Origin of the sequence: Streptomyces sp. NPDC090106 (assembly GCF_044747265.1) — a bacterium.
GTDB lineage: Bacteria > Actinomycetota > Actinomycetes > Streptomycetales > Streptomycetaceae > Streptomyces.
In genome coordinates, this window is record NZ_JBIVDS010000004.1 from 112,621 (window position 1) to 168,284 (window position 55,664).

At 70.4% G+C, this 55,664-nt stretch carries 56 protein-coding genes and 1 tRNA gene (2 of these 57 only partly in view); 18 read left to right on the top strand and 39 right to left on the bottom strand.

Going from position 1 to position 55,664, the window contains the following annotated elements; all coding sequences use genetic code 11:
* The 6 genes from ACIPSE_RS14175 to bldG all read right to left on the bottom strand — a co-directional run.
* Positions 1-913, bottom strand: the 5' end (the start) of a protein-coding gene (locus tag ACIPSE_RS14175) for a protein kinase (protein ID WP_401661996.1). Its footprint begins 1,313 nt before the window's first position; 913 of the gene's 2,226 nt are visible here — the first part of the coding sequence; its start codon is at positions 911-913; its stop codon lies beyond the left edge, outside the window.
* 167 nt (positions 914-1,080) lie between these two features.
* Complete coding sequence (locus tag ACIPSE_RS14180) at positions 1,081-2,598, bottom strand: methyltransferase (protein ID WP_401661998.1); 1,518 nt, start codon at positions 2,596-2,598, stop codon at positions 1,081-1,083.
* A gap of 40 nt (positions 2,599-2,638) precedes the next feature.
* Complete coding sequence (locus tag ACIPSE_RS14185) at positions 2,639-3,229, bottom strand: small secreted protein (protein WP_401662000.1); 591 nt, start codon at positions 3,227-3,229, stop codon at positions 2,639-2,641.
* 218 nt (positions 3,230-3,447) lie between these two features.
* A complete protein-coding gene (locus ACIPSE_RS14190; RefSeq protein WP_401662003.1) occupies positions 3,448-5,859 on the bottom strand; it encodes a sodium-translocating pyrophosphatase in 2,412 nt (803 codons plus the stop codon).
* A gap of 342 nt (positions 5,860-6,201) precedes the next feature.
* The gene (locus tag ACIPSE_RS14195; RefSeq protein WP_401662006.1) at positions 6,202-6,639 is read right to left on the bottom strand and encodes an ATP-binding protein; all 438 of its coding nucleotides are present in this window, start codon (positions 6,637-6,639) and stop codon (positions 6,202-6,204) included.
* A gap of 109 nt (positions 6,640-6,748) precedes the next feature.
* Positions 6,749-7,090, bottom strand: coding sequence for an anti-sigma factor antagonist BldG (bldG, locus tag ACIPSE_RS14200; RefSeq protein ID WP_005475923.1), 342 nt, complete (start codon positions 7,088-7,090; stop codon positions 6,749-6,751).
* A 79-nt stretch (positions 7,091-7,169) separates the two neighbouring features.
* On the opposite strand from bldG, the gene ACIPSE_RS14205 reads away from it, so the two are divergent.
* The gene (locus ACIPSE_RS14205) at positions 7,170-9,680 is read left to right on the top strand and encodes a DEAD/DEAH box helicase (protein ID WP_401662009.1); all 2,511 of its coding nucleotides are present in this window, start codon (positions 7,170-7,172) and stop codon (positions 9,678-9,680) included.
* Here the strand turns inward: ACIPSE_RS14205 and ACIPSE_RS14210 are convergent.
* The 7 genes from ACIPSE_RS14210 to ssd all read right to left on the bottom strand — a co-directional run bounded on the left by ACIPSE_RS14210 (position 9,589) and on the right by ssd (position 14,923).
* Positions 9,589-10,041: an Rv3654c family TadE-like protein gene (locus tag ACIPSE_RS14210; RefSeq protein ID WP_401662011.1), complete on the bottom strand. Its 453-nt coding sequence runs from the start codon at positions 10,039-10,041 to the stop codon at positions 9,589-9,591. The genes ACIPSE_RS14205 and ACIPSE_RS14210 overlap by 92 nt on opposite strands.
* Positions 10,038-10,406 (bottom strand): TadE family type IV pilus minor pilin, encoded by a 369-nt coding sequence (locus ACIPSE_RS14215; protein ID WP_401662014.1) that lies wholly within the window; start codon positions 10,404-10,406, stop codon positions 10,038-10,040. Before ACIPSE_RS14215 ends, ACIPSE_RS14210 begins: the two co-directional genes overlap by 4 nt.
* Complete coding sequence (locus tag ACIPSE_RS14220) at positions 10,393-10,680, bottom strand: DUF4244 domain-containing protein (RefSeq protein WP_401663089.1); 288 nt, start codon at positions 10,678-10,680, stop codon at positions 10,393-10,395. Before ACIPSE_RS14220 ends, ACIPSE_RS14215 begins: the two co-directional genes overlap by 14 nt.
* A 170-nt stretch (positions 10,681-10,850) precedes the next feature.
* Complete coding sequence (locus ACIPSE_RS14225; protein ID WP_401662015.1) at positions 10,851-11,654, bottom strand: type II secretion system F family protein; 804 nt, start codon at positions 11,652-11,654, stop codon at positions 10,851-10,853.
* 50 nt (positions 11,655-11,704) lie between these two features.
* The gene (locus tag ACIPSE_RS14230) at positions 11,705-12,586 is read right to left on the bottom strand and encodes a type II secretion system F family protein (RefSeq protein WP_401662018.1); all 882 of its coding nucleotides are present in this window, start codon (positions 12,584-12,586) and stop codon (positions 11,705-11,707) included.
* Positions 12,579-13,811 (bottom strand): TadA family conjugal transfer-associated ATPase, encoded by a 1,233-nt coding sequence (locus ACIPSE_RS14235; protein WP_401662020.1) that lies wholly within the window; start codon positions 13,809-13,811, stop codon positions 12,579-12,581. Before ACIPSE_RS14235 ends, ACIPSE_RS14230 begins: the two co-directional genes overlap by 8 nt.
* Positions 13,808-14,923 carry a septum site-determining protein Ssd gene (gene ssd, locus ACIPSE_RS14240; RefSeq protein ID WP_401662023.1) on the bottom strand — a complete coding sequence of 372 codons (1,116 nt, stop codon included), beginning with the start codon at positions 14,921-14,923 and terminating at the stop codon, positions 13,808-13,810. The genes ACIPSE_RS14235 and ssd overlap by 4 nt, the downstream gene beginning before the upstream one ends.
* Before the next feature lie 514 nt (positions 14,924-15,437).
* Between ssd and ACIPSE_RS14245 the strand changes: the two genes are divergently transcribed.
* Entirely contained in the window at positions 15,438-16,271 is an 834-nt protein-coding gene (locus ACIPSE_RS14245; RefSeq protein ID WP_401662025.1) for an HAD family hydrolase, read from the top strand.
* Positions 16,272-16,642: 371 nt separating this feature from the next.
* Here the strand turns inward: ACIPSE_RS14245 and ACIPSE_RS14250 are convergent, their stop codons facing one another.
* Complete coding sequence (locus ACIPSE_RS14250) at positions 16,643-17,467, bottom strand: oxidoreductase (protein ID WP_401662027.1); 825 nt, start codon at positions 17,465-17,467, stop codon at positions 16,643-16,645.
* Between the two features lie 101 nt (positions 17,468-17,568).
* Here ACIPSE_RS14250 and ACIPSE_RS14255 point away from each other — a divergent pair, with 101 nt between their 5' ends.
* Positions 17,569-18,549 carry an ATP-binding protein gene (locus ACIPSE_RS14255; RefSeq protein ID WP_401662030.1) on the top strand — a complete coding sequence of 327 codons (981 nt, stop codon included), beginning with the start codon at positions 17,569-17,571 and terminating at the stop codon, positions 18,547-18,549.
* Positions 18,550-18,552: 3 nt separating this feature from the next.
* On the opposite strand, the gene ACIPSE_RS14260 is transcribed toward ACIPSE_RS14255, so the two are convergent.
* Positions 18,553-19,881 carry a hypothetical protein gene (locus ACIPSE_RS14260; protein ID WP_401662033.1) on the bottom strand — a complete coding sequence of 443 codons (1,329 nt, stop codon included), beginning with the start codon at positions 19,879-19,881 and terminating at the stop codon, positions 18,553-18,555.
* A gap of 297 nt (positions 19,882-20,178) precedes the next feature.
* Here ACIPSE_RS14260 and ACIPSE_RS14265 point away from each other — a divergent pair, with 297 nt between their 5' ends.
* From ACIPSE_RS14265 to ACIPSE_RS14290, 6 genes are all read left to right on the top strand, one after another.
* Entirely contained in the window at positions 20,179-22,566 is a 2,388-nt protein-coding gene (locus ACIPSE_RS14265; protein WP_401662036.1) for a bifunctional SulP family inorganic anion transporter/carbonic anhydrase, read from the top strand.
* Between the two features lie 258 nt (positions 22,567-22,824).
* Complete coding sequence (acs, locus tag ACIPSE_RS14270; RefSeq protein WP_401662039.1) at positions 22,825-24,783, top strand: acetate--CoA ligase; 1,959 nt, start codon at positions 22,825-22,827, stop codon at positions 24,781-24,783.
* A 148-nt stretch (positions 24,784-24,931) separates the two neighbouring features.
* Positions 24,932-26,368: a Na+/H+ antiporter NhaA gene (gene nhaA, locus ACIPSE_RS14275; RefSeq protein WP_401662042.1), complete on the top strand. Its 1,437-nt coding sequence runs from the start codon at positions 24,932-24,934 to the stop codon at positions 26,366-26,368.
* 131 nt (positions 26,369-26,499) lie between these two features.
* Positions 26,500-26,988 carry a phage holin family protein gene (locus ACIPSE_RS14280; protein ID WP_401662045.1) on the top strand — a complete coding sequence of 163 codons (489 nt, stop codon included), beginning with the start codon at positions 26,500-26,502 and terminating at the stop codon, positions 26,986-26,988.
* The gene (locus ACIPSE_RS14285; protein WP_401662048.1) at positions 26,985-27,929 is read left to right on the top strand and encodes an alpha/beta fold hydrolase; all 945 of its coding nucleotides are present in this window, start codon (positions 26,985-26,987) and stop codon (positions 27,927-27,929) included. Before ACIPSE_RS14280 ends, ACIPSE_RS14285 begins: the two co-directional genes overlap by 4 nt.
* A gap of 127 nt (positions 27,930-28,056) precedes the next feature.
* Complete coding sequence (locus tag ACIPSE_RS14290; RefSeq protein ID WP_401662051.1) at positions 28,057-28,239, top strand: hypothetical protein; 183 nt, start codon at positions 28,057-28,059, stop codon at positions 28,237-28,239.
* 28 nt (positions 28,240-28,267) lie between these two features.
* Here the strand turns inward: ACIPSE_RS14290 and ACIPSE_RS14295 are convergent, their stop codons facing one another.
* From ACIPSE_RS14295 to nth, 3 genes are all read right to left on the bottom strand, one after another.
* Complete coding sequence (locus tag ACIPSE_RS14295; RefSeq protein ID WP_401662054.1) at positions 28,268-29,467, bottom strand: MarP family serine protease; 1,200 nt, start codon at positions 29,465-29,467, stop codon at positions 28,268-28,270.
* Between the two features lie 48 nt (positions 29,468-29,515).
* Positions 29,516-30,205, bottom strand: a complete 690-nt coding sequence (locus tag ACIPSE_RS14300; RefSeq protein ID WP_401662057.1) for an NUDIX hydrolase — start codon at positions 30,203-30,205, stop codon at positions 29,516-29,518.
* A gap of 154 nt (positions 30,206-30,359) precedes the next feature.
* Positions 30,360-31,355, bottom strand: coding sequence for an endonuclease III (gene nth, locus ACIPSE_RS14305; protein ID WP_401662059.1), 996 nt, complete (start codon positions 31,353-31,355; stop codon positions 30,360-30,362).
* Positions 31,356-31,694: 339 nt separating this feature from the next.
* Here nth and ACIPSE_RS14310 point away from each other — a divergent pair, with 339 nt between their 5' ends.
* Positions 31,695-32,369 (top strand): Crp/Fnr family transcriptional regulator, encoded by a 675-nt coding sequence (locus ACIPSE_RS14310; protein WP_266824125.1) that lies wholly within the window; start codon positions 31,695-31,697, stop codon positions 32,367-32,369.
* 86 nt (positions 32,370-32,455) lie between these two features.
* Here the strand turns inward: ACIPSE_RS14310 and ACIPSE_RS14315 are convergent, their stop codons facing one another.
* The 4 genes from ACIPSE_RS14315 to ACIPSE_RS14330 form a co-directional block, all read right to left on the bottom strand.
* Positions 32,456-33,307, bottom strand: a complete 852-nt coding sequence (locus tag ACIPSE_RS14315) for an MBL fold metallo-hydrolase (RefSeq protein WP_401662062.1) — start codon at positions 33,305-33,307, stop codon at positions 32,456-32,458.
* Entirely contained in the window at positions 33,304-34,173 is an 870-nt protein-coding gene (locus ACIPSE_RS14320; protein WP_401662064.1) for an NUDIX hydrolase, read from the bottom strand. Before ACIPSE_RS14320 ends, ACIPSE_RS14315 begins: the two co-directional genes overlap by 4 nt.
* 64 nt (positions 34,174-34,237) lie before the next feature.
* On the bottom strand, positions 34,238-34,705 hold the full coding sequence (locus ACIPSE_RS14325) for a RidA family protein (RefSeq protein ID WP_401662067.1): 468 nt from the start codon (positions 34,703-34,705) through the stop codon (positions 34,238-34,240).
* Complete coding sequence (locus tag ACIPSE_RS14330) at positions 34,702-34,863, bottom strand: DUF4177 domain-containing protein (protein ID WP_232031662.1); 162 nt, start codon at positions 34,861-34,863, stop codon at positions 34,702-34,704. The genes ACIPSE_RS14325 and ACIPSE_RS14330 overlap by 4 nt, the downstream gene beginning before the upstream one ends.
* 95 nt (positions 34,864-34,958) lie before the next feature.
* Here ACIPSE_RS14330 and ACIPSE_RS14335 point away from each other — a divergent pair, with 95 nt between their 5' ends.
* Both ACIPSE_RS14335 and ACIPSE_RS14340 read left to right on the top strand, forming a co-directional pair.
* On the top strand, positions 34,959-35,936 hold the full coding sequence (locus ACIPSE_RS14335; protein WP_401662070.1) for an ArsA family ATPase: 978 nt from the start codon (positions 34,959-34,961) through the stop codon (positions 35,934-35,936).
* A gap of 90 nt (positions 35,937-36,026) precedes the next feature.
* On the top strand, positions 36,027-37,376 hold the full coding sequence (locus ACIPSE_RS14340; RefSeq protein ID WP_401662072.1) for an ArsA family ATPase: 1,350 nt from the start codon (positions 36,027-36,029) through the stop codon (positions 37,374-37,376).
* 43 nt (positions 37,377-37,419) lie between these two features.
* Here ACIPSE_RS14340 and wblA read toward each other — a convergent pair whose 3' ends face one another.
* Complete coding sequence (gene wblA, locus ACIPSE_RS14345; RefSeq protein WP_362943536.1) at positions 37,420-37,758, bottom strand: transcriptional regulator WblA; 339 nt, start codon at positions 37,756-37,758, stop codon at positions 37,420-37,422.
* 474 nt (positions 37,759-38,232) lie between these two features.
* Between wblA and ACIPSE_RS14350 the strand changes: the two genes are divergently transcribed.
* Positions 38,233-40,494, top strand: coding sequence for a transglycosylase domain-containing protein (locus ACIPSE_RS14350; RefSeq protein WP_401662075.1), 2,262 nt, complete (start codon positions 38,233-38,235; stop codon positions 40,492-40,494).
* 112 nt (positions 40,495-40,606) lie between these two features.
* Here the strand turns inward: ACIPSE_RS14350 and ACIPSE_RS14355 are convergent, their stop codons facing one another.
* Positions 40,607-41,074, bottom strand: a complete 468-nt coding sequence (locus ACIPSE_RS14355; protein ID WP_401662077.1) for a GatB/YqeY domain-containing protein — start codon at positions 41,072-41,074, stop codon at positions 40,607-40,609.
* Between the two features lie 193 nt (positions 41,075-41,267).
* Between ACIPSE_RS14355 and ACIPSE_RS14360 the strand changes: the two genes are divergently transcribed.
* The 3 genes from ACIPSE_RS14360 to ACIPSE_RS14370 all read left to right on the top strand — a co-directional run bounded on the left by ACIPSE_RS14360 (position 41,268) and on the right by ACIPSE_RS14370 (position 43,171).
* On the top strand, positions 41,268-42,194 hold the full coding sequence (locus ACIPSE_RS14360) for a metallophosphoesterase (protein WP_401662080.1): 927 nt from the start codon (positions 41,268-41,270) through the stop codon (positions 42,192-42,194).
* A gap of 54 nt (positions 42,195-42,248) precedes the next feature.
* Positions 42,249-43,055 (top strand): Pr6Pr family membrane protein, encoded by an 807-nt coding sequence (locus ACIPSE_RS14365; RefSeq protein ID WP_401662083.1) that lies wholly within the window; start codon positions 42,249-42,251, stop codon positions 43,053-43,055.
* A 42-nt stretch (positions 43,056-43,097) separates the two neighbouring features.
* Positions 43,098-43,171: transfer RNA gene (locus ACIPSE_RS14370), tRNA-Pro, on the top strand.
* Between the two features lie 79 nt (positions 43,172-43,250).
* Here ACIPSE_RS14370 and xerC read toward each other — a convergent pair.
* The 14 genes from xerC to ACIPSE_RS14440 form a co-directional block, all read right to left on the bottom strand.
* Complete coding sequence (gene xerC / locus ACIPSE_RS14375; protein ID WP_401662086.1) at positions 43,251-44,417, bottom strand: tyrosine recombinase XerC; 1,167 nt, start codon at positions 44,415-44,417, stop codon at positions 43,251-43,253.
* Positions 44,417-44,605: a helix-turn-helix domain-containing protein gene (locus ACIPSE_RS14380; protein ID WP_401662088.1), complete on the bottom strand. Its 189-nt coding sequence runs from the start codon at positions 44,603-44,605 to the stop codon at positions 44,417-44,419. Before ACIPSE_RS14380 ends, xerC begins: the two co-directional genes overlap by 1 nt.
* On the bottom strand, positions 44,602-45,906 hold the full coding sequence (locus ACIPSE_RS14385; protein ID WP_401662091.1) for a replication initiator: 1,305 nt from the start codon (positions 45,904-45,906) through the stop codon (positions 44,602-44,604). The genes ACIPSE_RS14380 and ACIPSE_RS14385 overlap by 4 nt, the downstream gene beginning before the upstream one ends.
* Positions 45,907-46,037: 131 nt before the next feature.
* A complete protein-coding gene (locus ACIPSE_RS14390; RefSeq protein WP_401662093.1) occupies positions 46,038-46,286 on the bottom strand; it encodes a SpdD protein in 249 nt (82 codons plus the stop codon).
* A 14-nt stretch (positions 46,287-46,300) separates the two neighbouring features.
* Positions 46,301-46,495, bottom strand: a complete 195-nt coding sequence (locus tag ACIPSE_RS14395; RefSeq protein WP_401662096.1) for a hypothetical protein — start codon at positions 46,493-46,495, stop codon at positions 46,301-46,303.
* 9 nt (positions 46,496-46,504) lie between these two features.
* Complete coding sequence (locus ACIPSE_RS14400) at positions 46,505-46,699, bottom strand: mobile element transfer protein (RefSeq protein WP_401662099.1); 195 nt, start codon at positions 46,697-46,699, stop codon at positions 46,505-46,507.
* Positions 46,699-46,893, bottom strand: a complete 195-nt coding sequence (locus ACIPSE_RS14405) for a hypothetical protein (RefSeq protein ID WP_401662101.1) — start codon at positions 46,891-46,893, stop codon at positions 46,699-46,701. Before ACIPSE_RS14405 ends, ACIPSE_RS14400 begins: the two co-directional genes overlap by 1 nt.
* Positions 46,894-46,913: 20 nt before the next feature.
* Positions 46,914-47,546, bottom strand: coding sequence for a DUF2637 domain-containing protein (locus tag ACIPSE_RS14410; RefSeq protein ID WP_401662103.1), 633 nt, complete (start codon positions 47,544-47,546; stop codon positions 46,914-46,916).
* The gene (locus ACIPSE_RS14415) at positions 47,546-47,800 is read right to left on the bottom strand and encodes a hypothetical protein (protein WP_401662105.1); all 255 of its coding nucleotides are present in this window, start codon (positions 47,798-47,800) and stop codon (positions 47,546-47,548) included. The genes ACIPSE_RS14410 and ACIPSE_RS14415 overlap by 1 nt, the downstream gene beginning before the upstream one ends.
* A gap of 81 nt (positions 47,801-47,881) precedes the next feature.
* Positions 47,882-49,255 carry an FtsK/SpoIIIE domain-containing protein gene (locus ACIPSE_RS14420; RefSeq protein ID WP_401662107.1) on the bottom strand — a complete coding sequence of 458 codons (1,374 nt, stop codon included), beginning with the start codon at positions 49,253-49,255 and terminating at the stop codon, positions 47,882-47,884.
* A gap of 5 nt (positions 49,256-49,260) precedes the next feature.
* On the bottom strand, positions 49,261-49,611 hold the full coding sequence (locus ACIPSE_RS14425; protein WP_401662110.1) for a hypothetical protein: 351 nt from the start codon (positions 49,609-49,611) through the stop codon (positions 49,261-49,263).
* Between the two features lie 125 nt (positions 49,612-49,736).
* Positions 49,737-50,465, bottom strand: a complete 729-nt coding sequence (locus ACIPSE_RS14430) for a GntR family transcriptional regulator (RefSeq protein WP_401662113.1) — start codon at positions 50,463-50,465, stop codon at positions 49,737-49,739.
* An 89-nt stretch (positions 50,466-50,554) separates the two neighbouring features.
* Positions 50,555-50,992, bottom strand: a complete 438-nt coding sequence (locus ACIPSE_RS14435) for an ATP-binding protein (RefSeq protein ID WP_401662116.1) — start codon at positions 50,990-50,992, stop codon at positions 50,555-50,557.
* Positions 50,993-51,269: 277 nt separating this feature from the next.
* The gene (locus tag ACIPSE_RS14440) at positions 51,270-52,010 is read right to left on the bottom strand and encodes a GntR family transcriptional regulator (RefSeq protein WP_401662119.1); all 741 of its coding nucleotides are present in this window, start codon (positions 52,008-52,010) and stop codon (positions 51,270-51,272) included.
* A gap of 80 nt (positions 52,011-52,090) precedes the next feature.
* Here ACIPSE_RS14440 and ACIPSE_RS14445 point away from each other — a divergent pair, with 80 nt between their 5' ends.
* Entirely contained in the window at positions 52,091-53,188 is a 1,098-nt protein-coding gene (locus tag ACIPSE_RS14445) for a DUF1152 domain-containing protein (RefSeq protein WP_401662121.1), read from the top strand.
* Between the two features lie 327 nt (positions 53,189-53,515).
* Positions 53,516-53,734: a DUF397 domain-containing protein gene (locus ACIPSE_RS14450; protein WP_401662123.1), complete on the top strand. Its 219-nt coding sequence runs from the start codon at positions 53,516-53,518 to the stop codon at positions 53,732-53,734.
* Here the strand turns inward: ACIPSE_RS14450 and ACIPSE_RS14455 are convergent.
* Positions 53,706-55,664 carry the 3' portion of a tetratricopeptide repeat protein gene (locus ACIPSE_RS14455; protein WP_401662126.1) on the bottom strand. It continues 234 nt past the right edge of the window, so only the last 1,959 of its 2,193 coding nucleotides appear in the window; its start codon lies beyond the right edge, outside the window; the stop codon is at positions 53,706-53,708. The genes ACIPSE_RS14450 and ACIPSE_RS14455 overlap by 29 nt on opposite strands.

The window sequence follows — 55,664 nt, forward strand, 5'->3', positions numbered from 1 at the left end:
GTCCGCTCGGGGTCGGCGGAGAGGGCGGGGGCCACGCGGGCGACGCCGCCTGCACGACCCGCTCCAGACCGCGCGCCACGGCCTCCGGGGAGGATCTGCGCACCGGGTCCTTGACCAGCAACCCGAGGAGCACGGGCGCCAGTTCACCGGCCCGCACCGGCGCGGTGGGCTCCTCGCCGAGCAGGGCGGTCAGCGTCGCGTAGTCGCCGTGCCGGTCGAAGGGGCCGCGTCCCTCGACGGCGGAGTACAGCGTCGCGCCGAGCGAGAACAGGTCGGCCGCGGGTGTCGGCGGCTCGCCGCGCGCCCGCTCCGGGGCCAGATAGCCGGGGGTGCCGAGGATGCCCGCGGTGGAGGTGAGCCGGGGCTCGCGGGACTCGGGCTGGAGCGCGATGCCGTAGTCGGTGAGCAGCACGCGCGCGTAGGGGTCGCCCGAAGCGTCCGACGCGAGCAGGATGTTGGCCGGTTTCACGTCCCGGTGCAGGATGCCGATCCGGTGTCCCGCGGTGAGCGCGTCGAGGACGGCGAGCCCGACGCGGGCCACCTGGGCGGGCAGCAGCGGACCCGAACGCCGCACGACCGCCTGGAGGTCGACCGAGTCGGGGACGTACTCCATGACGATCCACGGAAGCCCTTCGTGGACCACCACGTCGTGCACGGTGGCCACATGGGGGTGACCGCGCAGCCGGGCCGCGTGCCGGGCCTCGCTGCGGGCGCGGGCGATGCGCTGGGCGGGTTCGCCCGCGTCCATCGGCACGTCCGGGAGCGCGATCTCCTTCATCGCGACCTCGCAGGCCAGTTCGTCGTCGTACGCGAGCCACACACGGCCCATGCCGCCCGCGCCGAGCGTGCGCACCAGCCGGTAACGGCCGTTGATGACCCTGCCTTCACCCTGTTCCGGCGTATCCCCCGCCATCACGTCTCCCCCCGAGAGCCGGGACAGCGCGCCTCCCCCGAAGCGCGTGCAGTCCGTCTCTCGAAGGTAGCTTCGCACGTGCCACTGACAGGAGAGCTTTTCCGTACCAATCCCGTCAGAACGGGCCCATCCGTCTCAGGAGTGCGCTGACGCCCCCGCCGTCACACTCAGGCGGGGTCCAGGAAGCCCTGCTCCACCAGCAGCCGGATCTGGGCCGGGGTGCGGTCCCGCAGCGACACCGGATCCTCGCCGACCAGTTGGGCGATCGCGTCGAGGATGCGCCCGGCGCTCAGCGAACCGTCGCAGACGCCCGCGAAACCCGCGCCGACCGTGTCCACCTTGGTCGCCCGCCGCATGCCCCGGTTCTGACGCAGCACCACATGCTCCGGGTCCTCGGCGCCCGGCAGCCCGACCTGCTCCTGCACGACCTCGGACGCGAGCCTGAAGTGCCCTGCCAGCAGCGCCGCGTCGTCGTTGGCGCGCAGATAGTCGACCCGCTCGAAGTGCGCCCGCACGGTGTCGCCCAGCGGCTGCTCGACCGGGTGCGGCCACTCCTCCACGGTCACCGACGGCTCGGCGGCGTCCGTCCGACGCAGGGTGATCCAGCCGAACCCGACGGCCCGCACCTTGCGCGCCTCGAACTCGTCCAGCCACGCGTCGTACAGCGCCTGGTACTCGGCCCGCCCGCCCCGGTGGTCACCGGCGTCCCGCAGCCACAGCTCGGCGTACTGCGTGACGTCCTGCACCTCGCGCTGGACGATCCACGCGTCGCACCCGCGCGGCACCCAGGAGCGGAGCCGGTCCTGCCAGTCCTCGCCCTCCACGTGCTGCCAGTTGGCGAGGAACTGCGCGAACCCGCCCTCGTTCAGCCACTCCCCGGCGCCCTGGACGAGCGAGCGGCACAGGTCGTCCCCGCCCATCCCGCCGTCCCGGTACGTCAGCCGCGCCGCCGGCGAGATCACGAAGGGCGGATTGGACACGATCAGGTCGTACGACGTCCCGCGCGGGACCGGCTCGAACAGCGACCCCTGCGCCAGATCCGCCGCGGGCGCGCCGGACAGCGCGAGGGTCAGGGCGGTGATGTGCAGGGCGCGCGGGTTGAGGTCGGTGGCCGTCACGCGCGTGGCGTGCTGCGCGGCGTGCAGCGCCTGGATGCCGGAGCCGGTGCCCAGATCGAGGGCGGCGGCCACGGGCGTGCGCACGGTGATGCCGGCGAGGGTGGTGGAGGCGCCGCCGACGCCGAGGACCACGCACTCCTCGCGGCTGCCGATGCCGCCCGCGCCGCCCACGGCACAGCCCAGGTCGGACACGATGAACCAGTCCTCGCCGCCGGGCCCGCCGTAGGGCCGGACGTCCACGGCGGCGGCGACCTCGTCGTCCCCGGCCGGTGTCAGCCAGCCGCTCTCCAGGCACTGCTCCACCGGCAGGACGTCCGCCACGCGCGCGCGGGGCACCGGCTGCTGGAGCAGGAACAGCCGGACGAGCAGTTCCAGCGGTGTGTCCCCGCGGGTCGCCCGGAGGGCGGGCACGGTCTCGCTGCGGGCGAGCGCCGCGTACGCGGGCGCGCCGAGCAGTTCGAGCAGCCCGTCGGCGGTGAAGGAGGCCGCGAGCAGCGCGTCGCGCAGACGCGCCGCGGCCTCGGGACGGTCGGCGGAGGGCAGGGGGGCAAGGCTGGAATCGCTCACACCCTCCATTGTGGCCGCAAACCGGCGTGCCCCGCGCGGGTCAGCTCGCCGTGGCCGCGCTGGACGCGGAGGCGCTCTTGCAGCTCTCCTGGTTGGCCATCGCCGTGCCGACGTCGCCCTCCTCCAGCTTCGCCAGCGCGTCGCTGCCGCTCGTGCTCAGCTTGTCGAGCTCGGTCGCCACGTCCTTGAGTCCGTCGGCGAACTCCGCCTGGTCCTTGGTCTCCAGGTCGTCGACCTGCTTCTTCAGGGAGGCGTAGGACGCGGAGATGCTGTTGAGCTCCTTGACGGCGTCCTGCTGCTTCTTCTTGCCGTCCTCGACGTCCGGGGCGCCCGCCTTGGTGACGGCGGCCCCGATCGCCTTGTAGGCGTCGGACATGTCCTGGAAGGCCTGCGAGTCCGTCTTCTGGACGTCCTCCGGCGTGCTGTTGTCCGAGGTCTGCTTCTGGATCGCGGCGTTCGCGGCCTCGATCTTCTTGGCCTGCGGCTGCACCGCGTCACAGACCTGCTTGGCCCAGGAGTTGAGCGCCTCGCTGTTGTCGTCGCTGCTGCATCCCGACAGCGCCAGTACCAGTACCGCACCGCCGGACACCGCGGCCGCGAGCTTCTTGTTCACCGGATGGGTCCCTTCCATGGCTCTCGGCCCCGGAAGATACACGCCGGACCGCCCGCCTTCGCGAGCCGAACGACCGGAAGGCGGCGTTTATATCCATTTGCACCAAGAGAGAGAAGGCTCACGATGAGGGCATGGCCACAAACAGAACGGGCGGGCGACGCGCCCAATGCGCGTCTCCCGCCCGCTCTTTGGGCCGGACGTCCCCGAACGGCCCCGCGGCACAGCGGTAAGACCGCCTACGAAACCACCGCGGGGTCGGAGGAGTTGGCCTTCTTCCCGGCGTTCTCGTCGTCCTCGTCGCCCACGGTGATCCCGCGCCGCTTGGAGACGTAGACCGCGACGACGATCACGGCCAGCGAGAGCACCGCGATCCCGACGCGCACCCCGACACTCGCGTCGTCGCCGTAGCTGAACTTGATGACCGCGGGCGCGATGAGCAGCGCGACGAGGTTCATCACCTTCAGCAGCGGGTTGATGGCGGGCCCCGCGGTGTCCTTGAAGGGGTCGCCGACGGTGTCGCCGATCACCGTCGCGGCGTGGGCCTCGCTGCCCTTGCCGCCGTGGTGACCGTCCTCGACGAGCTTCTTGGCGTTGTCCCAGGCGCCTCCGGAGTTGGCCAGGAACACCGCCATGAGGGTGCCCGTGCCGATCGCGCCCGCGAGATAAGCGCCGAGCGCGCCTACGCCGAGGGTGAACCCGATGAAGATGGGCGCCATCACGGCCAGCAGCCCCGGGGTCGCCAGTTCCCTGAGCGCGTCCCGGGTGCAGATGTCGACGACCTTGCCGTACTCCGGCTTCTCCGAGTAGTCCATGATCCCGGGGTGCTCGCGGAACTGCCGCCGCACCTCGTAGACCACCGAACCCGCCGACCGCGACACGGCGTTGATCGCGAGCCCCGAGAAGAGGAAGACGACCGCCGCGCCGGCGATGAGCCCGACGAGGTTGTTGGGCTGGGAGATGTCCATCATCAGGCTCATCGGGGCGCCGTCGCCGGAGAGTTTCTCCCCGACGTCCTGCGCGCCCGTGATGATGGCGTCCCGGTACGACCCGAAGAGCGCCGACGCCGCCAGGACGGCGGTGGCGATGGCGATGCCCTTCGTGATGGCCTTGGTGGTGTTGCCGACCGCGTCCAGGTTGGTGAGCACCTGCGCGCCCGCCCCCTCGACGTCGCCGGACATCTCGGCGATGCCCTGCGCGTTGTCGGAGACCGGCCCGAAGGTGTCCATCGCCACGATCACGCCGACCGTGGTGAGCAGACCCGTGCCGGCCAGCGCCACCGCGAACAGCGCCAGCATGATCGACGTACCGCCGAGCAGGAACGCCCCGTAGACACCGAGGCCGATCAACAGGCCGGTGTAGACGGCCGATTCGAGGCCCACCGAGATCCCGGCGAGGACGACGGTGGCGGGCCCCGTGAGCGAGGTCTTGCCGATGTCCCTGACCGGGCGGCGGGTGGTCTCGGTGAAGTAGCCGGTGAGCTGCTGGATGACGGCGGCCAGCAGGATGCCGATGGCCACGGCGACGAGCGCGAGGATCCGCGGGTCGCCGTCGTGCCCGGCGATGGCGCCGTCGGTGACACCGTCGAGGTCGGCGTACGACGAGGGCAGATAGACGAAGACCGCGACGGCGACCAGCACGAGCGAGATCACCGCGGAGATGAAGAACCCTCGGTTGATCGCGGACATGCCGCTGCGGTCGGACCGGCGCGGGGCGACCGCGAAGATGCCGACCATGGCGGTCAGGACGCCGATCGCGGGCACGAGCAGCGGGAAGGCGAGCCCGGCGTCGCCGAAGGCCGCCTTGCCGAGGATCAGCGCGGCGACCAGGGTCACGGCGTAGGACTCGAAGAGGTCGGCCGCCATGCCCGCGCAGTCGCCGACGTTGTCGCCCACGTTGTCGGCGATGGTCGCGGCATTGCGCGGATCGTCCTCCGGAATGCCCTGCTCGACCTTGCCGACCAGGTCGGCGCCGACGTCGGCGGCCTTGGTGAAGATGCCGCCGCCCACCCGCATGAACATGGCGATCAGGGCGGCGCCGAGGCCGAAGCCCTCCAGCACCTTCGGCGCGTCGGCCGCGTACACCAGCACCACGCAGGAGGCGCCCAGCAGACCGAGGCCCACCGTGAACATGCCGACGACGCCGCCCGTGCGGAAAGCGATCTTCATTGCTTTGTGCGAGACGGCGGTGAGATCCTTTTCTGCTTCGCCTTCCGCCGGGGTCGCTTCCCTGGCCGCGGCGGCGACGCGCACATTACTGCGCACGGCGAGCCACATACCGATATAACCGGTGGCCGCCGAGAAGGCCGCGCCGATCAAGAAGAACACCGATCGGCCTGCGCGTTGATTCCAGTCGTCCGCGGGCAGCAGCATGAGCAGGAAGAACACGACGACGGCGAATACGCCGAGTGTGCGCAACTGCCGGGCCAGATAGGCGTTCGCGCCTTCCTGGACCGCCGCCGCGATCTCTTTCATGCTGTCGGTGCCCTCGCCCGCCGCGAGCACCTGGCGCACCAGGACGCCCGCGACCACCAGTGCCGCCACGGCGACGGCCGCGATCACCCAGACGATGATCCGGTTGTCGTCGGTCAGCACCGCTGCCGCGAGGGAAGTGGGATGGTCCAGCTGATGAGGGGTAGAAAGCCCCGCCATTCGTCCTCCTTGACGCTTGGGCTGAGCTCAAGATGTGGACGGATTGTAGGTACCCGGCTCTGATCAAAACAGGGCGCGGTAAACGAATTCAGCCTTCACATGCCCTACAGCAAAAGATCCGGACGGCGCCATCGGACCCGAATAGGCTAATGCTTCTGAGGCATTCACGCACGCAGGGCCCCCGCATGGCCTCTTGATCGAATTATCTGCCCATTGATCGTGAATCGCTTCACGAATTCCGACAATGCAAAGGGCCCCGCTCGGCGGGGCCCTTCGTGATGTTCTGCGCGCCCGGAACCGGGCGTACGGGTGAGGCGCACGGGCGCCGTGAGGCGCCTGGGATCAGGGGAGCGGCGCGATCGGCGGGGCGGCCGGCCAGGTCATCCGGATCGACCCGCCGTGCTCTCCCGCGGTGACCTCGACGTCGTCGACGAGCCCGCTGATGACCGCGAGGCCCATCTCGTCCTCCTCGGCCTCCGCGTCCGGATTCTCGGCCGCCGCGCCGGGCGCCCGGTCTCCCGGGGCCGCACGCGGTGCCTCGTCGCCGACCTCGATGGAGAACTGCTTCTCCTCCTCGATCAGCAGCACCTTCACCGGAGCGGTGATCCCGCCGTTCTGGTGCAGTCCGACGGCACGGGTGCAGGCCTCGCCGACGGCGAGCCTGACCTCGTCGAGAACGGCCTCGTCCACTCCGGCCCTGCGCGCCACCGCTGCCGCCACCAGTCGGGCGGTCCGGACGTGCTCGGGCAGCGCGCTGAAGCGGAGTTCAACGGTGGCCATGCATCCCCCTCGGAACTACGGGCGTGCTGTCGGGGGACCGGACCGCCGAACGCCCGGACCCCCGCTGTACTACGGCCGCCCCGGGCACGGTCCGCCCGGGGCAGCGGGGTCAGTCGGTGGCCGCCACCGCTTCGTCCACCGAGGTGTGGATCGGGAACACCTTGGTGAGACCGGTGATGCGGAAGATCTTCAGAATGCGCTCCTGGTTGCAGACCAGGCGCAGCGAGCCCTCATGGGCACGCACCCGCTTCAGGCCACCGACCAGTACGCCGAGCCCGGTGGAGTCGAGGAAGTCCACGCCCTCCATGTCGACGACGAGGTGGAAACTCCCGTCGTTCACCAGCTCGACCAACTGCTCGCGCAGCTTGGGCGCGGTATACACGTCGATTTCACCACCGACCTCGACGACCGTGCGATCGCCGACGGTACGGGTCGACAGGGACAGGTCCACGGATCCTCCAGCACCTTGCTATCGAGCGGTCGTCCCGCAGGACACTCGGCGGAGCCCCCATGACGGTTCGCCAGCCGCGATGGCATTCAATCACTTACCGGCAGGCGTGCACGACGCCTTGGTCCCATTGTCCGTCACGCCGGTGACAGACTCGGTGCCGATGGCCAAGAATCTCCGACCCGATCACAAGCCGACGGACGCCGCCTCCCGGGTGGACCCGGGCACGGTGCTGGGCCGGCTCGCCTCGGGGCCGAGCCGTGCTTCGCGCATCACTCATACGGAGCACTTGCCCCCGCGCGCGGGCCGCCATGCCGTCTGGCCTGACCGGATTCGTCCGGAGGTGCTCGCGGCCGTCGCGGCGGCCGGTATCGAACACCCCTGGGCCCACCAGGCACGCGCCGCCGAGCACGCGCTGGACGGCGAATCAGTGATCGTCGCCACAGGAACCGCCTCGGGCAAGTCGCTGGCGTACCTCACGCCGGTCCTGACGGCCCTCCTGGACGGCTCCGAGGCCCCGAACGGCCGCGGGGCCACCACGCTCTACCTGGCGCCCACGAAGGCCCTGGCGGCCGATCAGTGGCGTTCCGTGAAGGAACTTTCACAACCACTGGGCCATTCCGTGCGCCCGGCGGTCTACGACGGCGACACCCCGTTCGAGGAACGCGAGTGGATCCGCCAGTACGCCAACTACGTCCTGACCAACCCGGACATGCTGCACCGCGGCATCCTCCCGTCCCACACCCGCTGGTCCTCGTTCCTCAAGGCGCTCAAGTACGTCGTCATCGACGAGGTCCACACCTACCGGGGCGTCTTCGGCTCCCACGTGGCCCAGGTGCTGCGCCGGCTGCGCCGCCTCTGCGCCCGCTACGGCGCCTCCCCGGTCTTCCTGCTGGCCTCCGCGACCTCCGCGGAGCCCGCGGTGGCCGCCCGCCGCCTCACCGGCCTGCCGGTGGTCGAGGTCGCCGACGACGCCTCCCCGCGCGGCGAGCTGGTGTTCGCACTGTGGGAACCCCCACTAACCGAACTCCAGGGCGAGAAGGGTGCCCCGGTGCGCCGCACGGCCACCGCGGAGACGGCGGACCTGCTGACCGACCTCACCGTGCAGGGCGTCCGCTCGGTCGCCTTCGTCCGCTCCCGGCGCGGCGCCGAACTGATCTCGGTCATCGCCCAGGAGAGACTGGCCGAGATCGACCGCTCCCTGTCCCGGCGTGTCGCCGCCTACCGGGGCGGCTATCTCCCCGAGGAGCGCCGCGCCCTGGAACAGGCTCTCCACTCGGGCGAGTTGCTGGGCCTCGCGGCGACCACCGCCCTAGAACTCGGCATCGACGTCTCGGGCCTGGACGCCGTCGTCATCGCCGGCTACCCGGGCACCCGCGCCTCCCTGTGGCAGCAGGCCGGGCGGGCGGGCCGCTCCGGCGCGGGCTCCCTCGCCGTCCTGGTCGCCCGCGACGACCCGCTGGACACCTTCCTCGTCCACCATCCCGAGGCCCTCTTCGACCGCCCCGTGGAGTCCACGGTCCTGGACCCCGACAACCCCTACGTCCTGGCCCCGCACCTGTGCGCCGCCGCGGCCGAGATCCCGCTGACCGAGGACGACCTGGAGCTGTTCGGCCCGGCCGCGGCCGACCTGCTGCCCCAGCTGGAGGCCGCGAAGCTGCTGCGCCGCCGCACCAAGGCGTGGCACTGGACCCGCCGCGAGCGCGCCGCCGACCTCGCGGACATCCGGGGCGAGGGCGGCGACCCCGTCCAGATCGTCGAGTCCGGCACGGGCCGCCTCCTCGGCACCGTCGACGCCGGCTCCGCCCACACGAGCGTCCACGAGGGCGCGGTCCACCTCCACCAGGGCCGCACCTACCTCGTCCGCTCCCTGGACCTGGACGACTCGGTGGCCCTGGTGGAACAGGCGAACCCCAGCTACTCGACGATCGCCCGCGACACCACCGCCATCTCCGTCCTGGAGACCGACCAGGAGATCCCCTGGGGCGACGGCCGCCTCTGCTACGGCTCCGTGGAGGTCACCAACCAGGTGGTCTCCTACCTGCGCCGCCGCCTGATCACGGGCGAGGTCCTGGGCGAGACGAAACTCGACCTCCCGCCCCGTACGCTGCGCACCCGCGCCGTGTGGTGGACCGTCACGGAGGACCAGCTCGACGAGGCCCGGATCAACCCGGAGATCCTCGGCGGCGCGCTGCACGCCGCCGAACACGCCTCCATCGGCCTGCTCCCGCTCTTCGCCACCTGCGACCGCTGGGACATCGGCGGCGTCTCCGTCCCGCTCCACCCGGACACGCTGCTGCCCACGGTCTTCGTCTACGACGGCCATCCGGGCGGCGCGGGCTTCGCGGAGCGCGCCTTCCACACCGCCCGCGCCTGGCTCACCGCCACCCGCGAGGCCATCGCCTCCTGCGAGTGCGACGCCGGCTGCCCGTCCTGCATCCAGTCCCCCAAGTGCGGCAACGGCAACGAGCCACTGCACAAACGCGGGGCGGTACGGCTGCTCACGGCGCTGCTGCGGGGTGCGCCGCAGGAGGCCGCGCCACAGGAGGAAGCTCCGCCCGAGGCTCCTGCGCAGGTCCCGCCCGCGCCCTGACCTCCGCCGTGAACGGCCCCCGGCCCGACGCCGCCGTCACGTCCGAGACCTCGCCGACGACCGCGCACCGCACCAGCCGGGCGCCCTGGGCCCGGGCCACCCGGTCCGCGCGGGCGCAGGCGACCGTCGCGCCCTGTGCCCAGTGGTCCGCCGCGGCGAGCGCCGCGAGATCCGCCCCGCCCGCCGCACGGTGCCGGACCACGACGGCCTGCCCGAGCGCCAGCACCACGCCGAACACCACGCAGAGCACGGCGATCGCCCCCAGACTCCAGACGGTGGCGGAACCCCGGTCGGACCCGAGACCCGCACCCCGCCCGGCCCCGCGGCCCCGTCCCGTCGCGCCTCCGCCGCGCCCCCTCACGGCGTGCCCTCCACCGACGCGACGGCCTCCTCGCGGACGTCGAACGGCAGGCCGCCCAGCAGCGGCGGTCTCGCCACGACCGCCACCCTGACCCGGTCCCCCGTCTCCTGCCGCTCACGGACGACCGTGACCGTCGCGCCGCTCGGCGCCGCCTCGCGGGTCAGCGCGACGACCGCCTCCGGCGGGTCCTGCCGGGCCGCCGCGCGGGCACCGGCCCGGGCCGCGTCCACGCACTGGATCTGCGCGGCGACCACGAGCAGCACCCACACCAGGGACGTCGCGAACAGCAGCAGCACGGGCAGCACCACGGCCGACTCCGCCGTCACGAACCCCCGGTCCCCGCGCGGCCGTTCACATCCGCGCATCGAGCGCCTGCTTCACCACGGCCTGGAGCTCCGCGCTGACCGCTCCGCTGGTCACCACCTTGTAGAGCACGGCCGCGAACGCCACCGCCGCGACGATCCCGACCGCGTACTCCGAGGTCACCATCCCGCCGTCGGCCCGCGCGGACCGCAGCCGCGCCGCCACTCCCCCTGCCGCCCCGACCGCGCGCACGGCCCGGACCGCCCTTCCCGCCGCGACCGCCCCGGCCACCTTGACCGCCTTGAACACCTTGAACACCTTGAACACCTGGTACATCTCAACCCCCGTAAGGATCAGCTCTGTCGACCACTGCTTCTCGATCACCACGACCACCGCACGCGCACGAACCCGCGCCACCACGACCACCGCACGCACGCCCACGCGCGCCACCACGACCGCCGCACACACACCGGCGCGTCACCACGACCGCCCCGCGCGCACCTCCGTCATCCGTCACCCCCTCCCAGCACCCCGCCCGCCAGCCCGATCACCACGGGCAGCACCCCGACCGCGACGAACGCCGGCAGAAAGCACAACCCCACCGGTGCGGTGACCATGACGGCGGCCCGCCGCGCCCGAGCCGTGACGGCGCGCCCTCGATCCGCGCGGGCCTCCGCGGCGAGCCGGGCGACGGGCACGGCCGCGGGGAGCCCCGACTCGTCGGCCCGCGCGAGCAGCCGCGCCAGCGGCCCGGCACCCGGCATCGAGGCCAGCCGCCGCCACGCCTCCCCCGGCGGACCGCCCAGCCGGGCCTCCGCCGCACCCCGCGCCAGTGCCCGTCCGACGGGCCCGTCCAGCGCCTCGCCCACCGCCTGCGCGGCGACCACCGGACCGGCCCCGGCGGCGATGCACGCGGCCAGCAGATCGGCGGCCAGCGGCAGTTGGCGCAGCGCCTCACCGGCGTCACGGGGCGAACCGGCGCCGTAGGGCTCACCGGTCACCGTGTCCCGCCGCCGGGCGCGCCACCACCACAGCCCCGCGGCGGCGACCGTCCCGATCACGAGCCCGGTGATCCCGCCGACGAGCACCCACCCTCCGGCCGCCACCCCCAGCAGGGGCAGCCACCGCCGGACGTCCCGCGCTCCCACGCGCCGCGCACCGGCGGCGACCGGCTCCCGCGGCAGGAGCCGGGCCGTCCGCCGCCGGAGCCGCCGCTCCCGACGCGCCTGCGCACCCCACCCCGCCAGCCACCCGAGCAGCAGCACGATCCCCACCACTACCCCCACCCTGTGGACAACTTCCGCGCTCACAGCTCCTCCTGAGCCCCGCTCCGACCGGTTCCGTCCCTCACCGCGCCTCCTCACCCCGCCTCCGCTCCCCGCACGATCCGGGCCGCCCACCACACCCCCGCTCCCTCCAGCGCGCCGCCCACGAGCAGGCAGCCCAGTCCCGGGCCGGTGTGCAGCAGGACGTGGAAGGGATCGGCGCCCAGTGCCGTGCCGAGCAGGAGCCCCAGGGCGGGGAGCGCGGCGAGCATCAGGGCGGTGGACCGGGCGCCCGCCAACTGGGCACGCAGGTCGGCGCGCTGGTCCCGCTCCGCCCGCAATGCCCCTTCGAGCCGGTCCAGTCCGGCGGCCAGCCCCGCGCCCCGGTCCACGGCGACCCGCCAGCACGCCGCGAGGCCCAGCAGTCCCTCGGCCCCCGGCTGTCGTGCCGCCGCCGTGAGCGCGCCGGACACGTCCCCGCCGAACCGCGCCGCCGCGAGCACCGCGGGCTGTGCGTCCGCGAGTCCGTCGACGTCCCGTGCGGCCCTGAGCAGCGCCTCTCCCGGCTGCCGTCCGGCGCGGACCTCCCCGGCGAGCGCCCCGCACAGGGCGAGGACCGCGTCCCCGCGCCGCTCCTCGGCGCGCCGTGCGGCCCGGGCCAGCCGTACCCGGCGCAGCACCGGCACCCCGGCCGCCCCCGCAAGGAACGGCAGCACCGACGCCCCCAGCACGGCCAGGACGAGCCCGGCGACCGGCGCCCACCACTCGGCGCCCAGCCGCCCCCGCAACCGCCGCGCCTCGCGGGCCAGCCGACCCCAGCCGGGCGGCCCGGCCCCGGCGGGGCCGCCGGTCCCGGCGAGCAGCGCCCGCGCCCGCCGGCTCCCGGAACTCCCACCGCCGAGCAGCCACAGGGCCACGCCCGTACAGGCCAGGGCCGCCCAGCCCGTCAGCCCGGGCGTCACAGCCGTCTCACTCATCACCGGACCCTCCTTCGCGGTACTCGGCCCCGAGCAGCCCCCGCAGCCGCTCCCAGCCCGCCTCGCGCAGGAAGCCCCGCGGGCCCCACCGCAGCGCGGGCACGGTCCGCACGAGCCCCGACGGGTCCCGTTCCAGGACGTGCACCTCGGCGATCCGCCGCAGCCCGTGCCGGTCCCGTGCCAGGTGCAGGACGACGGACAGGGCCGCCGCCAGCTGGCTGTGCAGTGCGGCCCGGTCGAGCCCGGCGGCCGTGCCGAGGGCCTCCAGCCGAGCGGGCACATCGGCGGCGGCGTTGGCGTGGACGGTCCCGGCGCCGTCGTGGCCGGTGTTCAACGCGGCCAGGAGGTGGGCGACCTCGGGCCCTCGCACCTCGCCCACGACGAGCCGGTCCGGCCGCATCCGCAGTGCCTGCCGCACGAGGTCCTCCAGGGTGACGAGCCCGGCGCCCTCCTGGTTGGCGGGGCGGCTCTCCAGCCGGACGACGTGCGGGTGGTCGGGGCGCAGCTCCGCCGAGTCCTCGGCCAGCACGATCCGTTCGCCCGGCCCGACCAGTCCCAGCAGCGCGCTGAGCAGCGTCGTCTTGCCGCTGCCGGTCCCGCCGCTGATGACGAAGGACAGCCGTCCGGCGACCAGCGCCCGCAGCACCCGGTCCCCGCCCGGCGGCACGGTGCCCGCGGCCACCAGTTCGTCGAGGGTGAACGCGCGGGGCCGTACGACCCGCAGCGACAGACAGGCGCAGCCGACGGCCACCGGGGGCAGCACCGCGTGCAGCCGTGTCCCGTCGGGCAGGCGGGCGTCCGCCCAGGGCCGCGCGTCGTCGAGGCGGCGCCCGGCGACGGCGGCCAGCCGCTGGGCGAGCCGCCGTACGGCGGCGGCGTCGGGAAAGGCGACGCGGGTCAGTTCGAGCCCGCCGCCGCGGTCGACCCAGACCCGGTCCGGCGCCGAGACCAGCACGTCGGTCACGGTCGGGTCCGCGAGGAGCGGCTCCAGCGGCCCGCTGCCGACCAGCTCGGAGCGCAACCGCTCGGCGGCGCCCAGCACTTCGGCGTCCCCGAGGACCCGCCCCTGTTCCCGCAGCGCCTGTGCCACCCGCGCGGGCGTCGGTTCGGCCCCGCTCTCGGCGAGCCACTGCCGCACCCCGTCGAGCAGGTCCACCGGCAGCTCGCCCCCACCGGCCGGCAGGTCCCGCGCGCGGGCCCGCTCGGGCCTCTGAACCGTCCTCATGCCGCCGCCTCCAGCGCCCGGTCCCAGAACCCCTCGCAGAACCGTCCGAGGGGGCCGCGCCCCACTCCGGGCGGCACCCGGCTCTCGTGCGGCTTCAGCAGACCGGCCTCCACCGGCACCGCGCCCACCAGCGGCAGCCCGAGCAGCCGCGCCACCTCCCGGTCGTCGAGGCCGGGCGCGTACGGCCCGCGGACCGCGACCCGCAGATCGCGCACGACCATCCCGACCGCCGAGGCCACCCGTCCGGCCGCCGCGACGGCCCGCAGTTCGGCGGGGACGACGAGGACGGCGAGGTCGAGCTGGGCGAGCGTCTCGGCGACGCCGTCGTCGACGCGGCGGGGCAGGTCGACGACGACCGTGCCGCCGCGCCGCCGGGCCGCGGCGAGGACCGCGCGGACGGCCTGCGGCGGGACGGCGACACAGTCGCCCCGGTCCCAGCTCAGCACCCGCAGGGAGTGCAGTTCGGGCAGGGACTCCTCCAGGGCGCCGCCGCCGACCCGTCCACGGGAGGCGGCGAAGGCGGGCCAGCGCAGTCCCTCGGCGCTCTCGCCGCCGAGCAGTACGTCGAGTCCGCCGCCCAGCGGATCGGCGTCCACGAGCAGACTGCGCCGTCCCTCCCGCGCGGAGGTGACGGCGAGGGCGCAGGCGAGCGTGGACGCTCCGGCCCCGCCGCGTCCGCCGATGACGCCGACGGTGAGGGCCGGCCGGCCGACGCCCTCGGCGACGTCGGCGATGCGGTCGACGAGCCACTGCTCGCCGTCGGGGAGCAGCAGGACATGGTCGGCGCCGATCTCGACGGCCCTCTTCCACACCCCGGAGTCGTCCTGGTCCCGTCCGACGAGCACCACACCGCCTCTGCGGGCGGCGCCCCGCACCCGGTGGACGGCGTCGTCGCCGACCAGGACCAGCGGGGCGGTCTCCCAGCGGCCCCTCGGCCGCGGCAGCGCGGGGTGCACCTCGGGTGTGGCTCCGGCGGCGGCGCACAGGCGCAGCAGGTCGTCGAGGAGCCCCGGGTCCTCGGTGACGATGAGCGGTCCGTCCTGTCGCCCTGCGGCGGCAGGAGGCTCGTGTGTGACGGCTGCGGTCACGTTTTCCGTCCCCCTTCGTTGCATCGCGCATATGAACGGCCGATACGAACCGGCCGAACTCGCCCGACTAACCGGATCCGGCCAAGGGATGGCCGTCGGCGAGCCGCGCTGGAATCACGGTGCGGGGAAGACGGAAAACAAGTGGATCTTGGTCGAAAACTGTGGACAACTCAGTGGTTGTGAATATCGCCGTCACCCTTGCCGGTGACCCCTGTACGACCCCCTGTACCGCCCCGCGCGACTCTCCCGGAGCAGCGCGACGGCTACGCACAGTGACGAATCGGGGGCAAAGAAAAGAGGCGGCCTGAGCCGCCTCGTAAGGGTCGTTCCGCGGTGCGTGGAGGGGCGAAAACCCATCCGGACATGCGACGACCCCCGCCGGGGGGGAGAGCGGGGGTCGTCCCCACGGCCGACTCGGGGGGGGGAGGAGCCGGACCGGGTTAGCACGGTCGCGAACGATCCGTGACTTCCATGGTGTACCCGAGAGCCCTCTCAGGCAAACCCACGCGCCACACCTTACGCCGAATGGGCTGCGCCTATGCTCGGGGTCGTGGAAAACCACTCCTTGCCCCGCACAGCGGCGTTCTTCGACCTGGACAAGACGGTCATTGCGAAGTCGAGCACGCTCACCTTCAGCAAGTCGTTCTACCAAGGCGGTCTGATCAACCGCAGGGCCGCCTTGCGCACCGCCTACGCCCAGTTCGTCTTCCTCGTCGGCGGTATGGACCACGACCAGATGGAACGGACCCGCGAGTACCTCTCGGCACTCGTGCGCGGCTGGAACGTGCGGCAGGTGAAGGAGATCGTCGCCGAGACCCTGCACGACCTGATCGACCCGATCATCTACGACGAAGCCGCCTCCCTCATCGAGGAGCACCACACCGCGGGACGGGACGTCGTGATCGTGTCCACGTCGGGCTCCGAGGTGGTCGAGCCGATCGGCGAGCTGCTCGGCGCGGACCGGGTGGTGGCGACGCGCATGGTCGTGGGCGAGGACGGCTGCTACACCGGCGAGGTGGAGTACTACGCGTACGGCCCGACGAAGGCCGAGGCGATCAAGGAGCTGGCCGAGTCCGAGGGCTACGACCTGGAGCGCTGCTACGCCTACAGCGACTCGGCGACCGACCTGCCGATGCTCCAGAGCGTCGGCCACCCGCACGCCGTGAACCCGGACCGCGCGCTGCGCCGTGAGGCCCTCGCGCGCGGGTGGCCGATTCTGGACTTCCACCGTCCGGTCCGGCTCAAGCAGCGGCTCCCCGCGTTCTCCGTACCGCCGCGTCCGGCGCTCGTCGCCGCCGCGGCGATAGGAGCGGCGGCGGCCACCGCGGGCCTGGTCTGGTACGCGAACCGGCGCAGGGCGGCGGCGCTCTGACCCGCGCGGGGTCCGTTTACCACCTGTTTGAGAGTAAAAGTAAAGAACTGCGGCCAGGGCTTCCGCTTGCCCAGGTCCTGGAGTACAAAGGATTCAACGGCCCGCGAGACCAAGGACATCCGAAAGGATCACCTTAACAACGCATTTGGCCCCACGGACCGCGCATGGACACTGGGCACCCACGCGACGTCGACCCGTCGATTACGGGCCAGCCGCACCAGGTGACGGGCGAAGCTCCCGACCTGATGGGCAACATCTCGAGGACGCTTGGTAACCCGGTGGGCATGCCAGCGGCGGTACGAATCCTCGTACCGCCGCACCCCTTTGCCCCGGCCCTCTTTGCCCGGCCCTCTTGCTTGTCCCGGGCCCCGTTACGCCGCGCCGCGCTGGAGCGCCTCGCACACCGCCGTCGACTCGCGCGCGCCCAACTCCACGGCCCGGCCGCAGTGGGCGATCCAGGCACCCATCCCCTCGGGCGTGCCGGAGGCATAGCCGTCCAGCGCCGCCAGATATGCGGCCCGGCCCAGTTCCGCGTGGCCGACCTCGGCCGGGCAGACGGACTTGGGGTCGAGGCCGCTGCCGATCAGGACGACACGCTCGGCCACGCGCGCGACGAGCCCGTTGTGCGAGGTGAAGGGGCGCAGGGCGAGGATCTCGCCGTGCACGACGGCCGCCGTCACCAGCGCCGGGGCGGAGCTGCCCGCGATGATCAGCTCGGACAGGCCCTCCAGCCGGCCGTGGACCTCCGCCGCGTCCGGCAGCGGCAGCTCGACGAGCGGCTCGCGGACCGGCTCGCCCTGTGCGCGTGGACGCCCCACCTCGTCGCCGTTGGTGGCCGCGGCCACCAGATGCAGCCGGGCGAGGACGCGCAGCGGTGACTGGCGCCAGATGGACAGCAGTTGGCCCGCCTCGGCGGTCAGCCTGAGCGCCGCGCCCACGACACGCGCCTCGTCGTCGCCGCTGAAGTCGGAGCGGCGGCGCACCTCCTCCAGGGCCCAGTCGGCACCGGACAGCGCGGCCGAGCCGCGGGCCCCGCGCAGGGCGGCCTCGGAGGTGACGGCGGTGCTGCGGCGCCGCATGACCCGGTGCCCGTAGACCCGGTCCACGGCCTTGCGCACGGACTCCACGGAGTCGGCCACACCGGGCAGCGAGCCCAGGGCCGCGAGCGGATCGGCGGTCGCGCCTGTCGTACTCATGAGTACGACCCTACGCAACCCTGGCCCGCGCCCCACGATGGAGTGGTCTTCTTCACGCACTCCTGCCACGCACAGCACGCGTCCGACTACGCTTGGTGAACATGAAAATTGCTTTCGTCGGGAAGGGCGGCAGCGGCAAGACCACCCTGTCGTCCCTGTTCATCCGGCATCTCGCGACGACCGGGGCGCCGGTGATCGCGGTCGACGCCGACATCAACCAGCATCTGGGCGCCGCTCTCGGCCTGGACGAGGCGGTGGCCGCCGCGCTGCCCGCGATGGGCGCGCGACTGCCGCTGATCAAGGACTATCTGCGCGGCTCCAACCCCCGGATCGCCTCCGCCGAGACGATGATCAAGACGACTCCGCCGGGCGAGGGCTCCCGTCTGCTGCGGGTGGCCGAGGGCAACCCGGTCTACGACGCCTGCGCGCGGCCGGTGGACCTCGACGGCGACTCCGTCCGTCTGATGGTCACGGGCCCCTTCACCGACGCCGACCTCGGGGTCGCCTGCTACCACTCCAAGACGGGAGCGGTGGAGCTGTGCCTGAACCACCTGGTGGACGGGCGCGACGAGTACGTCGTGGTGGACATGACGGCGGGCTCCGACTCCTTCGCCTCCGGCATGTTCACCCGCTTCGACCTCACGTTCCTCGTGGCCGAGCCGACCCGTAAGGGCGTCTCCGTCTACCGCCAGTACAAGGAGTACGCGCGCGACTTCGGCGTCACGCTGAAGGTCGTCGGCAACAAGGTGCAGGGGCAGGACGATCTCGACTTCCTGCGCGCCGAGGTCGGCGACGACCTGCTCGTGACGGTCGGGCACTCGGACTGGGTGCGCGCCATGGAGAAGGGCCGGCCGCCCCGGTTCGCACTCCTGGAGGACGCCAACCGCGGCGCCCTGAAGCAGATGCACACGGCGGTCGACGCGACGTACGGACTGCGCGACCCGGAGCGCTACACGCGCCAGATGGTCCAGTTCCACGTCAAGAACGCGCAGTCGTGGGGCGACGAACGCACCGGGGCCGACCTGGCGGCGCAGGTCGACCCCGGTTTCGTGCTCGGCGAGCACCTCACGGTGAGTGCCTGAGGGCTACGGCTTGGCCGCCGGCGCTCCCGGCACCCCCTTCGGTGCCGGGGCCGGGTGGCCGGACAGGAAGGTCGCCCAGCCCTCCTTGGGCGCCTGGCCGACCCCGAGGGTGCGCATCTTGTCCAGGACCGCCGGGTCCTGGGCGTCCAGCCAGTCGGCGAGCTGCCGGAAGGACACACAGCGCACGTCGGACTTGTTGCAGACCGTCTCGATGGTCTCCTCGACGGCGCGCATGTAGGTGCCGCCGTTCCAGGACTCGAAGTGGTTGCCGATGATCAAGGGCGCGCGGTTGCCGTCGTAGGCCCGGTCGAAGCCCTTGAGGAGGCTGTCACGCATCTGGTCGCCCCAGAACTCGTGCTTGGCCGGGTCGCCCTGCATCGAACCGGACTGGTTCACGGCGAAGTTGTAGTCCATGGTGAGCTGCTCGTAGGAGTGCCCGATGAACGGGACGAGCTGCATCGACAGGTCCCACAGGCCCTCCTTCCGCTTCGGCCAGAGCTGGTCGTTGACGCCGCTGGTGTCGTAGCGGAAGCCCAGCTCGCTCGCGGCCTTCATGAAGTTCTTCTGGCCCTCCAGGCACGGGGTGCGGGCGCCGATCAGCTCCTTGTCGTAGTCGAAGGGGAGCGCGGCGGCCTTGGTCATGCCCGTGTTGGTCTTCCAGGACTTCACGAACTGCTTCGCCTGGGCGATCTCGTCCTTCCAGTCCGCGACCGACCACTCGCCGACCCCGCCGCCCTTGCCGCAGAAGTGGCCGTTGAAGTGGGTGCCGACCTCGTTGCCCTCCAGCCACGCGAGGCGCAGCTGCTTGACGGTGTCGGCGATGCCCTGCTCGTCGTTGAAGCCGATGTCGGAGCGGCCCGGGGAGTGCTGCGGCGGCCGGTAGAGGTCGCTCTTGCCCTCCGGCAGCATGTACACGCCGCTGAGGAAGTACGTCATCGTCGCGTGGTTCTTCTTGGCGACCTCGCGGAAGTGCGAGAACAGCCTCTGGCCGTCCTCGCCCGCGCCGTCCCAGGAGAACACCACGAACTGCGGCGGCTTCTGGCCGGGCTTGAGCCGCTCGGGCCGGGGCAGGTGCGGCTGGGCACCGGTGTAGGAGGTGGAACCGTCCCCGATCAGGCGGACGGGACTCTTGGGCGGCGCCTGTACGGGCTTGGCCTTCTGCGGGCCCGCGGCGCCGTCCTTCTCGGCACCGCCGGCGCCGATCGCGCAGCCGGCGAGCGACGCGGCGCCGAGCGCGGCGACGACGGCGCCCACGACGATCCTGCGGCCGGGAGCGGCCACGCGGCCGGCCGCGGTTCTGCGGGCGGGGGCGATCCTCTGGTTGGCGGCCATCTTCCGCCCACCTACTTCCTTCTGGTCTCGGGTCAACGACAGCGCCGTCAAGCTCGCACGGGACCCGGAAGGAATTAGTACGACAAGCCGATGAAATATCCGCATCACACTGATGGGTGACTTCTGCACCCATTTGCCAGGAAAGTCTATGCCTGGCCTTTACTCTGAATTACGATCTGTTTACTCAGCGTTGATTCATCCCGCCGCTGTACGCCGTGACCCACGGCCGCGACCCGACCCCCGCTCGACGGGGACCACCTGTTCCGCGACCGCGCCGCCCCGGAGGAGACGGGAAACATGTCCGCCTGCGTCCCCACCCGCACCGCCGAATCGAATCGGACGGAGCGTATGCACCCACCCCACAGCCCGCCGCCGCGCCGACCCCGACGCCTGCGCGTCGCGGGGGCCGACGTGTCCGCCTCGATCGCGGTCTTCCTGATCGCCCTGCCCCTGTCCCTCGGCATCGCCCTCGCCACCGGCGCGCCCCTCCAGGCCGGACTGGTCGCCGCCGCCGTCGGCGGCCTGGTCGCCGGCCGGCTGGGCGGCTCCCCGCTCCAGGTCAGCGGACCCGCCGCCGGACTCACCGTCGTCACCGCCGACCTCATCCACCGCTACGGCTGGCGCACGACCTGTGCCATCACGGTCCTCGCCGGTCTCGCCCAGCTCGGCCTCGGCTGTCTGCGCGTGGCGCGCACCGCGCTCGCCGTCAGCCCCGCGATCGTGCACGGCATGCTGGCCGGCATCGGCGTCACCATCGCCGTCGCCCAGCTGCACATCGTCCTCGGCGGCACCCCGCAGAGCTCCGTGCTCGCCAACCTCGCCGCCCTGCCCGCCCAGCTGGCCCGGCTGACTCCCGCCTCCGCGAGCGTGAGCGCGCTCACGCTGGCCCTGCTGCTGCTCTGGCCCCGCATCCCGGGCCGCGCCGGACACCTGCTGCGCAGGATCCCGGCCGCGCTGGTCGCCGTCACCGGGGCCAGCGTCACGGCCGCGCTCGCCGGGCTGACCCTGCCCATGGTCGACCTGCCCTCCTGGAGCAGCCACGCCCTGGCCGGACTCCCCGAGGGCCCGGTGCTCGGCATCCTGGCCGCCGTGCTCACCACGACGCTGGTGTGCAGCGTGCAGTCGCTGCTCGGCGCGGTCGCCGTCGACAAGATGGCCGCCGCCCGGCCGGGCCTGACCGCCCGCGTCGGCCGCTCCGACCTGGACCGGGAGCTGCTCGGCCAGGGCGCCGCCAACATCGTCTCCGGCGCGCTCGGCGGGCTCCCGGTCGCCGGGGTCGCCGTCCGCAGCTCGGCGAACGTGCACGCGGGCGCCGTGAGCCGGAACTCCACGATGCTGCACGGCGTTCTGGTGGTGATCGCCGCGCTGCTGATGGTCCCGCTGCTGGAGCTGATCCCGCTCGCCTCGCTCGCCGCGCTGGTGATGGCCGTCGGCATCCAGATGGTGTCCCTGCACCACATCCGTACGGTGACCCGCCACCGGGAAGTGCTGGTCTACGCCGTCACCACCCTCGGCGTGGTCGTCCTCGGCGTCCTGGAGGGCGTCGTCCTCGGCGTCGCCGTGGCCGTCGCCGTCGCCCTGCACCGCCTGGCCCGTACCCGCATCACCCATGAGGAAGAGGACGGCCTCCATCACATCCACGTCCGGGGCCAGTTGACGTTCCTCGCGGTCCCCCGGCTCAGCCGCGCCCTGCACCTCGTGCCGCACGGCGACCGGGCCGTCGTCGAACTCGACGGCTCGTTCATGGACCACGCGGCCTACGAGGCGCTCCAGGACTGGAAGAACACGCACACCGCGCAGGGCGGCACCGTCGAGATCACCGGCCGTCGCATGCCCGCGACGCCCGAGGCGCTCACCACCCCGGGCGCGGGCCTCGGCGGGGCCGACCCGGCCGCCGCCACCGGCTGCCGCTGCCGCCCCTGGACGCCCTGGCGCAACCACCAGTGCGAGGGGCCCCGGTCGGCCCCGCCCGCCGAGGGGCCCGCCCAGGAGACCGCCGGGCCCGCCCCCAGCGGGCATGAACTGGCGCGCGGGATCAGCGCGTTCCAGCGCCACACCGCCCCTCTGGTGCGGGGCGAGCTGGCCCGGCTGGCCCGTGAGGGCCAGAGTCCCTCCCAGCTCTTCCTGACCTGCGCGGACTCCCGTCTGGTCACCTCGATGATCACTTCGAGCGGCCCCGGCGACCTGTTCGTGGTGCGCAACGTGGGCAACCTCGTGCCGCTGCCCGGCGAGGAGAGCGGCGACGACTCGGTGGCGGCGGCCATCGAGTACGCGGTGGACGTCCTGGAGGTGCGGTCCATCACGGTGTGCGGCCACTCCGGGTGCGGTGCCATGCAGGCGCTGCTCAACTCCGAGCCCGGCGGCGCCCGAACGCCGCTCAAGCGGTGGCTGCGGCACGGGCTGCCGAGCCTGGAGCGGATGGCCGACGACAGCCGTCCGTGGGCCCGGCTCTCGGGCCGCGCGCCCGCCGACGCGGTCGAGCAGCTGGCCCTGACCAACGTGATCGCGCAGCTGGAGCATCTGCGGGCCCACGAATCGGTGGCCCGGGCCCTGCGCGAGGACCGGCTGGAACTGCACGGCATGTACTTCCACGTGGGCGAGGCTCAGGCCTATCTGCTCACCGGTGCGAACGGGGACGACCTGTTCGACCACGTGGACGTGGAGGCGGCGGACCTGCCGGCCTGAGGCCGTCCACGCGCGGGGTGCGGTCCGCACCGGGCCCGCACCCCGCGCGACGGCGTCTCCCGGGCGAAAGGCGACACACGGGCTGAACTCCGCCTGGTCGGCGTCCGTGGGTACGGGTGGAGCGGGCCACAGCGGGAGACCTGCACGGATGCACCCCACAGGTCTAAACCAATTTTCCGACGACCCTTGTCAGCAGGGCCGTCGGTCTGATGAGCTGTGGCCTGGGACACAACGGACACCCTGGGAAAGGCAGATGCCGTGAGCAACGAGAGCCTGGCCAACCTGCTCAAGGAAGAACGCAGGTTCGCGCCGCCCGCCGACCTGGCCGCGAACGCCAACGTCACCGCGGAGGCGTACGAGCAGGCCAAGGCCGACCGGCTCGGGTTCTGGGCCGCGCAGGCCCGCCGGCTGAGCTGGGCCAAGGAGCCGACGGAGACGCTGGACTGGTCGAACCCGCCGTTCGCCAAGTGGTTCAAGGACGGCGAGCTCAACGTCGCGTACAACTGCGTCGACCGGCACGTCGAGGCGGGCAACGGGGACCGGGTCGCCATCCACTTCGAGGGCGAGCCCGGCGACAGCCGCGCGCTGACCTACGCCGAGCTCAAGGACGAGGTGTCCAAGGCCGCCAACGCGCTCCTGGAGCTGGGCGTGCAGAAGGGCGACCGGGTCGCGGTCTACATGCCGATGATCCCGGAGACGGCGATCGCGATGCTGGCCTGCGCCCGTATCGGCGCCGCGCACTCCGTCGTCTTCGGCGGGTTCAGCGCGGACGCGCTCGCCACCCGGATCCAGGACGCCGACGCCAAGGTCGTCATCACCTCCGACGGCGGCTACCGCCGCGGCAAGCCCTCCGCGCTCAAGCCCGCCGTCGACGAGGCGGTCGCCAAGGCCGGCACCGTCGAGCACGTGCTCGTCGTGCGCCGCACCGGCCAGGAGGTCGCCTGGGACGGCGACCGGGACGTGTGGTGGCACGAGATCGTCGACCGGCAGTCCGCCGCGCACACGCCGCAGGCGTTCGAGGCCGAGCAGCCGCTGTTCATCCTCTACACGTCCGGGACGACGGGGAAGCCGAAGGGCATCCTGCACACCTCCGGCGGCTACCTCACCCAGGCCGCGTACACCCACCACGCCGTCTTCGACCTCAAGCCCGAGACGGACGTCTACTGGTGCACGGCCGACGTCGGCTGGGTCACCGGGCACTCGTACATCGTCTACGGGCCGCTCGCCAACGGCGCCACCCAGGTCATGTACGAGGGCACGCCGGACACCCCGCACCAGGGGCGTTTCTGGGAGATCGTGCAGAAGTACGGGGTGACGATCCTCTACACCGCCCCGACCGCGATCCGCACGTTCATGAAGTGGGGCGACGACATCCCCGCGAAGTTCGACCTCAGCAGCCTGCGGGTGCTCGGGTCCGTGGGCGAGCCGATCAACCCCGAGGCCTGGATCTGGTACCGCAAGCACATCGGGGCCGACCTGACCCCGATCGTGGACACCTGGTGGCAGACCGAGACCGGCGCGATGATGATCTCGCCGCTCCCGGGCGTCACCGAGACCAAGCCCGGCTCCGCGCAGACCCCGCTGCCCGGAATCTCCGCCACCGTCGTCGACGACGAGGCGAACGAGGTCCCCAACGGCGGCGGTGGCTACCTCGTCCTCACCGAGCCGTGGCCGTCGATGCTGCGCACCATCTGGGGCGACGACCAGCGCTTCCTCGACACCTACTGGTCGCGCTTCGAGGGCAAGTACTTCGCCGGTGACGGCGCGAAGAAGGACGACGACGGCGACATCTGGCTCCTGGGGCGCGTGGACGACGTCATGCTCGTCTCCGGGCACAACATCTCCACCACCGAGGTCGAGTCCGCGCTCGTCTCGCACCCCTCCGTCGCCGAGGCGGCCGTCGTCGGCGCCGCCGACGAGACGACCGGTCAGGCGATCGTCGCCTTCGTGATCCTGCGCGGCACGGCGAACGCCGAGGACGAGGGGCTCGTCGACGAGTTGCGCAACCACGTCGGCTCCACCCTCGGCCCGATCGCCAAGCCCAAGCGCGTCCTGCCGGTGGCCGAGCTGCCCAAGACCCGCTCCGGCAAGATCATGCGCCGGCTGCTGCGGGACGTCGCCGAGAACCGTCAGCTCGGTGACGTCACCACGCTGACCGACTCCACGGTCATGGACCTCATCCAGGCCAAGCTGCCCGCGGCGCCCAGCGAGGACTGAGCCCTGGTTCGAGAGGGGCGCCCGGTGCGGAGACGCGCCGGGCGCCCCTTTTAGCTAAACTAAACAAAACAAGCGTGACCCCACAGGTGTGCCGGGAAGTCTGGTCGGCGAGCTGCCTCGTCCTGCCCACCGACCGGAGGTCCCCCTCATGGCCGCGTCCCGCGCCCCCCACTCCCGCAAGGCCCTCGGACGGCTCACCCTGCCCGAGCGGACCTACGTGGCGGACGCGCTGCGCACCGAGACCGTCGGCGGTGTCCTGCTCCTCCTCGCGGCCGTCGCCGCGCTGGTCTGGGCGAACCTCCCCGCCCTCGGGGACAGCTACGAGAGCGTCAGCCACTTCCACCTGGGCCCCGCCGCCCTGGGCCTGGACCTCTCGGTCGCGCACTGGGCCGCCGACGGGCTCCTCGCCGTCTTCTTCTTCGTCGCCGGCATCGAACTCAAGCGCGAACTGGTCGCCGGTGACCTCAAGGACCCGAGGGCGGCGGCGCTGCCGGTCGTCGCGGCCCTGTGCGGCATGGCCGTACCGGCCCTCGTCTACACCCTGACGAACCTGACCGGCGGCGGCTCGCTCGCCGGATGGGCGGTCCCCACGGCCACCGACATCGCCTTCGCGCTGGCCGTCCTCGCGGTCATCGGGACCTCGCTGCCGTCCTCGCTGCGCGCCTTCCTGCTCACCCTCGCCGTCGTCGACGACCTCTTCGCGATCCTGATCATCGCGGTCTTCTTCACCTCCGACATCGACTTCGCCGCCCTCGGCGGCGCCTTCGCCGGACTGGCCGTCTTCTGGGTGCTGCTGCGCAAGGGCGTCCGCGGCTGGTACGTGTACGTGCCGCTCGCCCTGGTCGTGTGGGCGCTGATGTACAACAGCGGCGTCCACGCCACCATCGCCGGGGTCGCGATGGGCCTGATGCTGCGGTGCACCACCCGCGAGGGTGAGCGGGTGTCGCCCGGCGAGCACATCGAGCACCTCGTACGACCCCTGTCCGCGGGCCTGGCCGTGCCGCTGTTCGCGCTGTTCAGCGCCGGTGTCTCGGTGTCCGGCGGGGCGCTGGGGCAGGTGTTCACCCGGCCGGAGACGCTCGGCGTGGTGCTCGGGCTCGTCGTCGGCAAGGCCGCCGGCATCTTCGGCGGGACCTGGCTGACGGCCCGCTTCACCCGGGCCTCGCTCAGCGACGACCTCGCGTGGGCGGACGTGTTCGCCGTCGCCACCCTGGCCGGCATCGGGTTCACGGTGTCCCTGCTCATCGGCGAGCTGGCCTTCGACGGCGACCAGGCCCTCACCGACGAGGTCAAGGCGTCCGTGCTGCTCGGCTCGCTCATCGCGGCGGTCCTCGCGACGACCCTGCTGAAGATCAGGAACGCCAAGTACCGGCGCCTGGTGGACGCCGAGGAGCGGGACGAGGACCAGGACGGCATCCCCGACGTCTACGAGCAGGACGAACCGGAGTACCACCTGCGCATGGCCGCGATCCACGAACGCAAGGCCGCCGAGCACCGCCGGATCGCCGAACGCCAGGCCGCGGAACGCCACGCGCTTGCGGAAGTGGCGGGCGGGGCAGGCGACGAGGACGACCGTCGGGCATGATCTGACGGGACGGTACAAAACCTGGTCGATCAGGACCGGTCGATCAGACCCGGTCGAACGGTCGGTCACACCCGGTCGACGGTCCACCGGACCACGTCCACAGAACCCGGTCATGAGAGGGAGAGTCCGCGATGAGCGCACCCGACGGCAGCCCGGTCGGCGCCGAACGCAGCATCGGCCAGTTGTTCGCCTCGGCGACGACCGAGATGTCCGCGCTGGTGCACGACGAGATCGCGCTGGCCAAGGCGCAGCTCAAGCAGGACGTGAAGCGCGGCGCGACCAGCGGCGGCGCCTTCCTGGTCGCCGGCGCGGTACTGGTGTTCTCGCTGCCGATGCTGAACTTCGCCCTCGCGTACGGCATCCGGACCTGGAGCGACTGGAACCTCGCGCTCTGCTTCCTGCTGTCCTTCGCGGCGAACGTGCTGATCGCGATCGTTCTCGCGCTGATCGGCGTCGTCTTCGCGAAGAAGGCCCGGAAGGGCGGCGGCCCGCAGAAGGTGGCCGCCTCCGTGAAGGAGACGGCGGGCGTCCTGCAGAAGGCCAAGCCGCACCCGCGCCCCGAGCTGCCGCAGGACCGCGCGCCCGAGGCCATCGAGGCTGTGGCACGCTCGACGTCATGAGCGACCCCGCCACTCCCCCGGCCGCCTCCCTCGTACGGCCCGATGTCCTCGGCGAGCGGAGACTGACCCACCGGGACGTCGCCGCCAACGGCGCGCGCTTCCACATCGCCGAGATGGGCGACGGTCCGCTCGTCCTGCTGCTGCACGGCTTCCCGCAGTTCTGGTGGACCTGGCGGCACCAGCTGCCCGCGCTCGCCGACGCGGGCTACCGGGCCGTCGCCATGGACCTGCGCGGCGTCGGCGGCAGCGACCGCACCCCGCGCGGCTACGACCCCGCCAACCTGGCCCTCGACATCACCGGGGTCATCCGCTCCCTGGGCGAGCCGGACGCCGCGCTGGTCGGCCACGACCTGGGCGGGTTCCTCGCCTGGACGGCGGCGGCGATGCGCCCCAAGCTCGTCCGGCGGCTCGCGGTCTCCTCGATGCCGCATCCGCGGCGCTGGCGCTCGGCGATGCTCTCCGACGTCAAGCAGACCCGCGCCGGGTCGTACATCTGGGGCTTCCAGCGGCCCTGGCTCCCGGAGCGGCAACTGACCGCAGACGACGGCGCGCTGGTGGGCCGTCTGCTGCGGGAGTGGTCCGGGCCCGTCCTGCCGGACGACGACACGGTGGACACCTACCGCCGGGCCATGTGCATCCCCTCGACGGCGCACTGCTCGATCGAGCCGTACCGCTGGATGGTGCGTTCGATGGCCCGCCCGGACGGCGTCCAGTTCCACCGGCGCATGAAGCGCCCGGTGCGTGTACCGACCCTCCACCTGCACGGCTCGCTCGACCCGGTGCTGCGCACCCGGAGCGCCGCCGGGTCCGGCGAGTACGTCGAAGCGCCCTACCGCTGGCGGCTGTTCGACGGGCTCGGCCACTTCCCGCACGAGGAGGATCCGGTCGCTTTCTCCACCGAACTGATCAGTTGGCTGAAGGATTCCGAACCCGATCGGTGACCGTACGAACGCGTCCGGTGTCCGGATCGGAACACCTGTTCTTCGAACGGCCACTTGCCTGGCGCATAGGCCAATTGGGGGCCCTGGGGGCGGTTATCGACCTTGGGGCAGGGGCAGACGTCGGGGTATGGGCTGGACGCACGACTACAGTGACGCAGCACGAAACCGCCGCTCGGGCCACGGCCTGAGCCCCCATCAGCGAGGCGGCGCCCCGCAGGAACCGGGCGCGGATCTCCGGGTGGGGATCCCGCGCATCCTGCGCCGCCGGGCCCGCTGGGTCTCGGTGCGCCTGCGCCACCCTCGGGGCTGACACACCGCGGCACCCGCCGCGCCGGACCTCAGAGCGCGCAGCTGTCGCTGTCCACCTGCTCGTTCGCGGTGCGCCCCTTGGCGATGTCCTCCCGGATCTCGTCGGCGGTCAGCGCGTACCCGGTGTCGGCGTTGTCGAGGGACTTCGCGAAGACGACCCCGTACACCTCGCCCTCGGGCGTGAGCAGCGGGCCGCCCGAGTTGCCCTGACGGACCGTCGCGTAGAGGGAGTACACATCGCGGTGCACGGTGCCGCGGTGGTAGATGTCCGGGCCGTTGGCCGGGATGCGCCCGCGCACCCGCGCGGCACGGACGTCGTACGCGCCGTTCTCCGGGAAGCCCGCGATGATCGCGCCGTCCCCGCTCTCGGCGTCGGCCGCGGTGAACTTCAGCGCGGGCGCGTTCAGTTCGGGTACGTCGAGCACGGCGATGTCCCGCTTCCAGTCGTACAGGACGACCGTGGCGTCGTACTTCTGGCCCTCGCCGCCTATCTGGACGGTGGGTTCGTCGACGCCGCCGACGACATGCGCGTTGGTCATGACCCGGCGCTCGCCGAAGACGAAGCCGGTGCCTTCGAGGACCTTGCCGCAGCTCTGCGCGGTGCCCATGACCTTGACGATGGACTTCTTGGAGTTCGTGGCCACGGCGCTGTTCGCGAGGGCGGGGTCCGGCGGCTGGACCTCCTTGATGGGCTCGCTGGAGAACGGGCTGAAGACCTGCGGGAAGCCGTTCTGCGCGAGGACCGAGGTGAAGTCCTTGAACCAGGTGTCCGCCGCGTCCGGCAGGGCCGACGAGACCCCGAGGAGCACCTTGGAGCCCCTGACCTCCTTGCCGAGCGTCGGCAGGGTGGTCTGCGCGAGGGCGGAACCGATGAGCCAGGCCACCAGGAGCATCGCGACGACGTTGACGACGGCGCCGCCGCCCGCGTCCAGCGCGCGGGCCGGGGACCAGGTGATGTAGCGGCGCAGCTTGTTGCCCAGATGGGTGGTCAGGGCCTGGCCGACGGAGGCACAGACGATGACGACGACCACGGCGACGACTGCGGCGGTCGTACTGACCTCCGCGTTGTCGGTCAGGGCGTCCCAGATGACGGGGAGCACATAGACGGCGACGAGACCGCCGCCGAGGAAACCGATCACCGACAGGATGCCTACGACGAATCCCTGGCGGTAGCCGACGATCGCGAACCACACGGCGGCGACCAGCAACAGGATGTCCAGCACGTTCACCGGTTCGAGCCTCGCCTCATCACATGACACAGCACGGCAGACACCCTGTCATGACCGCCAGTCGAGCGGGACCTGCTTGTCCCGGTCCCAGGGGCGCTCCCAGCCGGAGTAATGCAGCAGCCGGTCGATGATTCCGGCCGTGAAGCCCCAGACCAGGGCCGATTCGACCAGGAATGCCGGACCTCGGTGGCCGCTGGGGTGGACGGTGGTGGCCCGGTTGGCCGGATCCGTGAGATCCGCCACGGGGACGGTGAACACACGCGCCGTCTCATTGAGGTCGACCGCGTCGACCGGCGTCGGCACACGCCACCAGCCCAGCACGGGGGTGACGACGAACCCGCTGACCGGGATGTACAGCTTGGGCAGCACGCCGAAGAGCTGCACCCCGGCCGGGTCGAGGCCGGTCTCCTCCTCGGCCTCGCGCAGCGCGGCCCGCAGCGGCCCGTCGGCCTTCGGGTCGCCGTCCTCCGGGTCGAGGGCGCCGCCGGGGAAGGCGGGCTGCCCGGCGTGCGACCGCAGCGAGCTCGCCCGCTCCATGAGGAGCAGTTCGGGGCCCCGCTCGCCCTCGCCGAACAGGATCAGCACGGCCGACTGGCGGCCCGCGCCGTCCTTGGGCGGCAGGAAGCGGCTGAGCTGGCGCGGCTCGACCGTCTCCACCGCGCGCACCACCGGGTCCAGCCAGTGCGGCAGACCCTCCTTGCTGAGCGTCACGCCCTCCGCGTTGCTCGTCCGACTCATCGCCACCCCCGTCGCTCTGCCCCGTCCAACGCCCGGCAGGTCCTTGATCGTTCCTCCCGGGAACCCTGAGATCGCCCCCGAGTCCGGCCCCGGGGCGAGGTCGGGGTCCTGTTCGAGCCGGTCCCGTCCGAGCCGATCCCGTCCGAGCCGCCCGTCATCCGGCCGCCAGGGGCGGGGCCGCCTTGCCGCCCGCGTCCAGGTACGACCGGGGCGGGTTGAGCCGCTGGCCGGGGAAGCCGCCCTTCTCGTACTTGAGGAGCTTCCGCGCCTTCTCCGGGTCCGTCTCGCCCTCGCCGTACGCCGGGCAGAGCGGGGCGATGGGGCAGGCGCCGCAGGCGGGCTTGCGGGCGTGGCAGATGCGGCGCCCGTGCCAGATGACGTGGTGGGACAGGTCCGTCCAGTCGCTCCTGGGGAAGAGCGCGCCGACGGCCGCCTCGATCTTGTCGGGGTCGCTCTCGCCGGTCCACCGCCAGCGCCGCACGAGCCGCTGGAAGTGCGTGTCCACGGTGATGCCGGGCCGCCCGAAGGCGTTGCCGAGGACGACGAAGGCGGTCTTGCGGCCGACGCCGGGCAGCTTGACGAGGTCCTCCAGCCGGCCCGGCACCTCGCCGCCGAACTGCTCCACCAGGGCCTTGGAGAGCCCTATGACCGACTTGGTCTTGGCCCGGAAGAAACCGGTCGGGCGCAGGATCTCCTCGACCTCCTCGGGGTCGGCCACGGCCAGGTCCTCGGGGGTGGGGTACTTGGCGAACAGCGCCGGGGTCGTCTGATTGACCCTCAGGTCGGTGGTCTGCGCCGACAGGACGGTGGCGACGACGAGCTGGAAGGAGTTCTCGAAGTCCAGCTCGGGGTGGGCGTAGGGATAGACCTCGGCGAGTTCGCGGTTGATCCGGCGGGCGCGGCGGACGAGGGCGGTGGGCGACTCGTTCCCGGGCGCCGTGGCGGCAGTCTTCTTGGCCGTGGCGGCAGTCTTCTTGGCCGCAGCCGTCGCCTTCTTTGCCGTGGCGGTCGCCTTCCTGACCGGCCCTGTCGCCTTCTCGGCCGATGCCACGGCCTTCTTGGCGGATGCCGCGGCCTTCTTGACCGGGACTGTCGCCTTCTTCGCGGCGGCCCTTCCGGAGGTGGCCTTCTTGACGGGGGCCTTCTTCACCAGCGCAGCCTTCTTTGTCGCTTTTGCCGCTTTCTTTCCGCCACTGGGGCTCTGTTCGCCCACAGCGGAATCCCGACGTACAGCCACCTGCCCAGCCCCCTTGGCCTGTGCTCTCACCGGCGTTTTGGACACTCGGCCAGCCTAGAGCCCGGCACCGACAATCGCCTCGGACCCCGGGAACCGGCCCCCGATTGGACCCCTGCCGCTTACCTCAGGACACCTGTGCGGCATCCTTGTGACAGATCACACTGTTTGGACCGTCCGGCAAAATGGGGAACACGGTCCCCTGGTACCAAGGGGGAGCAAGATCCCCTGAGCAGGTCGACAAGGAGAGAACTCGTGGACGACGTCCTGCGGCGCAACCCGCTCTTCGCGGCACTCGACGACGAGCAGTCCGCCGAGCTGCGCGCCTCCATGAGTGAGGTGACGCTCGCCCGTGGCGACTCCCTGTTCCACGAGGGCGACCCGGGCGACCGGCTGTACGTGGTCACCGAGGGCAAGGTCAAGCTCCACCGCACCTCCCCCGACGGCCGCGAGAACATGCTCGCCGTCGTCGGTCCCGGCGAGCTGATCGGCGAGCTGTCGCTGTTCGACCCGGGCCCGCGCACCGCGACCGCCACCGCGCTCACCGAGGTCAAGCTCCTCGGCCTCGGCCACGGCGACCTCCAGCCCTGGCTGAACGTGCGCCCCGAGGTCGCCACCGCGCTGCTGCGCGCGGTCGCCCGCCGGCTGCGCAAGACCAACGACCAGATGTCCGACCTGGTCTTCTCGGACGTCCCCGGCCGCGTCGCGCGCGCCCTGCTGGACCTGTCCCGCCGCTTCGGCGTGCAGTCCGAGGAGGGCATCCACGTCGTCCACGACCTCACCCAGGAGGAGCTGGCCCAGCTCGTCGGCGCCTCCCGCGAGACGGTCAACAAGGCCCTCGCCGACTTCGCCCAGCGCGGCTGGCTCCGGCTGGAGGCCCGCGCGGTGATCCTGCTGGACGTGGAACGCCTCGCCAAGCGCTCCCGCTGACGCCTCAGACACCCGTACGACGCCGCAAGGGCCCCCTCTTCTCGAAGAGGGGGCCCTTGCGGCGTCCACGCGCGCGTGGGGGCGCGTCAGCCGTCCAGGGACGGGCGCTGGATCAGTCCGTGGTCGCGCAGGTACTCCAGCTGGGCCCGTACCGAGAGTTCCGCCGCGGGCCACAGGGAGTGGTCGACGTCGGCGTACACGTGGGCGACGATCTCGGGAGCGGTGCGGAAGCCGTCCTCGACCGCCGTCTCGACCTGGGCGAGGCGGTGGGCCCGGTGGGCGAGATAGAACTCGACGACGCCCTGGGCGTCCTCCAGGACGGGCCCGTGGCCGGGCAGGACCGTGTGGACGCCGTCGTCGACGGTGAGGGAGCGCAGCCGGCGCAGCGAGTCGAGATAGTCGCCGAGGCGGCCGTCGGGGTGCGCCACGACCGTCGTACCGCGGCCCAGGACGGTGTCGCCGGTGAGGACGGCCCCGTCGGCCGGGAGATGGAAGCACAGGGAGTCGGAGGTGTGGCCGGGGGTCGGCACGACCCGCAGCTCCAGCCCGCCGGCCGTGACGACGTCCCCGGCGGCCAGCCCTTCGTCACCGAGCCGCAGCGCCGGGTCCAGGGCACGCACGCGCGTGCCGGTCAGCTCGGCGAACCGGGAGGCGCCCTCGGCGTGGTCGGGATGGCCGTGCGTCAGCAGGGTCAGGGCGACGCGCCGGCCGGCCTTCTCGACGGTGTCGACGACCGTGCGGAGGTGCCCTTCGTCCAGTGGCCCCGGGTCGACGACCACGGCCAGCTCCGAGTCCGGCTCGGCCAGGATCCAGGTGTTGGTGCCGTCCAGGGTCATCGGCGACGCGTTGGGCGCCAGGACGTTGACGGCCCGCGCGGTGGCGGGGCCCGAGAGGACACCGCCCCTCGGCCGTCCGGGAAGGGCCGCCGCGTCCGTCATGCCGTCGCTCCGCCGGTCGGGATGTGCTTGGTGAACTCGTCGTGGCCCGGCCAGGTCAGGACGATCTCGTCGCCCTCCATGCGGGCCCTCGCCAGGACGGGCGTCAGATCCCGCTCCGGGGCCGCGGTGAGCGCCTCCTCGGCCGTGCCGTAGGGCATGACCTGGCGCAGTGTCGCGATCGTCGGCGGCATCATCAGCAGCTCGCCCTTGTCGTACGACGACGCCGCGTCCTCGGGGCGGATCCACACCGTCCGGTCGGCCTCGGTGGAGGCGTTGCGGGTGCGCTGGCCCTCGGGCAGCACGGCCACGAAGAACCAGGTGTCGTAGCGGCGCGACTCGAACTCGGGGGTGATCCAGCGGGTCCAGGCGCCCAGCAGGTCGGAGCGCAGGACCAGGCCGCGCCGGTCCAGGAACTCGGCGAAGCTCAGCTCCCGCGCGACCAGCGCCTCCCGGTCGGCCTCCCAGTCCGCGCCCGTGGTGTCGCCGACCACCGACTCCGGGGAGGGACCGGCGAGCAGGACGCCCGCCTCCTCGTACGTCTCGCGCACGGCCGCGCAGACGATCGCCTGCGCCTCGGACTCCCCGACCCCGAGCCGCCGGGCCCACCACGCGCGCGGGGGGCCAGCCCAGCCGATGCGGTGATCGTCGTCGCGGGGGTCGACGCCGCCGCCCGGATACGCGTACGCGCCCCCGGCGAAGGCCATGGAGGCGCGTCTGCGCAGCATGTGGACGACCGGACCGGCGGCGGAGTCCTTGAGCAGCATGACCGTGGCCGCGCGCCGGGGGACGACCGGCGTGAGCGTGCCCTCCGCCAGCGCGCGGATGCGGGCCGGCCAGTCCTCGGGAAACCACTGCCCATTCGCCATGGCCGGAGGCTATCCCGTGGCGCGCGAATGTTCGAGAGGTGGCCGGGGCCCCGCTCGGCGGCGGTTACTCGGAGGTCAGCTCCACCTGGATCTCGACCTCGACCGGCGAGTCCAGCGGCAGGACCGCCACACCGACGGCACTGCGCGCGTGCACGCCCTTGTCGCCGAGGACCTCGCCGAGCAGCTCGCTGGCGCCGTTGACGACACCGGGCTGGCCGGTGAAGTCCGCGGCCGAGGCGACGAAGCCGACGACCTTCACCACGCGCGCGACGCGGTCCAGGTCACCGGCGACGGACTTGACCGCCGCGAGGGCGTTCAGGGCGCAGGTGCGGGCCAGTTCCTTGGCCTCTTCCGCGGTGACCTCCGCGCCCACCTTGCCGGTGACCGGAAGCTTGCCCTCGACCATGGGGAGCTGACCGGACGTGTACACGTACACCCCGGACCGCACGGCGGGCTGGTACGCGGCCAGCGGCGGGACGACCTCCGGCAGGGTCAGACCGAGCTCGGCCAGCCGGGCCTCGACGGCGCTCACGCCTTCTCCCGCTTGAGGTAGGCGACGAGCTGCTCGGGGTTGTTCGGGCCGGGAACGACCTGGACGAGCTCCCAGCCGTCCTCGCCCCAGGTGTCCAGGATCTGCTTCGTGGCATGGACGAGCAGCGGAACGGTCGCGTATTCCCACTTCTTGGTCATGTGGGCGACTCTAGCCGCTGCCCGCGCACCGGCTCGGCCCACGTTATCCACAGCCTGCCGCTTGACCGGCACACGGAGTGGTTACGCTCGAAGACGTGAGCAGGCTCCAGGTCGTCAGCGGCAAGGGCGGAACCGGTAAGACCACGGTGGCCGCGGCCCTCGCGCTGGCCCTCGCCACCGAGGGGAAGCGCACGCTTCTCGTCGAGGTGGAGGGCCGGCAGGGCATCGCACAGCTCTTCGAGACGGAGGCGTTGCCCTACGAGGAGAGAAAGATCGCGGTCGCCTCGGGCGGCGGTGAGGTGTACGCCCTCGCCATCGATCCCGAGCTGGCCCTTCTGGACTATCTACAGATGTTCTACAAGCTCGGTGGAGCGGGCCGGGCGCTCAAGAAGCTCGGCGCCATCGACTTCGCGACCACCATCGCCCCGGGCCTCAGGGACGTGCTCCTGACCGGCAAGGCGTGCGAGGCGGTGCGGCGCAAGGAGAAGTCGGGGCGGTTCACCTACGACTACGTCGTGATGGACGCCCCGCCGACCGGCCGCATCACCCGCTTCCTGAACGTCAACGACGAGGTCGCGGGCCTCGCGAAGATAGGGCCGATACACAATCAGGCGCAGGCCGTGATGCGGGTGCTGAAGTCGAAGGAGACGGCCGTGCACCTGGTCACGCTCCTGGAGGAGATGCCCGTCCAGGAGACCGCGGACGGCATCGCCGAGCTGCGGGCGGCGAAGCTGCCGGTGGGGCGGATCATCGTGAACATGGTCCGGCCGCAGGTGTTGGACGCCGCGGAACTGGAACTCGTGCACGGCACCGCTCGTTCCTCCCTCGCGCAGTCGCTGTCGGCCGCGGGGCTCGGCGGGGCGCGGCGCGGCGGGCATGCCGAGCGGCTGGTGGACCCGCTGCTGGCACAGGCCGAGGAGTACGCCGAGCGGCACGCGCTGGAGCACGAACAGCGGGCGGTGCTCGGCGAGCTGGGCCTGCCGACGCACGAACTGCCGCTGCTCGCCGAGGGCATGGACCTGGCGGGTCTCTACCAACTGGCCACGGAACTGCGGAAGCAGGAGATGTCATGAGCCGGGACACACCGCGGGAGCAGGGGCGGAAGCAGGGGATGTCATGAGCCCGGACACATCCTGGGTGCCGGGGCGGAAGCAGGGGATGTCATGAGCCCGGACGCCGAGCGGTCCCACCGCCTCTCCCCCGCGCGCGTGCTCGCCCTCGACCCGCTGCTCGACGACCCGCAGACCCGCATCGTGGTGTGCTGCGGCTCGGGCGGGGTCGGCAAGACCACGACGGCGGCGGCGCTGGGCCTGCGGGCCGCCGAGCGCGGCCGGAAGGTCGTCGTGCTCACCATCGACCCGGCCCGGCGCCTCGCCCAGTCCATGGGCATCGATTCCCTCGACAACACCCCCCGGCGGGTCAAGGGCGTCGACGGCGACGGCGAACTGCACGCGATGATGCTCGACATGAAGCGCACCTTCGACGAGATCGTCGAGGCGCACGCGGACCCGGCGCGGGCCTCCGCGATCCTCACCAACCCCTTCTACCAGTCGCTCTCCGCGGGCTTCGCCGGCACGCAGGAGTACATGGCGATGGAGAAGCTCGGGCAGCTGCGGGCGAAGGACCAGTGGGACCTGATCGTCGTCGACACCCCGCCGTCCCGCTCCGCGCTCGACTTCCTGGACGCGCCCCGGCGGCTCGGCTCGTTCCTCGACGGCAAGCTGATCCGGGTGCTGCTGGCTCCGGCGAAGGTCGGCGGCCGGGCCGGGATGAAGTTCCTGAACGTCGGGATGTCGATGATGACCGGCGCCCTCGGCAAGCTGCTCGGCGGCCAGCTGCTGAAGGACGTACAGACGTTCGTCGCGGCGATGGACTCGATGTTCGGCGGATTCCGTACCCGCGCGGACGCCACGTACAAGCTGCTCCAGGCGCCCGGGACGGCGTTCCTGGTGGTCGCGGCGCCGGAGCGGGACGCGCTGCGGGAGGCCGCGTACTTCGTGGAGCGGCTGGCCGCCGAGGACATGCCGCTCGCCGGGCTGGTGCTGAACCGGGTCCACGGCAGTGGCGCCGCCCGGCTGTCGGCCGAGCGGGCGCTGGCCGCCGCGGAGGACCTCGAACTCGCCGCCGCGGAAAGTGCGGAAAATCTTGAGGAAGCCCGCATTGTCGATCAGGAGGGCGGGAAAGCTGGAGTTCGTAACTCTCCCGACACAGACGGCAGTTCACCGAAACCTGACGGCAGCGCAGAGACCGACCCGGCGTCTTCCCCCGCGCCCGGTTCCGCCGCCGCCACGGACCCGACCGTCGAACAGCTCACCGCAGGTCTGTTGCGGCTGCACGCCGAGCGCATGCAGCTGCTCTCCCGCGAGCAGCGCACACGCGACCGCTTCACCGCGCGCCACCCCGAGGTGGCCGTGGCCGAGGTGGCCGCGTTGCCCGGTGACGTCCATGACCTGGCGGGGCTGCGGGACATCGGGGAACGGCTCGCGGCCGGTCGGCCGGAGCTGCCCGAGTGACCGGAGCTGCGAGACCGAGCGGTGAGGCGCCGAGCGGTGAGGCTCAGCCCACCGCCGCGTAGTTCTCGTACACCTCGTCGTCGTCGAGGGGCAGGATGCCGGCCCCTCGCTCGTATTCCGTACGCGCCGTCTCCAGCAGCCGGCGCCAGGAAGTGACGGTCGGTCGCCTGCGCAGCAGTGCGCGGCGCTCCCGCTCCGTCATGCCTCCCCACACGCCGAACTCGACGCGGTTGTCCAGCGCGTCGGCCAGGCACTCGGTCCGCACCGGGCATCCGGTGCACACCGCCTTGGCCCGGTTCTGCGCTGCTCCCTGCACGAACAGTTCATCCGGATCGGTAGTGCGGCAGGCGGCCTGCGCACTCCAGTCGGTAACCCAGCCCATACCGGCGCCGTCCTCTCCCGAATCGAGGCTCCCCCACGGCGGCAGCGGCATATTCACCGCCGCCAGTTGAGGACGTTACGGAAGGTGGGCACAGCGCAACACCCCCTTCGGGCCCAATCTTGAATGGCCCGAACGGACTATGCGTAAGCGGCAGATCACCCGGGGGAGTGAGCCTGCGACATGCGTGATCATCCCGGCAAAGCGGGACAGTTCTCCTGGGCCACAACGGACACCGGATGACACAGAAGGCGGATTCGGACACGCAGCCAACAGAAAGTTGGGGAACCTCCGGAACGATTCGGGGTCGCCGGACGTATTGATACGTGGCCGCACTGCTGTGACAGTTGAGAGCAGCTTAGGCCAAGGCCTGCGCGCGTGTCCGGCGAATGAGAAGGTAGGCGCTCTCTTTGCCATGCGCTCGAAACGGCCCCTGCCACACGTCGAACGCTCATGAGTACGGATTAGGCTGCCCCCATGCCAAAGAAGCGCCCCGGCGGTGGTCTGTCGCCCACGCAGCAGGCCGCCAAGTTCCTCGGTGTCAGTGTGCTCGCGGGAGCCGTGCTGGCGGGGCTCGCCCTGCCCGCCTTCGGCGCGCTCGGGCTTGCGGCGAAGGGCTCGGTCGAGAGTTTCGACGAGCTCCCCGCCAACCTGAAGACGCCCCCGCTCAGTCAGCGCACCACGATCCTGGACTCCCAGGGCGGCCAGATCGCGACGGTCTACTCACGTGACCGCACGGTCGTCGGCCTCTCGGAGATCTCGCCGTACATGCAGAAGGCGATCGTCGCGATCGAGGACTCGCGCTTCTACGAGCACGGCGCCGTGGACCTCAAGGGAATCCTGCGCGCCCTCAACAAGAACGTGCAGAGCAGCGGGGTCGCCGAGGGTGCCTCCACGCTCACCCAGCAGTACGTGAAGAACGTCTTCGTGGAGGAGGCCGGCGACGACCCGACGAAGGTCGCCCAGGCCACCCAGCAGACCCTCGGCCGCAAGATCCGCGAACTGAAGTACGCGATCCAGGTCGAGGAGGAGCTCGGCAAGAAGAAGATCCTGGAGAACTACCTCAACATCACGTTCTTCGGGCAGCAGGCGTACGGCATCGAGGCCGCCGCCCAGCGCTACTTCTCCACCTCCGCCGAGAAGCTCAACCTCCAGCAGTCGGCGCTCCTCGCCGGCATCGTGCAGTCCCCCTCGCGCTACGACCCCGTCAACGACGAGGCCGAGGCGACCAAGCGGCGCAACACCGTGCTCCAGCGCATGGCCGAGGTCGGTGACATCACCCGCGAGCAGGCCGCCGAGGCCCAGGAGAAGCCGCTCGGCCTGAAGGTCAGCCAGCCCAAGAACGGCTGCATCACGGCCGTGAAGAGCGCCGGGTTCTTCTGCGACTACGTGCGCAACATCTTCCTCACCGACCCGGTCTTCGGGAAGACGAAGGAGGCCCGCGCCAAGCTGTGGAACCAGGGCGGTCTGACCATCAAGACCACCCTCGACCCGCAGGCGCAGGACTCGGTCCAGGCCTCGCTCAAGGACCACGTCTACAAGTCGGACAAGGTCGCCGCCGCGGCCACCCTGGTCGAGCCGGGCACCGGCAAGATCGTCGCGATGGGCCAGTCGAAGCCGTACGGCACGAACGCCAAGCAGAACGAGACCGTGATCAACTACTCGGTCGGCAGCGGCATGGGCGGCTCCAACTTCGGCTTCCCGACGGGCTCGACGTTCAAGCCGTTCGTCGCCGCCGCGGCCCTGGAGGAGGGCCGTCCGGCGAACCAGGAGTACTCGTCGCCGTACGAGATGGACTACCCGAGCCCCGTCCAGACCTGTGACAGCAAGCCCTGGGTCAACCAGGACGGCGCGACCGTGGAGAACGAGTCCGAGTCGGAGCGCGGCCCCTACCGGCTGCGCAAGGCGATGGAGCTCTCTGTCAACACGTACTTCGTGCAGATGATCTCCGACATCGGGCTGTGCCCGGTCGTCAGCATGACCAACAAGCTCCAGGTCGTGCAGGGCAACGGCGACAAGCTGCCCGAGGTCCCCGCCATCGCCCTCGGTTCCAAGGGCCTCACCCCGCTGACGATGGCGACCGCGTACGCCGCCTTCGCCTCCCGGGGCATGTACTGCACGCCGGTCGCCATCGAGTCGACCACCCAGCGCGTCGGCGAGGAGTCGAAGTCGCTGGAGGTCCCGAAGTCGACCTGCTCGCGCGCCATGTCCGAGAAGACCGCGGACACCGTGAACACCCTGCTCCAGGGCGTGGTCGACTCCGGCACCGGCCAGGCGGCCGGCCTCAGCGACCGCGACAACGCCGGTAAGACGGGTACGACGGACTCCCGCAGGAACGCCTGGTTCGTCGGCTACACCCCGAACATGTCGGGTGCCGTGTGGGTCGGCAGCGCCAAGCAGGACGTCGAGATGCGCAACATCACCATCGGCGGCGTCTACAACGACCTCGTCTACGGCGGCAAGGTCCCCGGGCCGATCTGGAAGGACGCCATGACCGGCGCCCTCGCCGGCAAGGACGCTCCCCAGTTCAACATCGTCACGATCCCCGGCGGCGACCGGGACGAGGACGAAGGTGACGGCAACGGAAACGGGAACGGCAATGGGAACGGAAACGGGAACGGCGGTGACGACGGGGACAACGGCGACGACGACGGCGCCACCTTCCCTACGCCGACGTTCTCCATCCCGGAGAACCTGTTCCAGGGCAACAACGGGAACGGGGGCGGCGGACGCGGCTGACGGACGCGGCTACGGACGCGATCGACCGACGACAGGAGGGGCCCGCGGATTGCGCGGGCCCCTCCTCCGTTCTGGCCGGTCAGTGATGAAGCGGGCTCACCGTAGGGCGAGTTCAGCCCGCGAGCAGCTTCTTCACCACGGCAGCCACCCGGCCGCCCTCGGCCTGGCCCTGCACCTTCGGGTTCACGATCTTCATGACCTGACCCATCGCGCGCGGCCCCTCGGCACCGGCGGCCTTCGCCTCCTCGACGGCCTGCGCCACGATCCGCTCCAGCTCCTCGTCACCGAGCTGCTGGGGCAGGTAGGCGGCGAGGATCACGCCCTCGGCCTTCTCCCGCTCGGCGCTCTCGGCACGGCCGCCCTGGGCGAAGGCGTCGGCGGCCTCGCGGCGCTTCTTCGCCTCCTTGGTGATCACCTTGAGGACCTCGTCGTCGGAGAGCTCGCGCTTCTCCTTGCCCGCGACCTCCTCCTTGGTGATCGCGGCGAGCGTCAGCCGCAGCGTCGAGGAGCGGAGCTCGTCGCGCGCCTTGATCGCGGAGTTGAGGTCTTCCTGGAGCTTCGACTTGAGCGTGGTGGTCATGGGACCGATTGTCTCAGGTGCGGTGGAGGCGGCGTCCATTGATTTCGGCGCGCGGGACGGCGGTGGGCGGCGGTGGACGGTAGTGGGCGGCGGCGGTGCCGGCGCTTGTGACGCGTGCCGGTCCCGGGTGCCGGTGTAGGGAGGTTGTAAGGAGCTTGTTTTTGAAGGGGCTTGGGTCTGACACGATGGGCGTATGCGCGCGCGATACGGAGTACCTCTGTCGATCGCGGCGGCTGGTGCCGCCGGAGTGGTGTACGCGGCGGGCTTCGAGGCCCGCTCCTTCCGCCTGCGACGGGTGACGGTCCCCGTCCTGCCCGCCGGGATGCGCCCGTTGCGCGTACTCCAGGTCTCGGACATCCACATGGTGGGCGGCCAGCGCAAGAAGCAGCGCTGGCTGCGCTCGCTGGCGGGCCTGCGCCCCGACTTCGTGATCAACACGGGCGACAACCTCTCCGATCCGGAGGGCGTGCCGGAGGTCCTGGACGCGCTGGGCCCCCTGATGGAGTTCCCGGGCGCGTACGTCTTCGGCTCGAACGACTACTACGGCCCGGCGCTGCGCAACCCCGCCCGCTACCTCATGGAGAAGGTCCAGGGCCGCCACGGCCTGAACGGCAACCCGCCCGCCGTGAACGTCGTCCACAACCCGTGGGAGGACCTGCGGGACGGCTTCGACACGGCCGGCTGGCTCAACCTCACCAACACCCGCGGCACCCTCAAGATCGAGGGCGCGTCGGTGGAGCTGACGGGCCTGGACGACCCGCACATCAAGCGGGACCGGTACGCGGAGGTCGCCGGCGGTCCGTCCGACTCGGCGGACTTCTCGATGGCGGTCGTGCACGCGCCGTACCTGCGGGTCCTGGACTCGTTCGCCGCCGACGGCTACGGCCTGATCCTGGCCGGCCACACCCACGGCGGCCAGCTCTGCATCCCGTTCTACGGCGCCCTGGTCACCAACTGCGACCTGGACACGGACCGCGTGAAGGGCCTGTCCACGCACACGGCGGAGGGCCGTACGTCGTACCTCCACGTCTCGGCGGGCTGCGGCGCGAACCGCTATACGCCGGTGAGGTTCGCGTGCCCGCCGGAAGTGACACTGATGACTCTGACGCCGCGGGGGTAACCCACACGGCTCGCCCGTATCGCCCCTTTTGCGGCGCCTGCCTAGCGTGAGGGCATGACCGCCCCGATACCCAGGGACATCCCGGACCTTCCCGCGGTCCCGGGCGTGCCCTCACTGCTGCGCTCCGCCGTCCCCGCGACGGCGGTGGTGGCCCCCGTACGCCGCCCCCTGACGGCCGCGTACCGCCTCCTCGTCGCGCTGGTGGCGGCCACGGCCGTCACGCTCGCCCTGCTCCTCGACAGCCCCAGCCGCGTCCTGAGCTACTTCACGATCCAGAGCGGCGTGCTGCTGGCCCTGGTCTTCACGGCCTCGGCGCGACGCGCCTGGACGGCCCGCCGCCCGCTCTCGGCCACCCTCACGGGGGCGACGCTGCTGTACGCGGTGATCGCGGGGCTGGTGTACCACCTGCTGCTGGCGGACATGACGACGCCGTTCTCGATGTTCGCGCAGGCGCCGGGCGGTGCGGCGGCATCGGGGTGGGCCCGGATCACGAACGCGGCCCTGTACACGGTGGTCCCGGCCGCCGCGGTCCTGGACTGGCTCCTGCTGACCGCCCCGGGCCGGCTGAGCCTGCGCCGGGCGGCGACCTGGCTCATCTACCCCTCGGTCTACCTGGCCTTCTCCCTCACCCGGGGCGAGCTGCTCCTCCCGGGGACACCGGCCCGCTACCTCTACCCGTTCCTGGACGTGGGCCTCCACGGCTACAAGACCGTCCTGGGCAACGCCCTCCTGCTGGGCCTCTCCTTCTACGCCCTCGCGGTGCTCCTCGTGGCCCTCGACCACATCCGCCCCAACCCCCTCCGCCACCGCACCCACCACCGCGCCAAAACCGGATTTCGTCCTCGGCCACCGGTGGGCTAAAGTAAACGACGTCGCCGCGACAAGCTCCACCAGCAGCGACATCGGGGTGTAGCGCAGCTTGGCAGCGCGCTTCGTTCGGGACGAAGAGGTCGTGGGTTCAAATCCCGCCACCCCGACAGCCAAAACAGCAGGTGAGGCGCCTACCGGATTCGGTAGGCGCCTCACCTGTTTATGCGTGCGTGTATATCTGCGTGACTATCCCTTTGGGTCCCGCTTGAAGATGCCGTCCATGACCACGGCGCCGGTCTGGATCACGGGCCTGATCTGCTTCCGGTAGACCTCCTCGGTGACCGCCGTACCGGAGTGCCCGACAAGCCGGGAGATCTCCTCCAGCGGGACGCCCCGATCGGAGAGCAGAGACACGAAGCTGTGCCGGAGCTCCCGGGGCGTCCACTCCGCCGCGTCGACCCCGTCGATGTCCTTGAGCGCCAGGCGGAAGGCGCGGCGGACGTTGGCCGCGTCGAGAGGCTTGCCGACGGCCGAGGAGAAGACGAGGCCGTGTTCCTCCCAGGAGTCATCGGCGGCGAGCCGATCCCAGCCCTGATCCTCGAACTGCTGCCAGAGAGCTTCGACGCAGCGCGCCGGCAGAGCGAGCGTGCGCCGGGACTTCCGTGTCTTGGTGTCCCCGCTCCGCCGGACCGAGCGCCACACGGCGATGTGCGGAGGCTGCGGCGGATCGAAGTCGGGGCGCCCTTTCAGGAAGACGTGATCCCACGTGAGGGCACGCAGTTCCTCGGTACGGGCCCCGGTCAACAGCGCGACGACGATGTACGAGTACATCGAGGTCCCTTCGGCCCCCTTGAGGACAGCCTCAGCCTGAGCGAACGTGAGCGCCTTGGACGGGCGCCCGGCCTGCCCCTGAGGCACCGAGCACAACTCGACGACGTTGCGCTTGACCTTGTCCCGCGCCATGGCCCGCTTGACCGCGCGGTTCAGGCAGGAGTGAAGGCCCTGGAGTGTGCGTGTGCTGAGCGTCTTCGCCTTGGTGGCCAGCCAACGGTCCACGTCCTCCGCGCTGAGGTCACGAAGCTTGCGAGCGCCGAGGGACGGGATGACGTGCTTCCGGCTGAGGAGAGTCGTGGTCTCGACGGTGTTGGGGTCGAGGCCGGCCAGGCCGTAGGTGAGCCAGTCCGTCACCGCGTCCTTCACGGTGTAGTTGGTGGGTGCGATGGCAAGACCGTCTTCGTGGTCCCGCAACACCTCCTTCAGCTTGTTCTTCGCCTCTGTCTTGGTCTTGCCACTCCCCCGCTTCACGATCCGCTTGCCGCTCGGGGCGAAGCCGAGATTGGCCGTGGCGATCCAACGCTGTCGCTTCTCGTCCCAGTGCAGGCCGCCGTCACCGCGGCTACGGCGCTTCGTCATCAGGCCGCTTCTCCCAACTGGCCCCGGATGAAGGCGCGTACGGCGGTGTCCGGGATGCGGCGACAGCCGTCGACCTTGATGGAGACCAGGCGCCGGGTGCGGATGAGGTCGTACACCTTGGTGCGGCCGAGTCTGAGCCGCGTCATGACCTCGGGAACGGTGAGCAGTTCGGGCGATGCCTCAGTCATGTGGTCGGTTCTCCTTCCGTTCCGGGGGCGGGTTCGAGAGAGGCCGCTAGCCAGGTCTCGGCAGCGCTGAGGCCCGTTCCGGCGAACACCCAGTGGGCGAGGACGAGCGTGGTTTCGCCGTCCTGCGGGGTGGGCCGTGGTGCTTGGGCACGACGCCACTCGGCACGGGCGTCACGGAGGGCGCCGAGCGTGGTCGAGTAGCGGCGGGACTTGGTGGAGAAGTGGCCGCGGAAGCCGAGCATGTGCGCCCAGGCGCGTAGGCGGAGGTCTGCCAGGTCGGCGCGTGCACCGAGGGTCCAGGCCACTCGGATCAGGCGCCGGGCGTGGTCGGTGATCCGGGCTTGGGCGAGTTCGGCGAGGAAGCGGATCGGGCGGTCGAGGGTGCCGGTTGCCGTCTCCGCCCCCTTGGTCGCGTACTTGGCGATGTACGCGGCTACGGCGCGCTCGGTGAGCTCCTGGCCGCCGTCGAAGTCGGCGGAGCGGATCGGGCGTACGTCGAGCTGACGGCCGAAGGTGAAGCGGTGGGACCGGCTGTCGACGTCGGGGCCGGTTACGCGGGCGGCGGTGGCAGCGGCCTGGATGGCGTCGGCGAGGAGCGTGGTTGAGGCCCATGCCGGGGGTGTCGTCTCTCCTCCTTCCGGGCCGTCGAGGCGGATGACTGCGTGGAAGTGGACCGCGCCACGTTTCTGGTACTCGGCCACCTTCGCGAAGGAGATACGGGCGTGGTCGCGGAAGGCCCGTTGGGTGAGGCCGGCGCGCTTGGCCACCTCTCGGCGGAGGTAGATCGAGAAGCGCCGCCACAGGGAACCGGCGTGTGCGTTCCAGAGGACCGCGGATTCGTAGTCGTAGGTGTCGGGGTCGAGGGGAGTGCCCAGGGCGGGATCGTGTTCGTCGTGGCCGGTGCCGCAACGGCATTTACGGCCGACGCCGTTGGGGCGGTTGTGGACCGGGCCGAAGCTCGGGGCGGTGAGAGTCGCGAAGACGCGCGGGTGAGTGGCTACCTCCTCCGAGGCGCCTTTGCCGCCGCGCAGTCCGGCGGTGATCAGGTGGTAGGTGTCACGGCGGTAGGTCTCGGCGCAGGCGGGGCAACGAGTCGCGCGGCGGTTGTTGCAGCGGACCAGGAGCTGACCGGCGGGGAGCGTGGAGGAGTCGAGGTGGTGCAGGACGTTGCCGATCTCGCCGGTCGTCCTGTCGACCGCGTACTCGGTGCGGTGGCCGTCGAGGCGGACGGGATGGGTGCAGCCGCCCAGGCCGGAGAGTTGGCGGCCCAGCTCGGGCATGGTGCCGAGGGAGGCCAGCATGGAGAGTTCCGCCAGCGGAGGCGAAGTCTGCCGGGTGATGATGGGGGTTCCTTTCGGCTGTTCAGCAGTTGGGAGGGACGGCCCCGGGGCGGCGGGATGCTTGGCGGCGTTGTTGCCGCCCCGGCGGCCGGTCAGCGCCTGTTGAGGTCGTTGAGGAGCGAGCGCAGGACCACGGCGGCGATGGCCACGGACACGGCCGTGATGGCGACGGCCGCCAGGAGCGCGGTCAGGACGACCCCCACGACCACCACGGCAGCGACGGCGCCCGCGTAGGGCGTGAGCGACCGGCCGGCGAAGGGTGCCGGGGCCTGCGTCTGCTGCTGCGGGACGACGGGTGCCGTCGGCAGCGTGGGAACGTCCGGGAGCTTGGGACGTAACACGGCTTGCCTCCTTGTCACTTGTCGGTGCCGTTGACCACGCCGACCCCTGAGCGGGTGCCGGACTCGATGGCCGGGGCGAGGAAGGTGTGCGAGAGCCAGAAACCGAACAGCGCGATCACGACGGCGACCCAGAGGCGGATGCCGAGGAACTTGATCGCGGCCCAGGCGACGACGCCCAGGACGAAGACCAGCGGGAGCGAGACAGTCACGGCTCCTCCTCAGCGAGCGGCGCAACGGTGGGTTCGGGCGGCGAGTTCGGCGGCGGCACGGCTGTCGTACTCGGTCGAGAAGCCGCAGCGCGGAGCGGTGCAGGCGGCGGTGTGCTTCTCGCGGCCCCGGCCGTCGTACGACGTGCCGACCTGGACCGGGCCGATACGGACAACGCGGCGGAAGCGGCGGTTGGCAGCGGACATCAGGCGGTTTCCTTTCGTGAGGGGTGGTCGGTGAAGTCGGTGGCGTGGTCGATGAGCCAGCGGCGGATCTCGGCGCCCTCGGCGTTGTCGGCGGCGAGGATCACCGGTTCAGCGACGAGCACGGCTTCGGTGAAGCGGTTCTGTCGAGTCAGCTCGGCGGCCCGGTTGAGCGCGCGGAGCGTAGAGGGACGCATGGGCGGAAGATCTCCTGAGATCAGCTGAGTTGGGTTGCGATGGCTTCGGCGAGCGGCAGTGGGACGCCGAGCCGGGCACGAAGTGTCGGAGTGTCGATGGGGGTTCCGGTCCGCGTTCGGTGGTCGTCGGCGACCTTGCGTGCGTGGGTGACGAGAGCAGGCGGCACGGGAGTCGCAGCGGGCGAAGGCGATGCCGTTGGCGTGAAGGGGGGATGAGGAACGGAAGGAGTCACCGTCGGAGCGCTGACCTGTTCCGGCTGGGGCTCTTCCTGCGCTGGCGCGGTGTCCGTCCCGGGGGTTCCGTGGACGAGCAGGGTTCCGCCGAGGAAGGCGACGGCCGGCCATCCGGCGACGAGGATGCGCAGCCAGGCCGGTACGGCGTCCAGGTCGAGCAGTCCGGCCGTGGCGATGTTGGCGCCGAGCGACGCCGTCAACGCCACGAGGAACCAGCACCAGGCGCCCGCCTTGGTCCCACCGGACCGGAGCCGCCGCCACGCGGCGACCAGGAGCAGATCCACGCTGATCGGATAGGCCCACGCCTTCCAGCCGTCCTGTCCGGCAGCGGCGGCGAGGTCGTGCAGGTGGGCGAACGACAGAGCAGCAGCGATCAGAGCTTGGACGAGTATGGCGTCCAAGCGGACAGGCAGCCGCATCACGGACCCTCGACCGTCACTCTGTCGGACAGGGCCGCGGCGTGCGCCTCCAAGACCCTGACGTACTCGGCGCAGGCCGCCGACAGCTCACGCGCAAACTGAAGGCGATCGGCGATCGGCACCCGGGCGAAGGCCGAAACCGCCAGGGAGTGCCCCTCACCGTCGAGCGTGAGAATCGGGGTTCGGTCCGTGCCGTACTGGTTGAGGCGGACCGTGGTGTTGCCGTCGGCGTAGAAGGCCATGGAGGCCGTCATGAGCGTTCCTCTCCGGTATAGGCATGGCGGGGGTAGGGACTTGGCGCGGTACGGCCGCGCCAGCCGTTGGATCGGTGGTGGCTACTCAGTCACGGGGAGCGGGGCAGGGAGCGTCCCGGAGTCGCCCGAGGACACGGGCCGCGCGTAAGGGCGGAACGGGGCGAGTGACGATACGTGCGGGGCGAGATCAGCCGTCTCGCGGCAGATGGCAGCAGCGTCGGCGAGGGACAGGTGCGGAGTACGCATCCGGGACCAGCCGCCGGAGGTGTCCCCCGCCACGGCCAGGCCGGGCGTCTCTGCGGCGATGGCGCAGGCCGCGTACACCGACTCAGGGGCAATGTCACCGAGCGCCATCTTCGCGGAGGCTTCGTCGTTGACTCGGTGGCACACGCGGCCGGTGAGCTGGGCCCGGAGCATGGTCGCCCCCTTGCCCAGTTCGGCGCCGAAGCGCTGCCCGCACACCTCCAGGTAGATTCCGGCGGCACGGCCGAGCTGGGCGAGACGGATGAGGTGAGTGACCATCTCGTCCCGCCGTTCCTCGTCCTTCCGCGAAGCAACGAGGAAGAGTTCGGCCACCTCGTCGATGAACATCACGATGGGGGCCGGGCGTTCGCCTTCCGGCAGGCCCCAGACGTCCGAGGTGATCAGTTCGTCCGGGGTTCCGGGCACGACGCCCTGTCGGGCCTTGATCAGGTCGTAGCGGTCCTCCATTTCCTGCACGAGTACGGGCAGCAGCTCGGCCGCCTGCGTCGGATCGGTCGCGAGCGCGGAGAGGCGGGGCGCGAAGGGCGCCAGCTCGACACCGCGCTTGCAGTCGATTCCGACCAGGACCACGGGCTGAGCGGCGAGACCGGTGAGCAGGTTCCGCAGGTACATGGACTTGCCGGACAGCGTGGCGCCGAGGACGAGTTCGTGAGGCACGGCGCGGTAGTCGCGTAAGAACGCTGTCGCGTCCTCCCGCAGTGCCACCGGGACCCTTAGGAAACCCCCGCGGGTGCGGCGAGGCATCCGGACCTTCCGCAGGACGTTGAAGCCGACCAAGCGCAGTTCGACGACGCCCGGCTTGACGTCCCGCACGTACACGGCGTGCACGCCCCAGGCATGGCGGAGGCGTTCGGCCGAGGCCGCGACATCTGCCGGTTCCTGGCCGGGGGCCAGGCGAAGGCGTATCCGCAGCCCGGTCGAGGTGGGGCGGATGAGGCCCCGGCGGGGCGGGACCGGCCGGATCTCGCGGCGAGTGGTCGCCCTGAGGGCCAGCGCCCGCCAACGGGGCGGTTCGACCGTGAGGCCGCACGCGTCCATGGTCGAGGAGTACGAGGCCAGGAACCGGACCACCGAGACGGGCAGGCCGATCGTGGACCAGTACGCCGCCGGGTGGGCGTGCCGGGCGTAGGCAGCGCCGCTCATCGCACCGAGGGCCCCGCCCAGCTCGGCCACCGTCGTCAGATCGGTCACGACGATCAGACCGCCTCAGCCAGCGGGAAGGCACCCGGGGCGAGGGCGGAGGCACGGTAGGCGATGCCGTGCCGCTGCTGGCCATTGAAGACGCTTTCCCAGGGCCGGGCGATCAGACCCGGAAGCGAGACGGGAGCGCCGACGTTCAGACCGTCCGTGACGCCGCTCTCCGGAACGGTGACCTGAATCAGGGACGACTCACCTTCGTCGATGAAGACGACGCCGACCGTCATCAGACCCTCACCGGTGATCGCGTCCTTGGCGATCTCGCCGGTCTGCCGGTCGCGCACCTTCGGCGCCGGCGCTTCGGTCAGGAGGATCGTCGCGGACGAGGTGTCGATACGGATGACACGCACAGAGATTTCTCCTTCAGGGAGTCGATCAACCTGTCACCTGACAGGTTGACTTAGCAAGTTCGAAGTTAGAGTTGACAAGTTGACTTGTCAAGTGAGCTTTGGCGGCAACTATCCCCGCATCGGGCTCAGTTCAAGCGGTAGGTGTCTTCAAGCTCCTGCCGATCAGCAGGAAGGAGCACGTCAGAGACTTGCAGCGCTCGCCCCGAAGCATCGCAGGCGATCACCAGAACGCTCAGCACGGGCACGCCGTCCGGCAGATCCAGCAGCTGCGCGATCTCAGCGTCAGGAAGTCGAGCCGACACCCGCTCCGTCACGTGGTCGAAGCGGACCTTCTTCCGCGCTTCGAGGTGCTCGCGCCCACTGCCGATCAGCGGCTCATCGACCGCCAACTGTGTCCCGTCGACCAGGTCGGCAGGGAAGTAGGAAGTAACCAACTCGACCGGTTCGCCATCCTCTTCGACAAGGAACCGCCGCACCAACGCCTTGGCCTGCTTGGGCAATCCAAGCGCCGACGCGACCCAGGCGGGAACCGACTCCTCACCGACATCGAGCAAGCGCCCCGACGTCATCGTCTCGTCGCGCTCCAGCGCTTCACGCCCCCGGCGATCCTTCTCGGCGACGACAGCCGGCCGACCGCGCACGATCGTGCCGAAGCCCTGTCGCGACTCCAGCCAGCCGTCCCGCTTGAGTAGTTCCAGCGCCCGCACGACGGTCGGACGGGACATCCCGAAGGACTGCACCAACTGGTTCTCACTCGGAACACGGGTGCCGGGCGCGTACGTGCCGTCCTCGATGCGACGCTGAATCGTCTGCGCGAGGCGCACGTACTTCGGTGGCTCCACTTCATACGCCATGAACGCCGCCCGTCGGGATTGGCCAAGTCAACTGGTCAACCAGACTAGCGACTGTCCGGCCGCAGGAGTAGACGAGGCTCAGGGCCCCCTCAGGACCGCCAGGCATCGGCCATCACGAAGGACACGACCGTACCGCCGTGGCGACTCGGGCCCGCGTGCCACGAGTCGGCAATGGAGTCGACCAGGAGGAGGCCGCGCCCGTGTGCGTCGCTGGCATCCGGCCGACGCATCCGCACGTTCGCCGGGAACCCAGGGTTGTGCACCTCCACACGGAGGGACCTCCCTTCACGGAACCACTCCACCCGTACGACCCAGGTGTCATCCGACCGCCCGTAAACAATCGCGTTCGTGACCAGTTCAGAGATCATCAGCGCGCAGTCGTCGATCGAGCAGGCAGGGTTGTACGGAGCGATGAACTTCCGGAACCAGCGCCGAGCCGTCGACACGGAGTCCGGAAGCGGGTGCAAGGTCATCGCGCCGAGGGAGTGCCGTTGAGGCCGGCCACGTTCATGGGTGCTGTCGCCCATCCGTGCTCACTCCTTGCCGGTGCCGTCGCAATCGAGGCACCGTCGCTTCGATGTGGCACGGGCACGGTCGTTGACGGCGGAGAGCGCCAGCGCGGTACGCGAGCTGACACGCTTCCAGCCACGTCCCCGGCATGCTCGGCAGGCTAAGTGCGCGCCCTGGTCCGGCCGCTGACTCGTCACGCCGTGCCCCCTTCCGAGTAAGTGGCCTTAGCCACTTACTGGATAGTGGCATTAGCCACTCGCGATGTGCAAGCGGTTCGGCGGAACTGCCGTGCCGTCAGGTGAGCGGGTAGCCCTGCTCGAACGCCCAGCGATGCGGCGGGTATGTGGCTTCGGCGAACTCCAACGGCCGGTCCTGAAGGTCGAAGACGACATGGTGGACGATCAACACCGCTGATTCAGAGGCCAACTTCAGATCCGCAGCCTCCTCGTCCGTTGCAGCACGGGCGCACATGCGGTCCTCGGCGTAGCTCCCTTGGCGACCCGTCATGTTCTCGACGTACATCAGGGTGCCTTCCTGAATCCGCTCAGGATCAAGGAGCTTCGGCGCCTTCTGACCGACATCGGGAGCGAACCACGAAGTCGACAGCGTGATGGGGCCGTCCTGGTTGTTCGTGATGCGCTGGCGGTGCACCGCTCGTCGATCCTTGGTCAGACCCAGCGCCTCAGCAACATGATCCGGAGCGTCCAGCCAGCCGGCCGACGTGATGACCGCGTATTCACCAGGGGTGTAGATCTTCCCCGTCTGGCGAGCACGCCCGTACAACTCCCGCGCCCGTCGGTTGACTTCGAGACTCCGCACGTACGTGCCGGACCCCTGCCGCTTCTCGACCAGGCCCTGATGACTCAGCGCCTCCAGCGAACGAGCCGCCGTCGGCCTGGACACCTTCCAGTCCGCGGCGAGCTGCCGTTCCGACGGCACCTCGTCACCAGGTCGCAGATCTCCCCGCAGGATCTGGTCCCGGATGAAGTGCGCGATCTGGAGATACTTCGGCTGAGCCTCCTCGATCTGAGGCATGCCCCCTCCTTGTCCAAGTGGCTATGGCCTCTAGCCACTATAGGGTGAGTGGCAAATGGTCGACCCCGTACGCTGTCGGCATGACGCGGTTGATCGTCGCAGCAGGAGGAGGGGGCGACGCTGTCGCCGCCGCAATGCTTGACGCCGCCCTGTACGGCGATGCGTCCCGAGCAGTCATCCTCACGTACGCGTGGGATCGCTTGCTCATCGACCCGGTACCGGGGCCCCGGGGCCCTCACGAGTTCACGGACCTGGAGCAACTCACCCCGTCCGTGTCTGTGGTGCCAGCCGAGGCCAGGCCAATCGCTCCAGCAGGCTCCACGCTCCCGCGACTCGCGGCAGAGCTCCCACACACGTTTGCACTGCTCGACCCGTACCGGGGCGTTGAAGGCGCCACGCGGCAACTCGAAGAGCTGATCCGCTGCTTGGAGCCCGAGTCCATCGACCTCTTGGACGTCGGCGGCGACATCCTGGCTCGTGGCGACGAGCCAACGCTGAAGAGCCCGCTTGCCGATGCTCTGACATTGGCAGCGTGCTGCCAGGTGAACGCCCCCATCCGCCTGTTGGTCGCCGGCCCCGGCCTGGACGGCGAACTCCCACTGGACGACTTGCGCGGACTGCTCGGCCCGGTCGTCCACCCTCTTACGGCGAAGGACACGGAGCCGGTCAGCACAGTCCTGGAGTGGCATCCGTCAGAAGCAACGGGGATGCTCGCGGCTACTGCACGAGGGGTACGCGGCACCTGCGAGGTACGGGACGCGGGACTCCCCGTGCCACTCACGGATGAAGGGCCGAAGGTCCATGAGGTCGACATGGACGAGGCGTTGAGCCGCAACCAGTTGGCCCGCGCGATCATGACGACAGCCACCCTGGACGAGGTCGAGGCCTACAGCCGCGAAATCTGCGGCTACTCGGAGATCGACTACGAGCGCAACAAGGCCACTTGGCTCAGCGAACAGCCGCTGGTGAAGCTGGACCCAGACGCAGTCCTGGCCGAGTTGGACACCTTCGAGGCCGAAGCCGGCAGCCGCGGAGTCACCCACACCACGTTCCGCCACCTCACCGAGGCCCTGAACCTCAACGGCAACCAGCGCCAGGACCTACGCGAGTTACTCATCAACAGCCGACCGGAGCAGTACGACGCACCCCTGTGGCGCATCACGACTCAACCTGCGTAACAACCTTCTTCACGGGTTCAAGGCGGCTCGCTCCGCTCCCCGCGCGCGGCACGGCCCCCGGCCGAGCCTGCGCTCCTGTCTCCGCCCCGCTCCAGCCCGGCCGGCGCCCGTGCCACGCTCATTAGTGGCCGAGGCGACCTGTTTTACCGGCCTCGTGGCGCCACTTGCAACCGGATCGATGCCCTTGACGAAGGACGCAAAAATAGCTTGACGAGCCCAAAATGTAGAGCGTGGGCCTTGCATTCTTCACAAGCTGGGGTCACCATGCTTGGCCTGTTGCAAAGGATAGACAGCGCTCGACCGCACAGGAGAATCAAGGGGAGAATAATGCAACCATCTATAACATGGAAAAAGAGTAGTTATTCTAGCGCTGCCGCTAGTGAATGCCTCGAAGCGGGGATGCGCACGGGCTCCGAAATCAAAATAATCTTTGTCCGAGACAGCAAGAAAACGCAGAGCCCTGTGCTGCAATTCGGAAAATTATGCTGGATAAACTTCCTCCAGATGGCCGAATCCCCTACAACTGGTGCAGTCTGCGCAGACTAGAGATCCTTGAGTCCAGGCTTACGACCCGTGAATGGCAGGGCCCAAGCGCTATCTGCAGGAGCTCTAATGCCTCAACCAGGCTTTCCGCGGCTCGACCGAACTGAGCTCTTTTTTCAAACAGGTCCCCAAGGGATATGAGCGTATCTATGGTACAGCTATGACTAGAGCCTAATTTCATTCGCTGCAGCCTCAATATGTCTTGCAGCTCCTCTTCGAGACCTGTAAGCGCCTCTTCCAAAATATCGAGTTCCGCCCGTCGTTGCCGCAGCGAAAGAATGGCAGGATGATCCGAGGAGAATGCCTGCCGCGCCAAAATTAGCGCTGCTTCATGTTGATCCCTCGCCTGCTCCAGGCGGCCTGCTCTTATTAGATAAAACAGCAGAGCACGGCGACTGGAGATAGTTAGGTGATGCGCCGACCCGAGAACCCGAGTGCGATCCTCAATGGTTCTGGTGAATTCAAGTATGGATTCTTCGATCCTGCCATTTGCCGCCAAAGTGTGCGCTAAGTTATGCCTCGTGTGCAATGAATCCGGATGCGCTGGCCCCAGGATAGTTGACTGAGTGGCCAGTATCTCCCTGAAATCTCCTTCACCCGCCTGAGAGTGGCTTCGCGTCCTCATCGCGTGCGCTATGCAATATCGAGCAGTCACGTTAACGACACTGTCTGACGGAAACAGGGAAACGTACCTCCTGACTCTTTCTACTAGGTCTTCTGACTTTGGATGCTCCGAAGCAATGGCCAGAGAAGATATAACGCGAGCTGTAACGTGTAGCAGACTGCTCGCAGATTCCTCCTCCTGACTAAGAGAGCTTTCTAGCATTTTCACAAGGTGCGGAACAAGATAAGTCCACGTTTCCCAAGTCTCAGGATCCTCCCTGTCGAGCTCAGCAACTAAGGATTCGAAACATGAAAGTAGGATTCGGTTAGAGTGGAGTATTTGTGACAGAGTGGCAGATTTTTCAAAAATCTCCGCCACTACAGGGTGTAGAGAAATCTGCACGCCACTGGCAGAGTTCACTGCCCGAACTCCTGCAGTCTGGAAGGTAGAAAGCCCAACCACGGCTAGGGCCGGTAACGTGGATGTGAGGAAAGTGCGTGGCAAAACACTCTTCCGAACCGCCGCCTGGAACATGAGAACAGGTATCGGATTAGGGGAAGAGAGCAGACTAAGCAAAAGTACAGTCTGCCTCGGCTCCGGTATTCCATAAGAAACTAGCAATTCAAGCGACAAGTCCCAGGTTTTACAAATATCCACTCTCCGACTTTGCGAAACACCGCTTTGGCCGGCCAAGAGTCCGATCATGTCGTTACCCAACTCTTGCAAGAACGCGCTGAAGGACTGTTCAGCGACGGATAGAGTTGACAGATAGCGACCAGCGTGGGTAAGAGCCAGCGGCAGTCCTCCTAATTCTGCCGATACCCTCTGGGCTAAATCATAGCTTCCAGCCGATGGAGCTAGCTCCAGAAGTAGCTTTCCTCCATCCTCCTTAGGCAGAGTCCCAATCTTGCGGATCCTGGAAATGGAACCCCACAGGGCGGGATCTTCGTTTCTGCTGGTTACGATTACTAGACCCTTCCTTGTTGACCTCAACCAGCCATTGCCGTCCCCCGGGGAACGGCCACCTGGCGCTAGCGCATTCAAATTATCCACGTTATCTAGAATTAATACCCATCCTTTTCTTTGATTCAGCCTAAACCAAAACACATCTGATGGATTGCGAATGCCTGAAATGCACTCTTGTATTTCGATGCTTGATGCACCTAGGTGTGCCGACAGCCCGAGCAGGGATGAAGCTAGGTCATTTTGCTGAGAATTTTCGATCCACCAGACCTGTCGACCTTCTTTGCTGGCTTCAATTGCCAACTTGAGTGCGATGGCCGATTTTCCAACTCCCCCCATCCCTGTCAGAACTTGTACTTTACCGTC

Excerpts from the sequence above, each read along its gene's own strand:
- ACIPSE_RS14185 (WP_401662000.1), bottom strand. The coding sequence starts at position 3,229 with ATGGAAGGGACCCATCCGGTGAACAAGAAGCTCGCGGCCGCGGTGTCC.
- ACIPSE_RS14190 (WP_401662003.1), bottom strand. The coding sequence starts at position 5,859 with ATGGCGGGGCTTTCTACCCCTCATCAGCTGGACCATCCCACTTCCCTC.
- ACIPSE_RS14195 (WP_401662006.1), bottom strand. The coding sequence starts at position 6,639 with ATGGCCACCGTTGAACTCCGCTTCAGCGCGCTGCCCGAGCACGTCCGG.
- ACIPSE_RS14250 (WP_401662027.1), bottom strand. The coding sequence starts at position 17,467 with ATGAGTACGACAGGCGCGACCGCCGATCCGCTCGCGGCCCTGGGCTCG.
- ACIPSE_RS14215 (WP_401662014.1), bottom strand. The coding sequence starts at position 10,406 with ATGCGCGGATGTGAACGGCCGCGCGGGGACCGGGGGTTCGTGACGGCG.
- ACIPSE_RS14340 (WP_401662072.1), top strand. The coding sequence starts at position 36,027 with ATGAGCCCGGACGCCGAGCGGTCCCACCGCCTCTCCCCCGCGCGCGTG.
- ACIPSE_RS14435 (WP_401662116.1), bottom strand. The coding sequence starts at position 50,992 with ATGGGCGACAGCACCCATGAACGTGGCCGGCCTCAACGGCACTCCCTC.
- ACIPSE_RS14245 (WP_401662025.1), top strand. The coding sequence starts at position 15,438 with ATGCTCGGGGTCGTGGAAAACCACTCCTTGCCCCGCACAGCGGCGTTC.
- ACIPSE_RS14400 (WP_401662099.1), bottom strand. The coding sequence starts at position 46,699 with ATGTCCGCTGCCAACCGCCGCTTCCGCCGCGTTGTCCGTATCGGCCCG.
- ACIPSE_RS14280 (WP_401662045.1), top strand. The coding sequence starts at position 26,500 with ATGAGCGCACCCGACGGCAGCCCGGTCGGCGCCGAACGCAGCATCGGC.
- ACIPSE_RS14230 (WP_401662018.1), bottom strand. The coding sequence starts at position 12,586 with ATGAGTGAGACGGCTGTGACGCCCGGGCTGACGGGCTGGGCGGCCCTG.
- ACIPSE_RS14355 (WP_401662077.1), bottom strand. The coding sequence starts at position 41,074 with ATGACCACCACGCTCAAGTCGAAGCTCCAGGAAGACCTCAACTCCGCG.
- ACIPSE_RS14440 (WP_401662119.1), bottom strand. The coding sequence starts at position 52,010 with ATGCCTCAGATCGAGGAGGCTCAGCCGAAGTATCTCCAGATCGCGCAC.
- ACIPSE_RS14300 (WP_401662057.1), bottom strand. The coding sequence starts at position 30,205 with ATGAGTCGGACGAGCAACGCGGAGGGCGTGACGCTCAGCAAGGAGGGT.
- ACIPSE_RS14430 (WP_401662113.1), bottom strand. The coding sequence starts at position 50,465 with ATGGCGTATGAAGTGGAGCCACCGAAGTACGTGCGCCTCGCGCAGACG.
- ACIPSE_RS14365 (WP_401662083.1), top strand. The coding sequence starts at position 42,249 with ATGACCGCCCCGATACCCAGGGACATCCCGGACCTTCCCGCGGTCCCG.
- xerC (WP_401662086.1), bottom strand. The coding sequence starts at position 44,417 with ATGACGAAGCGCCGTAGCCGCGGTGACGGCGGCCTGCACTGGGACGAG.
- ACIPSE_RS14330 (WP_232031662.1), bottom strand. The coding sequence starts at position 34,863 with ATGACCAAGAAGTGGGAATACGCGACCGTTCCGCTGCTCGTCCATGCC.
- wblA (WP_362943536.1), bottom strand. The coding sequence starts at position 37,758 with ATGGGCTGGGTTACCGACTGGAGTGCGCAGGCCGCCTGCCGCACTACC.
- ACIPSE_RS14350 (WP_401662075.1), top strand. The coding sequence starts at position 38,233 with ATGCCAAAGAAGCGCCCCGGCGGTGGTCTGTCGCCCACGCAGCAGGCC.
- ACIPSE_RS14255 (WP_401662030.1), top strand. The coding sequence starts at position 17,569 with ATGAAAATTGCTTTCGTCGGGAAGGGCGGCAGCGGCAAGACCACCCTG.
- ACIPSE_RS14205 (WP_401662009.1), top strand. The coding sequence starts at position 7,170 with ATGGCATTCAATCACTTACCGGCAGGCGTGCACGACGCCTTGGTCCCA.
- ACIPSE_RS14260 (WP_401662033.1), bottom strand. The coding sequence starts at position 19,881 with ATGGCCGCCAACCAGAGGATCGCCCCCGCCCGCAGAACCGCGGCCGGC.
- ACIPSE_RS14265 (WP_401662036.1), top strand. The coding sequence starts at position 20,179 with ATGTCCGCCTGCGTCCCCACCCGCACCGCCGAATCGAATCGGACGGAG.
- ACIPSE_RS14405 (WP_401662101.1), bottom strand. The coding sequence starts at position 46,893 with ATGCGTCCCTCTACGCTCCGCGCGCTCAACCGGGCCGCCGAGCTGACT.
- ACIPSE_RS14315 (WP_401662062.1), bottom strand. The coding sequence starts at position 33,307 with ATGACGGACGCGGCGGCCCTTCCCGGACGGCCGAGGGGCGGTGTCCTC.
- ACIPSE_RS14285 (WP_401662048.1), top strand. The coding sequence starts at position 26,985 with ATGAGCGACCCCGCCACTCCCCCGGCCGCCTCCCTCGTACGGCCCGAT.
- ssd (WP_401662023.1), bottom strand. The coding sequence starts at position 14,923 with ATGCAACGAAGGGGGACGGAAAACGTGACCGCAGCCGTCACACACGAG.
- ACIPSE_RS14320 (WP_401662064.1), bottom strand. The coding sequence starts at position 34,173 with ATGGCGAATGGGCAGTGGTTTCCCGAGGACTGGCCGGCCCGCATCCGC.
- ACIPSE_RS14290 (WP_401662051.1), top strand. The coding sequence starts at position 28,057 with ATGGGCTGGACGCACGACTACAGTGACGCAGCACGAAACCGCCGCTCG.
- ACIPSE_RS14380 (WP_401662088.1), bottom strand. The coding sequence starts at position 44,605 with ATGACTGAGGCATCGCCCGAACTGCTCACCGTTCCCGAGGTCATGACG.
- ACIPSE_RS14415 (WP_401662105.1), bottom strand. The coding sequence starts at position 47,800 with ATGACGGCCTCCATGGCCTTCTACGCCGACGGCAACACCACGGTCCGC.
- ACIPSE_RS14410 (WP_401662103.1), bottom strand. The coding sequence starts at position 47,546 with ATGCGGCTGCCTGTCCGCTTGGACGCCATACTCGTCCAAGCTCTGATC.
- ACIPSE_RS14360 (WP_401662080.1), top strand. The coding sequence starts at position 41,268 with ATGCGCGCGCGATACGGAGTACCTCTGTCGATCGCGGCGGCTGGTGCC.
- ACIPSE_RS14220 (WP_401663089.1), bottom strand. The coding sequence starts at position 10,680 with ATGTACCAGGTGTTCAAGGTGTTCAAGGTGTTCAAGGCGGTCAAGGTG.
- nhaA (WP_401662042.1), top strand. The coding sequence starts at position 24,932 with ATGGCCGCGTCCCGCGCCCCCCACTCCCGCAAGGCCCTCGGACGGCTC.
- ACIPSE_RS14385 (WP_401662091.1), bottom strand. The coding sequence starts at position 45,906 with ATGCTGGCCTCCCTCGGCACCATGCCCGAGCTGGGCCGCCAACTCTCC.
- ACIPSE_RS14445 (WP_401662121.1), top strand. The coding sequence starts at position 52,091 with ATGACGCGGTTGATCGTCGCAGCAGGAGGAGGGGGCGACGCTGTCGCC.
- ACIPSE_RS14450 (WP_401662123.1), top strand. The coding sequence starts at position 53,516 with ATGCAACCATCTATAACATGGAAAAAGAGTAGTTATTCTAGCGCTGCC.
- ACIPSE_RS14235 (WP_401662020.1), bottom strand. The coding sequence starts at position 13,811 with ATGAGGACGGTTCAGAGGCCCGAGCGGGCCCGCGCGCGGGACCTGCCG.